The sequence below is a fragment of the Actinokineospora sp. genome (genome assembly GCF_052390155.1).
Lineage (GTDB): Bacteria > Actinomycetota > Actinomycetes > Mycobacteriales > Pseudonocardiaceae > Actinokineospora.
Map to the genome: position 1 here is coordinate 1 of NZ_JBQTHF010000049.1, position 56,608 is coordinate 56,608.

Genomic DNA, 56,608 nt, shown 5'->3' on the forward strand with positions numbered 1-56,608 from the left:
TCACCGGTTTGGGCATTACCGCCGTCGAGCTGATGCCGGTGCACCACCACGCCTACGATCGCCATCTGGTCGAACGGGGCCTGAGCAACTACTGGGGCTACAACACGCTCGCCTACCTGGCGCCGGACCTCCGCTACTCGTCGGCGCGCACCCCGCTCGACTCGGTGCGTGAGTTCAAGATGATGGTCCGGGCCCTGCATGCCGCCGGCCTCGAGGTCATCCTCGACGTGGTCTACAACCACACCGCCGAGGGCAACCAACTCGGGCCGACGCTGTCCATGCGCGGCATCGACAACGAGGCGTACTACCGGCTCGTCGAGGACGACCGGCGCTACTACATGGACTACACCGGCACCGGGAACTCGATGAACGTGCGCAACCCGCACACGTTGCAGCTCATCATGGACTCGCTGCGATACTGGGTCACCGAGATGCGGGTGGACGGGTTCCGGTTCGACCTCGCGGCCACCCTGGCCCGCGAATTCTACGACGTGGACCGGCTTTCCGCGTTCTTCGACATTGTCCAGCAGGACCCGGTGATCAGCCAGGTCAAGCTGATCGCCGAGCCGTGGGACGTCGGCCCGGGCGGCTACCAGGTCGGCAACTTCCCTCCACTGTGGACGGAGTGGAACGGCAAGTACCGCGACACGGTACGCGACTTCTGGCGCGGTGAGCCCGCCACGCTCGGCGAGTTCGCCTCCCGGATCACCGGCTCGTCCGACCTCTACCAGAACGACGGGCGCAGGCCGTTCGCGTCGATCAACTTCGTCACCGCGCACGACGGCTTCACCCTCAACGACCTGGTGTCCTACAACGAGAAGCACAACGAGGCCAACGGCGAGGACAACCGTGACGGAGCGGACGACAACCGCTCGTGGAACTGCGGCGTCGAGGGCCGGACCGACGACGCGGACGTGCTCGCGCTGCGCGCCCGGCAGCGGCGCAACATGATCGCCACCATCCTGCTGTCCCAGGGCGTGCCGATGCTGCTGCACGGCGACGAGTTCGGCCGCACCCAGCAGGGCAACCACACCGCCTACTGCCAGGACACCGAACTGTCCTGGGTGGACTGGTCGCTGGCCGAGGCCAACGCCGAGCTGACCGAGTTCACCGCGGGCGTGGTGGCGCTGCGCCGCGACCACCCGGTGTTCCGGCGCAGGCGGTTCTTCGCGGGCAGGCCCATCCGGCGCGGCGACGAGCTGCGCGACATCGCCTGGTTCACCCCGGCGGGCCAAGAGATGTCCGACGAGGACTGGGAATCCGGCTTCGGCCGGTGCATCGTCACGTTCCTCAACGGCGAGGGCATCCCCGACCTCGACCAGCGCGGCGACCGGGTCACCGACGACTCGTTCCTGCTGTGCTTCAACGCCCACCACGAGGACATCGAGGTCACCGTGCCGGACGGCGACTACGGTGCCGAGTGGACAGTGGTGCTCGACACGGCGACCGGCGAGGTCTCGCAGGCGGCGGGCGCCACGTACTCCGGGAAGGAAATCCTGGCGCTGACCTCGCGCTCGCTGATCGTGCTGCGCCGGACCGGGACCGAGTGATGAGCGCGCCGACGTCCACCTACCGGCTGCAACTGCGGCCGGACTTCGGCTTCGCGCAAGCCGCCGACCAGGCCGACTACCTGGCCGCGCTGGGGGTCGGCGCGCTGTACTCGTCGCCGATCCTGACCCCGACGCCCGGCTCGGCGCACGGCTACGACGTGGTCGACCCGACCAGGGCGAACCCGGAGCTGGGTGGCGAGGACGGCCGGAAGGCTTTGGTGGCACGGCTTCGCGCGGTCGGGCTGGGCCTGGTGGTGGACATCGTGCCCAACCACATGGCGGTCGAGCGGCCCTCGGCGAACCCGTGGTGGTGGGACGTGCTCACGCACGGGCCGGACTCGGCCTTCGCGCGGTACTTCGACATCGAGTCCTTCCCGGTGACGATCCCCGTCCTCGGGTCCGATGAGGACAGTGCGGAACTGGTCGTGCGCGACGGAAAGCTGTGCTACTTCGAGCACGAGTTCCCGCTCGCGCCCGGCACCGGCGACGGCGACCCGCGCGCGGTGCACGAGCGCCAGCACTACCGGCTGATCGACTGGCGCCGAGCGGGCGCCGAGCTGAACTACCGGCGGTTCTTCGACGTCAGCACGCTCGCGGGGGTGCGGGTCGAGGACCCCGAGGTGTTCACGGCCACGCACGCCGAGGTGCTGCGCTGGGTGGCCGACGGCGATGTGCTGGGCCTGCGGGTCGACCACCCGGACGGGCTCGCCGATCCGGGCGGCTACGCGCGCACGCTCGCGGCGCGGGCGGGCTGCTGGATCGTGGTGGAGAAGATCCTGGAGGCGGGCGAGACATTGCCCGCGTCCTGGCCGGTCGCGGGCACCACCGGCTACGACGCGCTGCGCGAGGTGTGCGGGGTGTTCATCGACCCGGCGGGCGCGGCGCCGTTCACCGCGTTGGCCCACTCCCTTGGTGTGCCAACGGATTTCGCGGCCGTGCGGGACGAGTGCAGGCAGCTCGTCACCGGCACCTCGCTGGCCGCCGAGGTGCGCAGGATCGCCGCTCTGATGTCCGATGTGGACACTGAGCAGGCGCAGCGCGCGGTGGCCGAGCTGATGGTGGCCTTCCCGGTGTACCGGTCGTATCTGCCGGAAGGCGAGGCGCACTGGGCGGCGGCGGTGGCCCGGGTTCGCTTGGCGTGGCCCGAACTGGCGGACGCGGTCGACGCGCTCGACCGACAGGTGCTGGCCGACCCGGACGGCGAACTGGCCACCCGCGTCCAGCAGACCTCCGGCATGGTGGTCGCGAAGGGCACCGAGGACACCGCGTTCTACCGCTGCACGCGGTTCGTAGCGCTCAACGAGGTCGGCGGCACCCCCGACCGCTTCGGCGTCGGCGTCGAGGAGTTCCACGCCGCGCAGGCCGCGCGGGCGGCGGACTTTCCGGCGTCGATGACCGCACTGTCCACACACGACACCAAGCGGTCCGAGGATGTGCGCGCCCGGCTGGCCGTGCTGGCCGAGATTCCCGACGAGTTCACCGCCGCGGTACGCCGATGGACCGAGCGCCGCGGCCTGCCCGAACCGACCCTGAACCTGCTGGCCTGGCAGACGATCCTGGGCGCGTGGCCGATCGACGCGGACCGGCTGGCCGACTACCTGGACAAGGCGGCCAAGGAAGCCAAGCTGCGCACCACCTGGGTGGACCGCGACGCGGCGTTCGAGGCGGCGGTGCGCGCGTGGCCCGGCGAGGTGCTGGCCGACGCGGACCTCGCCGCCGAGGTGGCCGCGTTCGCCGCGCGGATCACCCCGCCGGGCTGGTCGAACGCGCTGGGCCAGAAGCTGCTCCAGCTCGCGGGCCCGGGTGTGCCGGATGTGTACCAGGGCACCGAATTGTGGGATCTGTCCCTTGTGGACCCGGACAACCGCAGGCCGGTCGACTTCGCGGCGCGCCGGGCGCTGCTCGCCCGACTCGACCAGGGCTGGCGGCCCCCGGTGGACGAGACCGGGGCGGCGAAGCTGCACGTGGTCCGCACCGTCCTGCGGCTGCGCCGCGACCGGCCCGACCTGTTCACCTGCTACCGTCCCGTGATCGCCACCGGCACCTCGGCCGCGCACGTGGTGGCCTTCGAGCGCACGGACCTGATCGCGGTGGCCACCAGGCTCCCCATTGGACTGTCTACTTGGGACAACACATGGCTGGACCTGCCCGCGGGCCGCTGGACCGACCAGCTCACCGGCCGCACGACCGACGGCTACCTCGCCGACCTGCTCGCGGAGTACCCTGTCGCTCTCCTGCTGCGAGGTGGGCAATGAACCTGGAACAGTTCGCCGTCTGGGCGCCGCACCGGTCCCGGGTGCGCCTGGCCACCGGCTCCCGCCACCACGAGATGACCCGCGACGAGCACGGCTGGTGGCACGTCCGGGTGCCCGGCGCGGGCGCGGGCTCCGACTACGCCTTCCTGCTCGACCAGGACGAGACCCCACTGCCGGACCCGCGGTCGGCCTGGCAGCCCGAAGGCGTGCACGGCCCGTCGCGGCGCTACGAGCACCGCGCGTTCGAATGGACCGACTCGGCGTGGACCGGCCGGGCGCTGGCGGGCAGCGTGCTCTACGAACTGCACATCGGCACGTTCACCGAGGACGGCACGTTCAACGCCGCGATCGACCACCTCGACCACCTGGTCGAACTCGGTGTCGACCTGGTGGAAGTGTTGCCGGTCAACGCGTTCGACGGCACCGCGGGCTGGGGCTACGACGGTGTGCTGTGGGGCGCGGTGCACCAGCCCTACGGCGGTCCGACGGCGTTCAAGCAGTTCGTCGACGCCTGCCACGCGCGCGGCCTCGGCGTCGTGCTCGACGTCGTCTACAACCACCTCGGCCCGTCCGGGGCCTACCTGGACCGGTTCGGGCCGTACTTCGCCGGGAAGAACCAGTGGGGCCCGACGCTCAATCTCGACGGGCCGGACTCCGACGAGGTGCGCCGCTACGTGCTCGACAACGCGCTCGGCTGGTTCCGCGAGTTCCATGTGGACGGTCTGCGGCTCGACGCGGTGCACGCGCTGGTCGACACCCGGGCCACCCACCTGTTGGAGGAACTGGCCGTCGAGGTCGACGTACTGGCGACGGCGCTGGGCAGACCGCTGTCGCTGATCGCCGAGTCCGACCTCAACGACCCCCGACACGTCACCCCGCGCGCGGGCGGCGGCTACGGCCTCGACGCCCAGTGGTGCGACGACGTCCACCACGCCGTCCACGTCGCGCTGACCGGCGAGACTTCGGGCTATTACACCGATTTCGCCGCGCCGGGCGCGCTGGAGACGACGCTGCGCTCGGCGTTCTTCCACGCGGGCACGTGGTCGTCGTTCCGCGCGCGGACGCACGGCAGGCCGGTGGACACCCGAATCGTGCCGGGCCACCGGTTCCTGGCCTACCTGCAGAACCACGACCAGATCGGCAACCGCGCCGCGGGCGACCGGCTCACCGCCACCGTGCCGGTCGCGCGGATGCTGTGCGGGGCGGCGATCGTGCTGTGCTCGCCGTACACCCCGATGCTGTTCATGGGCGAGGAGTGGGCGGCGACCACGCCCTGGCAGTTCTTCGCGTCCTTCCCGGACCCCGACCTCGCCGACGCCGTCCGCACCGGCCGACGCCGCGAGTTCGCCGAACACGGCTGGGGCGAGGCCAATGTGCCCGACCCGATGGACCCGGCCACGGTGCTGCGCTCGGTGCTGCAATGGGGCGAGTTGGCCGATCCCGCCCACCGAGCGGTGTTCGACACCTACCGCGACCTGATCGCCCTGCGCCGCGCCCACCCGGAACTGAGCGACCCCCGCCTGGACCGATTCCTGGTCGAACCGGCCGCGGGCGCGCTGATCCTGCACCGCGGCACGCTCCGGGTGGCGGTGAACCTGAGCGAAAACGAGACGGCCGTTCCTGTCACCGCACGCACCCGACTACTCGCCACCGACGGCGTCCGCTTCGATGACGACACACTTCACTTGCCGCCCAATGCTTTCGCCGTCGTCGGCAGCACGTCGATGAACGCCGTCAAAGTCGCGTTCACCACCGCCTGACTACTCCACCGAACGACGGTACCGAACCTCGCGACGTGGGCCCGGCATGCCGAACCGGCGAATCAGGAAGGTGATCGCGGCACCGATCAGCAGCCACACGATCGCGGCGGTGCCGTAGTTCAGCAGCACGGCGATCTTGGCCGAGTCCGGGGTGAACAACCCGTCGAAACCGAGCGAGATAGCGCCCGAGAATCCCTCCACAAAGGACGCGAACCCGTTGGCCGGGTTGGCGTCGGCCAGCGTCAGGATGATCTGCGCGACCAGTACCACCGCGAACAGCGCGCAGACGAAGGTGATCGCCGAGCACACCATGCGAATGGTGCGCACCCGGCTGGCGTGGCTGTCTTCGACGCGCTCGTGGACGACCTCCTCCCCGGCAGGCGCCACGTACGCGGGGTCGCGGTACGCGGGGTCCTGCCCGGGGATCGCTCTGGTCCGCTGCGGGTCGGGCTCTGGATACGTCATGAATTCATGGTCGCACCACCCGACACCACCCGCTTGACAAGCGGGTCAGGCGGCGGGGTAGCGCTCCTGCAGCCGGTCCAGCGTCGCGCGGATGCCCTTGAGGTTCTTCGCCGGGAACCGCACCAGCTCCAGCAGCACGCCGATGCGCGCGGTGGACCAGTCGAAGGTCTCGGTGACCTCGGTGCGCCCGTCGCCGAGGTCGTGGAGCTGCCAGCGCCAGCGGTGGCCGTAGAAGTGCCGCCACGCGATGAGCCGGTCCTCCTCGAACTCCACCACGGTGTTGCGGATCTTGTACGGCAGGCCCAACTTCATGTCCATGCCGAATCGCGCGCCCAGCTCCAGCCTGCGCGGGCCGGTGCCGCGCGCGGCTCGCACGGTGCCCGAGCCGTCGATCAGCGGGTGTTTGGCCGGGTCGGCCAGCAGCGCGAAGATCTCCGCGGGCGGCGCCGCGACGACCCGGGTGTCCGAGACCTGACGGGATGACATGGCACCACGCTAGTTCAGGTCCGCGGCGGACACCGCCAAGTCGAGATGCGCGGTGTCGTTGAACCGCCGCAGGTGCCAGGCGGGCCCGTCGACGACCACCTGGGAGATCGATCCGTTGTCCGCGCCGAGGAACGCGAACGGCATCGCCGCGCTGGCCAGCGCGAACACCTGCGCGATGACCCCGCCGTGGGTGAACACCGCGACCCGCTGCCCGGGGTGCGCCGCCGCGACCCGCTCCACCCCGGCACGCACGCGGGCGGCGAACCGCTCGGCGGACTCGGCCCCGGGAATGACGTCCCAGCGCTGCTCCCGGCGCATCCGCAGCGCGACCGGGTCGCCCTCGGCGAGCTTGCGGCGGAGCACGCCGCCCTCCCACTCGCCGAGGTGCACCTCGCGCAGGTCGGCCTCCATCCGGGGCGCCAACTCCAGCGCCCTGGCCAGCGGCGCCGCGGTCTGGGCCGTCCGGCGCAGCGTGGTCACATAGACCGCGTCGAGGTGCAGACCGCCGAGCCGGGCCGCGATCCGCTCGGCCTGGTGGCGGCCCTCGGGCGCCAGATCGGGGTCGCCCTGGCCGTCGACCAGCGCGAACGGCACGTCCGGGCGGGCGGGCGCGGACTCGCCGTGCCGGATGAGCAGCAGTTCGGTGGAGCCCGGCGGCGGAGTGAACCGGACCTGGCGGTATTCGGGGGTCGACACGGACCACAGCAGACCGTCCCGCCTGCCGGTTCGTCAACCGGGGTCGGATTAACGGTCGGTATCCCGCACACTGATGCCCGACACCAGGAGGGCACATGTCGATCGGATCCCGGTCCAGCACTGTTGACGACGTCCTGCGCCGCAGTGCGCTGCGCACCCCCGGGCGGGTCGCGTTGCGGTTCGCGGACCGGACATGGACCTATCGCGAACTGGACGACGCCGTCAGCCGCGCCGCAGCAATGTTGCTCGACCTGGGGCTGGCAGCGGGCGACCGGGTCGCCGCCTACGGCAAGAACTCCGACGCGTTCCTGCTGTCGTTCCTGGGCTGCGCGCGGGCCGGGCTGGTGCACGTGCCGGTCAACTACAACCTCACCGGCGAGGAACTCTCCTACCTGCTCACGCAGTCCGGCAGCAAGGTCGTGCTGGCCGACCCGGCGCTGGTCGGGGAGGTGTCCGGGGTCGACGTGGTGCCGCTGCGCGACGCGGACGGGTCACTGCTGGCGCGGTCGAGCGCGGGGCCGGTGCCCGTGATCGAGGTGGCCGTTGCCGACGACGACCTGGTCCAGCTCCTCTACACCTCGGGCACCACGTCGCGGCCGAAGGGCGCGATGATGACCCATCGCGCGCTGGTGCACGAGTACGTGTCCTGCATCGTTGCGCTGGAGTACACCGCCGCCGACGACCCGCTGCATTGCATGCCGCTGTACCACTCGGCGGGGATGCACGTGTTCCTGATGCCGTACCTGGCGGTCGGTGCGACGAACCTGCTCATGGAGGCGCCGGACATCCCCGAGGTGCTGCGGCGCGTCGAGGCCGACCGGGCGGGCGCGCTGTTCCTGGCGCCGACGGTGTGGGTGCCGCTGTCCAACCACCCGGACTTCCCCCAGCGCGACCTGTCCTCGCTGCGCAAGGCGTTCTACGGGGCGTCGATCATGCCGCAGCCGGTGCTGGCTCGGCTACGCGAAGCGTTGCCGGGACTGGGTTTCTACAACTGCTTCGGCCAGTCCGAGATCGGTCCACTCGCGACAGTGCTGGGCCCGGACGAGCACGACAAGCGCCCGGAGTCGTGCGGCCGTACGGCACTGTTCGTGGAGCTGCGGGTGGTGGACGCCGAGGGGAACGACGTCCCGCCGGGCGAACTGGGCGAGGTCGTCTACCGGTCGCCGCAGCTCTGCACGGGCTACTGGGACAAGCCCGAGGAGACCGCCGAAGCCTTCCGCGACGGCTGGTTCCACTCCGGCGATCTGGTCCGCGCCGACGCCGAGGGCTACATCACCGTGGTCGACCGGATCAAGGATGTGATCAACACCGGTGGCGTCCTGGTGGCGTCCCGCGAGGTCGAGGACGCGCTCTACACCCACCCCGCGGTCGCCGAGGCCGCCGTCATCGCGCTGCCCGACCCGCGGTGGATCGAGGCGATCACCGCGGTCGTGGTCACCAAGGCCGAGGTCACCCCCGAGGAGTTGATCGCCCACGTCCGCGGGCAGTTGGCGGGCTTCAAGGTGCCCAAGGCCGTGCACATCGTGGATGACTTGCCGCGCAACGGTTCCGGCAAACTCCTCAAGCGCGTCCTGCGGGATCGGTTGAGCTAGGCCCGGTCAGGAGTTGGCGCATGCTCTCCCGCAGCCCGGCATCGGGCTCGTCGTCGACCGCGTGCCGCAGGGCGGCCTGGACGTCGGGGAGCCACGCGGCGGGACCCCAGCCGGTGAGCGTCTTGACGGCCATGATCCGGTTGCGCACCACCGGACACCGCAGCGACGCCAACACCAGCGGCACGCCCTGGCCGGGGAACTCGCGCAGCCCGGTGACCACGGTGTCCAGCGCCGCGTGCGCCGACCAGCGCGGGCCGAGCCCGGTGACGTCGGCGGGCCCGGTCGACAACTCGGCCAGCGGCGGGGTGTCCTCGGCGAGGCGCAGGATCGCGGGCAGCCGCTCGTCGGTGGCCTGGGCCATCAGGCCGAACCAGCCCGCCTCGGTGCCGCGTACTCGGCGCAACCAGGCGTCGAAGGTATCGATGCCGAGCACGCCCGCGGCGTAGGCGGCAGCGTGGAAGTCCTTGTCGTCAGCGGACTCCAGGCCCGCGGCGACCAGGTTCCTCCACAGTGGACGGGCCAGCAGATCGAGACAACGGCGCACGAGCGCGTCGTGCAGGGCGAGGTCCCAGCCGCGCTGGTAGCGGTGTGCCCAGCCGTCATCGGCGAGAAACCGCTCTACGCGCGCGACGCAGCCGAAGTGGTGCACCGTGTCGGCCCGCCGCTCCAGGTGCCCGACGAGCAGCCGCACGGCGAGCGGGGCGTCGGGGTAGTCGTCGATGTCCTCGGCGGGGCCGCCCTCGATGAGCGCGCTGACGATGTCGCAGGCGGCGGCCAGCAGTTCGCCGTCGATGTCGTCGGCGGCCAACGCGTCGACCAGCCCGCCGACCGTCGCCGCCTGGTGCGCCAGGTACTCGTCCATCACGGAGTTGCGGAAACCGCCGCGCAGCAACCAGTCCCGCACCTGTGGGCTCGCGGTGCGGTCGAACCGCTCGACCACGCCGATGCGGCCCCAGCCCCGCACGCCGCGGGCCAGGCTCAGCAGCACGGGCTCCGCCGCGGGATGGGTGTTCCGAATCGCGACGGCCGCGAAGAGGGTGAACTCCTCGTGTCTACCCACCCGCAGCAGCAACTCGGCGTCGGCGGGCGCGTCACCGAGACCCAGCAGCGCGATCCCGAACTTCACCGGCTCGCGGTGGCGGGCCTCGGTGACCAGGCGGGTGCCCAGCGCGTGCAAGCCGTCGGCGGGCAACCCCGCGGCACGGACACCGCGCAGCACGTCGTCCAGACGCGCCAACACTTCCCCGGCACACAACGCGTCGTAGAGCGCGGCGTACCCGGCGTCGCGGACCGCGGCCTCGACCAGGTCGGGCAGGTCACTCGCGCCGTCGTCGCCGCGCGCCATGTGGTGCCCCAGCGCGCCGTCGCGTGCGCCGGACGCCCAACGCACCCGGTCGTCGGCCGGGTCTTCGTCGGGCAGCGTGTCGCCGCCGGGCAGCAGCCCGCACCCACCGGGATCGAGGTGGGCGACGATGTGGTCGTAGATCGCTGGAGTCACCAACCCATTGTCGCGCGCGCATCCGCAACGAACACCCCGGCCGCGTTTCCGTTGTCGTTGTTCCGATTGCGCGGATAAGGACCAGCCTCAGCGCAGTGTCTTGATCAGGGTCTCGAACTCCAGGTCGTCGCGGAGGGGGAGGCCGAAGCGTTCGTCGCCGTAGTGGAACGGCGAGCGCTGCCCGGTGCGGCGGTAGCCGCGGCGGACGTACCAGGCGATGAGGTCGGCGCGCGCGGTGAGCACCTTCATGTGCAGCTCGGCCAGGCCCCAGTCGTCGCGGATGACGCGTTCGGCTTCGGCGAGGGTGGCGCGACCGATGCCCGCGCCCTGGCCGCCGGGGGTGACGGCGAACAGGCCGAAGTACCCGGTGCCGTCCTCGTCGGCGAGCTGGCAGCAGGCCACCAGCTCCCCGTCCCGCTCGACCGCCAGCAACACGGTCTTGGGCGCGCCGATGATCGCCGCGACACCGTCCGGGTCCGTCCGCTGGCCCGCCAGCAGATCGGCCTCGGTCGTCCACCCGACCCGGCTTGCCTCGCCGCGATAAGCGGACTCGATGAGCGCGACCAACGCGGACACATCGGCGTTGGTCGCCTCGCGAAACGTCAGCATGCCGACGACTCTAGGGCTCAGCCCAGGGTCTGCCACCAGGGCTCCACCGCGGGGGGATCGTCCACGTCGATCCGTTGCCCCGGCCGCGGGATGGCCAGCGGCACGTCGCGGGCCTTGGCCTCGGCCCAGACGCGGTCGGCAGGCTCGGTCCAGCCGTGCAGGGACAGGGTGAACGTGGCCCAGTGCACCGGCACGAGCAGCCCGCCGCGGACGTCGAGGTGGGCGGCGACGCCCTCCTCCGGGGTCATGTGGATGTCGGGCCACCCGTCGCCGTAGGCACCTACCTGGATCAGGGTGGCGTCGAACGGGCCGTGCTCGGCGCCGATCTCGGCGTAGCCGTCGAAGTAGCCGGAATCGCCGGTGTAGAACACTTTGCGCGTCGGCCCGGCGATGACCCACGACGTCCACAGTGTCCCGTCGCGGGTGAACAGCCTGCCGGAGAAGTGCTGCGCGGCCGTGGCCACCAGCCGCACGCCCGCGACCTCGGCGCTCTCCGACCAGTCCAGCTCGATGATCCGGTCGGCGGGCACCTTCCACCGCTCCAGGTGCGCGCCCACGCCGAGCGGCACCACGAACGGCGCCGACTGGGTGCGCACGAGCGTCCGCACGGTCGCCATGTCGAGGTGGTCGTAGTGGTCGTGCGAGATGACGATCGCGTCGACCCGGGGCAGCGCGTCGAGCGGTTGGGGCGGGGCGTGCAGCCTGCGCGGGCCGACCAGTCGGGACGGTGACGCCCGCTCGCTCCACACCGGATCGAACAGCACCCGCGCGCCGTCGATCTCGACCAGCGTGGTGGCGTGGCCGTACCAGGTCAGGTGCAGCCCGTCCGCGGTCGGCGGCGCGGGCACGGCCAGCGGGATCGGGCCTGCGGGCGTGCGGCGCTGCTCACCGAACAGCAGTTGGCGGGCGACGTCGCGGCCGGTGCCGGGCGGCAGGGTCCTGGTGCTCGCGCGGTTGCGGAACGCGCCGTCGCGGAACTGCGGCGAGCGCTGGACGCGGTCGGCGCGGTCGCCGCGCGCCGTGCCGCCCAGCGCGGCGGGCACGTCGCGGACCGCCCACGCCGCCGCGGCGGCCAAGCCCAGGGCGGCGAGGACTCGAATGGGTCTCATGGCTCGATGGTGCCTGCGCGTTTCTGTGGATGTCCTCAGCTAGGGCGCTTTCGTACCCCTTCGATGACCGCCCACCCGCCCGCGACCACCACGACCAGCCCGATGGCGAGCCACAGCCGCGAGCCGGACATGAAGCTGCCGCCGATCACCCCGAACCCCTGCAGGGTCCAGACGCCGCCGATGAGCAGGCCCACCACACCGAGCACGACCAACCACGTCCGCACAGCCACCTCCGTCACGGAAAGCACAAGCATGGGGCCGCGCTGTGGTCACCGCCAACCCGACAGGCGCAGCCGCATGGCCCGCCGGGCGACCAGGCCGGGCCGGGGTGAGCGCACGGACACCTTGCGCAGGTGCGCGGGGTCTACCCGCAGACTCTCCGGCGCCCGGTACTCGTCGTCCGGCGCGTCCGGGTGTTCGGGGGGCGGCAGGTCCAGGATGGCGCGCAGCGCCCAGCGCGCGTGACCCTGGTACGACCACACGACCGTCGCGGCGGCGAAGACGTCCCAGTCGCGGTGCTGCCGGGAGCGGGCCGCGGTGACGTCGTGCGCGTCCTTGATCACCACGTAGTCGACGTGGCTCTCCCAGGCATAGGTGGCCACGATTGCCTCGGGCCGTTCGGCGCCGCCGCACAGGTACACAGTGAAGCCGTCCGCGACCACCGCGCGGAGAAGACCGTCGATCTCACTCAGGTCGGCTGAGCGAGATATCTCGCAGGGCTGGCTCATCGTGTTCACCCGAATGGCCGGTATCATCCACCGCTGAATGTCCACGGGTGATGACAGATTGTGCTCGTGCCCTCTGTGTACCTCACCCGATTGCCGGATGGGGTCACAATCCCGCCACCGACACGAACGGGCCGTTACCAGATTTGTGTCATTCATTTGGGTGTCACCTACTCGTGACCAAACCGCGATCTGGCAACTATGCGTGGATACCCAGGTGAATCGGCCCCCAAGTAGGTGACTAGTCTCGCGACTCATCAACGTCAGCGGCTCGTGGGGAGTCGGGGCTGCGGACAGCTTCGTGCGTCTTCAGATGAGGAGAGTCCCTTGGTCAACACCCGGTCCCGCGACGGCCTTCGGTCCGCCGGGCGCCTGATCGTCACCGCCGCCCTCGCCGCCACCGCGATGGCGGCCTTCGCGGGCACCGCGAGCGCGCACACGCCCAACCTGAAAGCGGAGTGCAAGGCGGGCAAGACCACGCTGTCGGTCGGCCTGGCGAGCTACAACGCCACCAAGGACAACACCGTGAAGGTCACCGACGGGGACAAGGTCCTCGTCGACACCAAGTTCGGCACCGACTTCGCCAAGAAGTGGGAGCTGCCCGCCGACGTCGACTACAAGTTCACCGTCACCGTGACGGCGTGGGACGACCCGAAGGCCGAGAAGGGCTGGTCCTTCGAGGAAGTCCTGCCGGTCAAGGCGTGCGTGACGCCGCCGACCACCACGACCACCACGACCGTGGCGCCGACCACGACCGTGGCACCCACCACGACGCCCCCGGCGACCACAACCACGACCCAGCCGCCGGTCACCACCACCACGGCCGCCGTCGCGGACGACGACGAGCTGGCCGACACCGGCGCCAGCGTCACGCTGCCGCTGGCGCTGGGCGGACTGCTGCTGCTCGGCGGCACCGCCGCGCTGGTCATCGTGCGCCGCCGCAACCGCGCGTAGTCCGACACCGTCCGACACGAGGCCGCCGGGGTCGATCCGATCCCGGCGGCCACGCTGTCTAACGAATCGGCGCCTGCACCGGCCGGCCTATCGCCTCGAACACCAGCAGCGTGTTCACCGAGACGATCTCTGGCCTGCTCAGCAGCCGGGCGATCAGCAGTTGCTGCAGGTGGCCGGTGTCCGGCACGGCGACCTGCACCAGGTAGTCGTCCGGCCCCGAGACGTGCAGCAGCGACACCGTCTCGGGCTGGTCCAGCACGTAGCCCTTGAACGCCTCCACGATCTGCTGGCGGTGCGGGCGCACCCGCACGGACAGCAGCGCGCTGACCGGCCTGCCCAGCGCGGGCAGGCTCACCGCGGCGTGGAAGCCGGTGAGCACGCCGCGCCTGCGCAGTGATCGCACCCGCTCCAGCGCGGTGGACGGCGCGACGCCGACGATCTCGGCCAGGTCCTTGTTCGGCAGTCGCGCGTCCTGCTGCAACTCACGCAGGATCGCCACATCGATCGAATCCAGTTCGGCTGAAAGTGCCATCGTCGGTGTCCACTTCGGTTCGGCCCAGTTCGGCCGAATCTAGCGGTGGGCGTCTTTGATGGCGTACTCCAGGTCGGCCCGCAGGTCGTCCGGGTGCTCCAGGCCCACCGACAGTCGCAGCACCGCCGCGTGCGGCTTGGCCTCGGCCGCGACCGGGCGGTGGGTCAGCGACGCCGGGTGCTGGATCAGCGTGTCGACCCCGCCGAGGGACACCGCGTGGGTGATCAGCCGGACCGCCTCGACGGTGCGCGCCGCGGCCGCGTAGCCGCCCGCGACCGCGACCGCGATCATGGCGCCCGGGCCGGACATCTGCCGCCCGACCAACTCCCCCGCCGGGAAGTGCACGCGCTCGACGTGCGGCAGCCCGGCCAGCCACGCGGCGATCTCGACCGCGCTCGCCTGCTGGGCGAGCACCCGGACCGGCAGCGTCTGCAGGCCGCGGTGCAGCAGGTACGCGGCGAGCGGGTGCAGCAGGCCGCCGGTCACCGCGCGCACCCGGCGCAGCTTCGCGGCCCACTCGGCCGAGCAGGCCACCACGCCGCCCAGCACGTCGCCGTGCCCGCCGAGGTACTTCGTCGCCGAGTGCAGCACCAGGGTCGCGCCGTGCTCGACGGGCCGCTGCAGGACCGGCGTGGCGAAGGTGTTGTCGACGATCACCGGCACGTCGCCCGCCGCCAGGCAGGCCGCCCGCAGGTCGACCAGGTCCAGGGTCGGGTTCGCGGGCGTCTCCACCAGCACCAGCCCGGTGTCGGGCCGCAGCGCGGCGGCGATGCCGTCCGGCTCGGCCCAGGTGACCTCGGTGCCGAGCAGGCCGGTGGCGAGCAGGTGGTCCGAGCCGCCGTAGACCGGCCGCACCGCCACGACGTGCGGCTTGCCCTCGCCGACGGTCGCGATGAGACACGCGGTCAGCGCGGCCATGCCGGAGCCGAACGCCACGGCCTGCTCGGCCCGTTCGAGTTGGGCGAGCGCGTCCTCGAAACGGGCCACGGTCGGATTCCACAGCCGCTGGTAGACCAGGCCGCCGTCCGCGGGCGGGAGGCCGCCGAGCGCCAGCGCCTCGTACGCCGCGCCGCCGGATTCCACACTGGGCACCGGATTCGTCGTCGACAGGTCGATGGGCGGCACGTGCGCGCCCGCGAGGTTGTCGCGGCCCGCGTGCACGGCCAGCGTGGCGAAGCGGCTCATCGCATGCTCCTTTACGTCCGGGTGCGCACAGAATGACCGCCGATTCGCCCCCGCGGACGGCACGCGAAACCGCCGCCGCGAAACCCGGCCCGCGACCGTCACCGATTCGGCGGACGCGGCGCGAACGGGTGCCGCGCCGAACAGGATTCGCCGCCGCCCGGGCGGTCGGTGATGATCGACGCACCAAGTCGTGGAGGCCCCGTGTCGGAAACCTGCGTGTTCTGTCGGATCGCGGCGGGCGAACTGCCCGCGACGGTGGTGCACGATGACGCCCGGTCGATCGCCTTCCTCGACCACCGGCCGCTCTTCCACGGCCACACCCTGCTGGTGCCCAAGATCCACGTGGCCGTGCTGAGCGAGCTGCCAGCGGACCGCGTCGCCGACTTCTTCACCCTCGCCCAGCGACTGGAGCGGGCGGTGGAGGACGGCCTGGCGGCGGACGGGTCGATGATCCTGATCAACAACGTGATCAGCCAGTCGGTGCCGCACCTGCACCTGCACGTGATCCCCCGCCGCCGCAAGGACGGCCTCCGCTTCTGGCTCGGCCCCCGCCACCCCTACGACGCCGAACACCGCGCCGAGGACTACGCCACCCGCATCCGCGCGTCGTTGGCCGATCAGGGCTGATCGCGCCGGTCATGGCCCCGGCGGCCGTTCGGACGAGTGCGCGAATGGGGGCGACGGCCGCGCATTGGTCGATGTGGTCCCCTGACTGGCCCAGGGATGTCACCCTCGGCGGTCGCGGCGTTCGTATGTTCGAGGGAATCCGCTTGGCCGGTCTATAACTCCGCGGCCGCAGGAGGTACCCACCTAGGTGTGGAAACTGCCGCGCCCTGGCGGGCGCCCGCTCTGGTGGCGGGCGCCGCCGTGGGGTTGCCGTTGGTGGTGGGGGGTGTGTTGGGCTGGCCGACTTGGGCGACCGTGGTGGTGTTCGTGCTCTCGGTCGCGGCCGGGGCGCTGGCCGTCAAGCAGATCCTGTTCGTCCGCGAGCAGCGGCAGTTGCGGTCCGAAGCGGTGCGGGAGAACAGAAAGCCCGCACCGCCGAGGCCGCCGCACGATGAGCACGAGGTGCCGGCGATCCCGGTCGACAGCGCGGAGCCGTACTACCGGTTCATCTTGTCCTGCACCGTTTGTTGGACCTCCGACGCCGCGGCGGCGCGGCACGGGAACCCGCGCGGGTTGGCGGTGCACGCGATCCTGGAGCGGGCCCGGCAGATCACGGTGACCGGATCGCCGACGGATTCCCCTGTGGTGCAGGCCAGGCTGGCCGCCGAGCTGGGGACGATGCTGCCCGACCGGTCGGGCAGCATCGTGGCGTGGGCGGAGGGTGTGGCGCTGAGCGTGCCCGAGGAGGACGCCCGGCGGCTGGCGCGGTTGGCCGAGCTGCGCAAGGAAAAGCAGGTGCTGCACCACGAACGCGACCTGGAGCAGACAGCGCGGACGTATCTCGCCGACGATGTGCTCACCGATCCCGGCAGCGCCGTCGTCTGGTGGCTGGCGCGGCATCCTGAGCAGGTGCGGGAAGCGGCGGCGCTGCTGCCCACGTTCGCGCGACTCTCGGCGGCGGTGACCGACACCGAGATCGCGCCCCAGTACGCCGAGCGGCTCGACGCGCCCGCGCCGGAGCGGCCCACGCTCAGTGCGGTGAACGGGGAACGGGTACGGCTCACCGGTCAGGACGGCGAGCGCAGGCAGCTCACCCGGCCAGAGGAGTCCGATTCGGACAGTCCGGCCTGACGGACCGAGTCCGGTCGAGGATCAGTCGAGCAGAACGCCCGGATTGAGCACACCGTGCGGGTCGAGCGCGGCTTTCGCGGCGCGCAGGGCGAGGGCGAACGGGTCCGGGCGTTGGCGGTCGTAGCCGGGGCGGTGGTCGCGGCCCACGGCGTGGTGGTGGGTGATGGTGGCGCGGTGGCGGTGCAGCACCTCGATGGCCGCCGCCTTGATCTCGTCCCACATGGACAGTTCGGCGCCGGGCTTTCCCGGTGCCACAACGGTGAAATACGGCGCCGCGCCATCGGGATACACGTGGGTGAAGCGGCAGTTGAGCAGTCCAGGGACCCCGCACACCTCCCGCACGGCCGCGCCCACCTCCGTCCGCACGGCCTCGACCAGGTCCGGGACACGGTCCCAGGTCGTCGCGGTCTCGAACGTCTCGACGACGCCGCTCATCCTGGCCAGGCCGTCGCGGACGTACGGCATGCGCAGGAAGGCCGCGCGCCACGATTCGACGGCGGCGCCGGAGTTCTCGCGGACTCGGCCGCCGTGCGCGAGCGCCAAGTCCACAGTGGACTTCAGCTGCGCGTCGACCGGGTGGCCCGCGGATTCGAAGCCCAGCACCAGAACGCTGACCGTGCCGTCTCCGGCACCGCTGAACAGCGCCTCGCCCGGGTCGAGCAGGCGGCAGTTCACCGGGTGCAGCCCGGACTGCGCGATGGCACGGACCGCGTCGAGGGCGGCGGCGAAGTCGGTGAAGGTGACGGCGGCGGATGCCTTGTGCGCCGGGCGGTCCTGGACCCGCAGCCACGCCTCGGTGATCACCCCGAGGGTGCCTTCCGAGCCGAGGAACATCCGGTCCGGTGACGGCCCGGCGCCCGAACCCGGCAGCCGCCACGATTCGCTGACGCCCACCGGGGTGACCACGCGCAGCGACTCGACGAAGTCGTCGATGTGCGTGTGCAGGGTGGCGTAGTGGCCACCCGCGCGGGTGGCGAGCCAGCCGCCGACGGTGGAGAACTCGAAGCTCTGCGGGAAATGCCGCAGCGTGTACCCGTGCGGCCGGAGCTGTTCCTCCAGCACCGGCCCGAGCGCGCCCGCCTGGACCCGCGCGGCCCGGCTCACCGGGTCGACCTCCAGGACGCGGTCGAGCGCGGTCAGGTCGAGCGACACCGACGGCCGGTCACCGCGGTACTCGACGCCGCCGACGACGGAACTGCCGCCGCCGTAAGGAATCACGGCAACTCCGGCGTCGCCCGCCCAGTCGAGCACGGCCGCGACGTCGGCCTCGGACAGTGGCCGGGCGACCAGATCGGGCGCCGCCCGCAGGTCGCCCGCCAGCGCGCGCACGACGTCGCGATACGCCTTGCCGTACGTGTGCGCGGCACGGTCGTGCGGCGTGTCGGAGAACCGGTCGGCCAGCGCCGCGGGCGGGCGCACCCGGACCGGCGGCAGCACCAGGTCGGCGGGCGCTGGCACGGGCCGCGGGCGGTCGGCCAAACCGGGCAGCAGCGCGCCGAAACCGGCGCACTCGTCGTCGGGCAGCGCCTGCTCGACGTGCCCCCACCCCCACCACGACCGGGTCAGCGGATCGTCGGCCACGGCAACCTCCTAGCGACTCGCCGGTAAGTTACCGCGAGCGCGCGCGGGCCCCGGAGCCGGTCGTGACACCGGCGCCGAGGCCCGCCGTCCTCACCGTGCGAGGGCGCGGACCGCGATGTCCCGGCCGCGGTGCGGTGAGGCGGACGGCCGTCCCCGCGGTCGACCCTGCGCGACCTGAGGCACCGTCGAAGATCATGGTCCCGGTCCCCGAGTCCCGAGGCAACGGCATCGGGTTCCTTAACCGTTAACGGCGCGGCCGGATCAGCACACCGCGACGTCGACAGTCCACCCCCACCGGAAGCCGTAGCAGCCGGGTCCGAAGTTCAGCGCCACGCCGTGCACCGACCGGCTTCGGTCGAGTTCTGCGGGCTGGGCGGTCTCCACGCCGTGCTCGTCGCGGGTGTACTGCTCGCAGTGGTCGGGTACCGCGGCGGGGTCGAAGCACACCTCCAGCACGAACTCGCGCACCGGCAGCCGGAACTTGCGCTCGTAGTTGGCGTCGACCGGACAGGGCGCGGCGTTGACCAGTTCGTACTCGGTGATGACCGTCTCGCCCTTGGCCAGGGGCCGGTCGAACAGCAGTTCGGCCACCATCAGCCCGGCACCGGGCCGGTTGACGACCCGACCGAGCCCGCAGTGCCGCAGCGGCCGCACGGTCGGCGGCGGCCGGTCGTGCTCGTCGGTGTGCAGGATGACGACCCAGCGGTCGGGCCCGTCGGCCTCGGCGCGCAGGACCTGCCGGGACACGTACGCCTGCTCGCCGCCGTCCGGGCCGACCAGCACCCGGTCGTGCTGGCTGATCCGGGTCAGCCGCTCGTCCCAGGTGATGTCGACCTCCCGCACCGCCTCCTCGACCGGCCCCGGGTGCGACCAGAACGCGCCGATCGCCGGGCTGTCGCCCACGGAGCCGAGCCAACGCCCGCGCGGCCGGGGCGGGCCGAGTAACGCGGCCAGCGCGCCGTCCGGCAGGTCGAGCACGGCCTCCAGGTGCCGCAGCGCGACGAGCGAGTCGCGCCGCTCGGGGCGGCTGCGGCCGGACTGCCAATAGCTCAGGGTGGCCAGACTGACCGAGACGCCGCGGCTGCGCAAACGTTGGCGCAGCCGCTCCAGGCCGAGGCCGCGCGCGCGGATCGCGGCCCGCAGGGCATCCGGGAACGGACCGCGGTCGAGCAGATCGGGCAACGCGGCGGCGTCCCGTGACTCGATGGACATGGCCTCTCCCAGTGCGGTCGCTCCCCGCCGAGACGACAGGTCAGGCACATCGCCCATGGTGGACCGGGATCGGCCGCGGCACAGGAATTAACAGTTAACAGTTTCAGTCGGTGACGACCAGCGTGGCCGAGCCGTTCTCCACCGAGCGCACCTCGACCCGCACACCCTCCACCATCGCGGCCTCACCCGGATTCAGCGTCACGTCCACACCCCCACCGGAGACCCGGACCCGGCCGCGGGTCACCTTGGCCTTGAGTCGCACGTCGAGCACCTCCAGGGTCGGCGAACCGGACACCGTCATCTCGCACCGGTTCTCCGTGCACCGCCAGGAGTCCTGCGCCTGCGGGTCACACCCGGCGCTGCCCGCCACCGCCAGCAGCACCGATGCGACCGTACTCCCGCGGAGCACCGATCTTCGCACCATGCGCTGCTCATCGCGGCCGTGCTGTCCGCCGTAACAACGCGCCCGCGGCGGGATCGGTCAAGGTGACCTGGTCTGCCCCAAGGGGTCAGACCATGTACTGGTCGTGCTTGGCGAAGAACTCGGCCCACTCGGCGGGCTCCAGCGTCCGGCCGGAGTCGATGATCTCGGCCAGTTCCAGGAAGTACTCCTCGCGCGGCGGTGCGGGCGCGAACAGGATCAGCATGGCCGCGGGCTCGTCGGAGTCGTTGGCGAACGCGTGCACGCCACCTTCGGGCACGTACAGGAAATCACCCGCGGCGGCGTCGATCCAGGTGCCGCCGTCGAAGAGCCGGACGGTGCCGTCGAGGATGTAGAAGGACTCCGAGAACGTCTTGTGGAAGTGCGGTTCCGGGCCGCCTGCCCCCGGGGCCATCTCCCAGCGGAAGAGGCCGAACTGGCCGCGGGTCAGCGCCGCGGGCGCCACGAAGTGCGCGGCGGATTTCGGCCGGTCGAGCACGGGAACCTCGTTCACCGGCCGGAAGACGGCACTGTGTTCACCAGTCGAGCCCAGGTACGACATCCGCGCTCCTCTCCACCCTGGCAGTAGACCGTCGCACGGGCCGATAGTCCACCCCCCGGGCGGATGCCGTCACGGCCGGGGCTGTTGGTCGCCCACGACGGCACGCGGTCGGGCCGGGCGGGGGATGCGGGTGAGGGCGCGGACGCGGCGGGTGCGGCCGTGTTCGGCAAGCAGGACCAGCAGTTCGCCGTCGACCACGGCGGCCAGTTTCCGTTGCGCCCAGTCGGAAGCGGCGAGCACGGCGGCCGGGTCGACCGGCTTGCCCGCGAACGCGTCGCGCAGGACGCACCACTCGGCGAGCCGGGAACGGACGAAGTCGACCTGCGCGACGGCGGGCTTGACCGCGGCAGCCCAGCGGGCGAAGTCGGCGTCGGACCGGGCGCGCGCGTCGATGCGCGCGACCACGGCGGCGACAGCCATCGCCTGGTCCGGGTCGCGCAACACGAGCGCGAGGAACGCCCGCTCGTCGACGGGCGCCGCTTCGCGGTACCACTCGTACCGCAGGTGTTCGTCGGCCGCGAGCGCGGCCTGGTCATGATCCGCGCGGCCGGTCAGCGCCGCCACGGATGCGATGTGGTCGAGCAGGTTCACCGTGTTTCCTCCGGCAGGCAAGACTAGTGGGCGCGCGTCGGAGCGGATCACGGAGATGGGGTTGGCCGGACCGGACGCCGTGCCGATCACTTCCCTCGGATTCATGGAGTTTCCAGTCCATCGTGATCGCCGCCCCGCCCGAGCGGGTCTGGGCGATCTACGCCGACGTCGAGCGGTGGCCGGACTGGACCGCTCGGCAAGGTCATCGGCAGGCTCGGCGCCGGGCTCACCGACCGCTACCTGGCCATGGAGGCCGAGGGGATCAAGGCCCGTGCCGAGGCGCCCTGACCCGCGTATAGGCTGACCGCATGGGTGGGGGGCCCGAAATCGAGTCGACCGATCCGGGCGCCCGTGCGAGGCTGAACCCACCGTCGCTTCTTCATCGTGGAGGTCCGCATGTCCGAGCAGCCGGAGAAAATCGAGACCGAGGACAGCGAGACCGAGGACGGCGCCGAGGAGCAGGACCTCAAGAGCAAGTTCCGCCAGGCGCTGGCCCGCAAGCAGGCCCGCAGCCAGTCCGGCGAAGGCCACGCGACCGGCGGCTCCAAGGTCCACGACGCCCACGGCAAACTCGGCGGTAAACGCCAGTTCCGCCGCAAGAGCGGCTGATCCTCCCTACAAGACCTGCTTCTCCAGGGCGGCCAGTTCGGTCTCCAGGTGGGCGAGCAGCCGCTGCAGGTGCGGGACGCTGCGCCTGCAGCCGGTGAGGCCGAACTCCAGGCTGCCGTCGTAGCTGGTCACGGTGATGTTGAGGGCCTGGCCCTCGGCCGGGATGGACACCGGGTAGATACCCTGCATCCGGGCGCCGTTCCAGTAGAGCGGGGCCTTCGGGCCGGGCACGTTGGAGATGAGCAGGTTGAACGGCGGCGGGGTGAGCCGCACCGCGCCCGGCACCAGCGCCACCGCCAGCGGGGCGAACGGGATCGCGCTGAGCGCGATGATCTGCAGTTGGCTCATGCCGTCGTAGAACTGCTTGCCCCGGCGCATCGACTCGACGATGGCGGCCAGCCGGTCGGCCGGGTCGTCCAGGTCGGTGGCCAGGGTGCACAGGATCAGGCCGATGGCGTTGCCGCCCGAACTGGAGTCCTCGGCGCGCAGCGAGATCGGGACCGCCGCCACCAGCGGCTTGTCCGGCAGGGTGCCCAGTTCGAGCATGTACTGGCGCAGCGCGCCCGCGCACATCGCCAGCATCACGTCGTTGACCGTGGCACCCGCGGCGGCGCCGACCGCGCGGATGCGCTCCAGCGGCCAGCCCTGCGCGGCGAACCGGCGGGCGCCGGTGATCGGCACGTTGAACATCGACTTGGGCGCCTCGAACGGCAGCGTGGCCGACTGCTCGCGGAACGCCTGATTGACGTACTTCGCCGCCGCCGGGCCGAGACCGACGAGGTCGCGCACGACGTTGGCCGCCGCCGCGAGGCCCTGGAACGGCGGCGCCTCGCCGCGCGGGCGGGAGTCGGCGGCGTTCGTGCGCATCCGCGGCGACCACGGCGGCCGCATGCCCCGCTCGTCCGCGTCCGGCGACAGCGACCGCTGCAGCAGGCGCAGCGCCGACACGCCGTCGACGAGCGCGTGGTGGACCTTGGTGTAGACCGCGAACCGGTTGCCCTGCAAGCCCTCGATGAGGTGGAACTCCCACAGCGGGCGGTGCCGGTCGAGCAGCGAGCCGTGCAGTCGGGACACCAGTTCCAGCAGCTCGCGCACCCGACCCGGGGTGGGCAGGCCGGAGAGCCGCACGTGGTACTCCAGGTCGAGCAGGTCGTCGTTGGCCCACGCCAACTGGCCCAGGCTGCCCACCGGCCCGCGCGGCCGCCTGCGAAACAGCGGCTGGACGTCGACCTCGGTCAGCAGTTCGCGGTGCATGTCGCTGACATAGCCGGGGCCCGCGCCCGGGGGCAGTTCGAAGAGCTGGAGGCCGCCCACGTGCAGCGGATGCTCCCGCGATTCCCCGAGCAGGAACATCGAATCCGTCACGGGCATCATCGGCATGGCGTTCCTCCTCGAACCCGGGTCGTCCCGGTGGTCCAACGCTGCCACCCGGACCGGGTTACCGCAATCAGCCGTGCCGGGGCCGGCCGTCCGGGATGGACAGTGCGCTCAGCGCGAGTCGGAGTCGATCAGGTATTGGCCGCCGCGCAGGATGACCCGGACCACCTTCTTCGCCGAGACCTCGCCCGCCGCCGACTTCACCGTCACGTCGACGGGCACGTTCACCGAGCCGTCCGGGTTCGCGGTGACCCCGTTGGCGTTGCGCGAGCTGACGTAGTCGTACTGCGCCCAGTGCCGCTCGAACGCGGCCAGGTCGCCGAACACCGCCTGGCCGTTGGGGCCGAGCATGGCCCAGCGCCGCGCGGGCGGGGTGTCGCTGCCGAAGTAGGAGATCACCTGCCTGCCCGCGGCCGAGTAGTCGGTGACCTTCGCGGTGTCCGGCACCGGGGTGGACGGCGGCGCGGACGGCTGCCCGCTCACCGTGACGGTCGTCGTCGCCGCGCCCGGGGTGCCGGGGTCGGTGCCCGGCCTGCCCACCACGATGGTCACCACGCCCGCGAGCAGCACGACGCCCAGCAGGGCCGCGATCAGCGGCCCGCGCCGGGGTTTGGGCTGGTCCGGGCGCACCCGCGGCGCGGCGACCGGGTGCGCGGGCACCGTGCGTCGCACGTCGAACGCCCGCACGGTGCGCTGCGCGTCGAACGCGGGCACGGTGCGCTCCGCGAACGTGGGCAGCGGCGCGGTCGGCAGGGTCAGCGCGCCCGCCGCCTCCGCCATCGTCGGGCGGTCGGCCGGGTCGACCCGCAGCAGCGACATCAGGGTCGACGCGAACGGGCCCGCGTACCGCGGCGGCGGCACGTTGCCCGAGGCCACCGCGTGCAGCAGGGCCAGCGGGTTGGTGTTGGTCCCGAACGGCGGCGCGCCTTCGAGCGCGTGGTAGAGCGTGGCGCCGAGGGAGAACACGTCCGACGCGGCACTCGGCTCGCGGCCGCGGGCGACCTCCGGCGCGAGGTAGGCGGGAGTGCCCGCGACCATGCCGGTCTCGGTGGCGGTGCCGTCGTCGTGGGCGCGGGAGATGCCGAAGTCGGTGATCTTCACCATGCCGTCGTCGTCGAGCAGGATGTTGCCTGGCTTGACGTCGCGGTGCACGATGCCCGCGGTGTGCGCCGCCGCCAACGCCGCGGCGACCTGCACCCCGACGGCCGCGACCTGCTCGGCGGGCAGGGTGCCCCGCTCGGCGAGCACCGCGGACAGGCTGCGCGAGGCCAGGAACTCCATCACCAGGAACGGATCGCCCTCGTGCTCGGCGACGTCGAGCATGGCGATGGCGTTGCGGTGGTGCAGGCGCGCGGCGATCCGCGCCTCCCGCATCGCGCGGCCGCGGGCCAGGTCGGTCTGCGCCGCGGAGAGCCCGGGCCTGCTGCGCAGTTGCTTGATCGCGATGACGCGCTCCAGCCGCTCGTCCTTGGCCCGCCACACCACCCCCATGGCGCCGCTGCCGACGGACTCCAACAACCGATACCGCCCGGCGACGAGCTGACCCTGTTCGATGACGCGGCACTCCTCGCGATCGGCCCCCGACCCTCAACCCCCGAGACTAACGAACCCCGCCGCCCAGCGGCGATGAGTCCGCCGACGGCGTCACCGGCGAACCGGATTGGTGACGTCAGCACGGTGCGGCACACTGCTTCCGGGATCGACCGGACCCTGGAGGCAGTAGGTGACTGAGGCGACGACGCTGCGCGTGGCGGCCGTGATCGAGGAGACGGCGCACGCCCGCTCGCTGGTCTTCGACGGCGACCTCGACTACCGACCCGGCCAGTTCCTCACCCTGCGCGTGCCCAGCGACCGGTGCGGCTCGGTGGCCCGGTGCTATTCGCTGTCCAGTTCCCCGTTCACCGGCGACCGGCCCACGGTGACGGTCAAGCGCACGGCCGGTGGCTACGCGTCGAACTGGTTGTGCGACAACATCTCCGCGGGCGACACCGTCGACGTGCTGCCGCCCGCCGGGCTGTTCACTCCCGCGTCGCTGGACGCCGATCTGCTGCTGTTCGCGGGCGGGTCGGGCATCACGCCGGTCATGTCGATCCTGAAGTCCGCGCTGCACCAGGGAAATGGCCGGGTGGAGCTGGTCTACGCGAACCTGGACGAGCCGTCGGTGATCTTCGGTGCCGAGCTGAAAGCGCTGGCGGACAGCCACTCCGGGCGGCTGACGGTGACGCACTGGCTGGAGGCCGAGCGGGGCCTGCCGACAATCGACGACCTCGTCGGGCTGGCTCGGCCGCACGCGGCCCGCGACGCGTTCACCTGCGGACCGGTGCCGTTCATGAAGGCCGTCGTGGAAGCGTTGCAGCTCTTGGAGTTCCCGCGCGAGCGGCGGCGCGTCGAGCGGTTCGTGTCGCTGGCCGCGAACCCGTTCGACCGCCAGATCGCGTGAGCACGCGCCCGGTGCCCGCGCCTGCGGGCGTCGAGTTGATCAGCTCGTGATTTCGCCCGACAACTGGACCGGTGCGGCCTACCCCGGCATGCTGTGCGCGTGCCTACCGAGAACAAAGTTCCCGCCTTCGACCTGATCGGCAAGCGGTACGACGAGTCCTTCGTCGAGCGCGACGTGCAGATCGCCGAAGCCGCGTGGCTGATCGATCAGCTTCCGCCCGGCTCCCGAGTGCTCGACCTGGGCTGCGGCAGCGGCCTGCCCACGGCGAAACAGCTCGTGGACGCCGGGATGGACGTGGTCGGCGTCGACGAGTCCCAGACGATGCTCGACCTGGCCGCCGCGCAGGCGCCCGGCGCGACCTACCTGCACGCGGACCTGCGCGAGCTGGGCGAGCTGGGCGAATTCGACGCGGTGGTCGCGTTTTTCGCGCTGCTGATGCTGTCCAAGGCCGACATCGAGCGAAATCTCCGCGACATCAGGGCGCTGCTGCGCGGTCCCGGGCTGCTGCTGGTCAGCATGGTGCAGGGCGACTTCGACACCTTCCCGGTGAACTTCCTCGGCTCGCCGACGACCGTGTCCGCCTACCCGCCCAGCCAGCTCCGCACGGTTGTGGCCGACGCGGGTTTCGAGGTGCTGGCGCTGCGCGAGTTCGAGGCCGAGGCCGAGCCCGGTCGGATCGAGGTCCAGCTCTACCTGCGCGGAGCCAAGTCCTAGCGGCAGAGCCAAGTCCTAGAGCCAGTCCCCGGCCGAGAGGCCACCGCGCAGCCGGTTGAGCGCGCGGTGCTGGGCCACCCGGACGGCCGTCGCGGTCAGCCCGATCGCGACGGCCGTCTCCTGGGCGGAGAGGCCGACGACCAGGCGCAGCACCAGGATCTCGCGCTGGCGCGGGGCGAGGGTGTCGAGCAGCTTGACCAGCCGGGTGCGCATCTCCGCGCGCAGCGTCAACTGCTCGGGGCCGAGGCCGACGTCGACGGTGTCGGGCACATCGGCCACCGGATCGGAGCGGTCGCGCCCGGAGCGGCGGTAGTAGTCGGCGACCTTGTGCGAGGCGATGCCGTAGACGAACGGCAGGAACGACTCGCAGTCGTCGGAGTAGCGCGGCAGCGCGCCCAGCACGGCGAGCAGGATCTCCTGCGCGACGTCGTCGGCGGAGGAGAACGCCGAGCCGGCGCGGCCGATGCGGGCCCGGCAGTAGCGCACGATCGCCGGGTTGATCCAGGTGAACAGGGTCCCGGTGGCTTCCTTGTCGCCCTTGAGCGAGGCGGCGACCAGCTCGTGGAACGCCGAACTCTTCAGCCGGGCGAACACCGCGTCCGTGCTTGTGGTCCGCACTGCGGGCACGGGAGTGGCTCCGTGCGCGTCAGCGGCGGTGGTGGGAACTGTCGAACTCACATGAGCCCCCAGATTATGCGGCGCACCGATAGGGGAGGTACACCGTCGAAGCCCGGAACGGCGCGGGTGTCCCGGCTCACCGTCGCATCCATCCGCGTGACCGTCGGATTCGATGGTGGACCTGACGGAGAGTGATGTTAGCCGGGGGACGTGCCGTGCACCAGGGGTAAGGCTGCTGCATATGAGCGATGTTTTCGTATTCAACCTCACAGCGGAAAGGGTCGAACGGCCCTATGCGCCGTACGGTGTCCGCCGACCCCGGTCGACCACCCCTCGGCGGACACGGGTTCGGGACCCCGGTGGGCCAGGCCGCCGTGATCAGGAAAACCCCAGACAGGCAGTACCGTACTGGGCGAAATCGGATCTCGGAACCACCGCCCCACTGTCCTCTATGGACACCAGGATCGAGCGCATCCGCAAGTGGACAATTCGACCCGTCCGAGGGACTACGACAATCAGGTGATCGTGTCCACGAATGGCCTAGCGGGCGCTCTACGTACAGCATGTGCCGACCGGAACCGAGGTCACTGGTCAAGCACGGAGAGTGAGCTCGACCGGGGCGCGCGTTGACACTGCGGGCAACCGTTCCTAGCGTTGCCCGGGCCGGCCAGCCACCCGACAGGGGATGCACCAGCCATGGACACCACCAGGCGGCCGACCGTCGTGGTCCTGCACGGACCCGACCGACCGCCGCAGATGACCGCCGTCGAACGGCGCGCCACCGTCCGCTATGCCACGCCCTCCACCCTCGCCGACGCGCTGACCGGCGCGGACGTCCTGTTCGTCTGGGATCTGCGCACCACGGCGCTCACCAGGGCCTGGTCGGCCGCCAACGTCCTGCGGTGGGTGCACGCGGCCGGCGCGGGGGTGAACCACGTGCTGTTCCCCGCGCTGCGCGACAGCGACGTGGTGGTGACCAACGCGCGCGGGATCTTCGACGAGCCGATGGCCGAGTACGTGCTCGGTCTCGCGCTCGCCTTCGCCAAGGACCTGCCGACGACGCTGCGGCTGCAGCAGCGGCGCAAGTGGCAACACCGGGAGACCGAGCGGCTGGCCGGGTCGAGCGCGCTGATCGTGGGCACCGGTCCGATCGGGCGGGCGATCGGGCGGAAGCTGACGGCCGTGGGGGTGTCGGTGTCCGGGGTGGGCAATGTCGCCCGCGCCGCCGACCCCGACCTCGGCGACGTGGTGCCGATGGCCGAACTGCGCGCCGCCCTCCCGCACCACGACTACGTGGTGCTGGCCGCGCCGCTGACCCCGGCGACGACCGCGCTGATCGACGCGGCGGCGCTGCGCGCGCTGCGGCCCACCGCGCGGCTGATCAACATCGGCCGCGCCGGGCTCGTCGTCCAGCCGGACCTGATCGACGCGCTCGACGGGGGCAGGCTCGCGGGCGCCGCGATCAACGTCTTCGCCGACGATCCGCTGTCGCCGACCTCGCCGCTGTGGGGCATGCCGAACGTGCTGATCTCCCCGCACATGTCCGGCGACGTGAAGGGCTGGCGGGAGGAACTGGTGCGCCTGTTCCAGGAGAACCTCGACCGCTACACCTCCGGCCGCAGGCTGACCAACGTGGTCGACAAGCGCCAGGGCTCCGCGTAGCAGCCCGCCGACCCGCTTGCTACTCTTGAGTAGGTAAGCGCGGTCGGACGAGACGGGAGCACCATGACGGAAGCCACCAGGCAGCCACGACGCGATGCCATGGGCGCGGCGCTCGCGGCGCTGAACAGGCTGGCGAGTACGGCCGTGCTCGACCGGTTCGGGCTGCGCGGGCCCGTCCAGCGCGGGGTGTACGAGGCCACCCGGACCGGCTTCACGGCGGTCGGCGCGGCGAGCCGGACCTTCGCCGCCGCGCACCGGCTCGGCAAGCCGCACCGGCCGGTCGCGACGCCCGAGCACGGCTTGTTCGACCTGACGCCCACCGACGAGCAGGCGATGATCCGCGACACCGTCACGGAGTTCGCCGCCGAGCGAGTGCGGCCGGTCGCCGCCGACGCGGACGCGAAATGCGAAGCGCCCCAAGGGTTGCTGACACAGGTCACCGAGTTGGGCGTGACCCTGGTCGGGGTGCCGGAGGAGTTGGGCGGCCTGGGCACGGAACGCTCGGCCGTCACCGCCGTGCTGGTCGCCGAGGCGCTGGCGCACGGCGACATGGGCCTCGCGGTCGCGTGCCTGGCGCCGTCGGCGGTGAGCACGGCGCTCGTGCTGTGGGGCGACGCCGACCAGCAGGCCACCTACCTGCCGTCGTTCGTCGGCGACACCGTGCCCGCCGCGGCGCTGGCGGTCCAGGAGCCGCGGCCGCTGTTCGACCCGTTCTCCTTGCGCGCCAAGGCATATCGCACGGCGGGCGGGTTCGTGCTGACCGGTGTCAAGGCGCTGGTGCCGCGGGCGGCGCAGGCGGAGCTGTTCGTGGTGGCCGCCGACCTCGACGGCCGCGGACCCGCACTGTTCGTGGTGGAGTCCGGCACGGCCGGGGTGAGCGTCGAGGCCGAGCCCGCGATGGGCCTGCGCGCCGCCGGGATGGGCAGGCTGCACCTGGACAAGGTGGCGCTGCCCAACTCGGCGCTGCTCGGCGCCGGACTGTCCGATGTGTACGCCGACTGCGTGCGGCTGTCCCGGATCGGTTGGTGCGCCTTGGCTGTGGGCACCGCGCAGGCCGTGCTCGACTACGTGATCCCGTACGTCAACGACCGCGTCGCGTTCGGCGAGCCGATCAGCCACCGGCAGAGCGTGGCGTTCAAGGTGGCCGACATCGGCATCGAGCTGGCAGGCATGCGGCTGCTCACCTACCGCGCGGCGAGCCGGGCGGAGCGAGGTATGCCGTTCGCGCGGGCGGCCGGGCTCGCTCGGCGGCTGTGCGCGGAGAAGGGCATGGCGATCGGCAACGACGGCGTGCAGTTGTTGGGCGGACACGGGTTCGTCAAGGAGCACCCCGTGGAGCGGTGGTATCGCGATCTGCGGGCGGTCGGTCTGGTGGAAGGCATCATGCTCGTGTGAGGACTGACGAATCGAGGAGTCGAACACCGTGATCAGTCTTGAGGTTCCGCAGAAGTTCCAGCAGCTCGTCGACCAGGCCCAACTGGCGGCGGCGGAGTTCTTCCGGCCGCACTCGCGCAAGTACGACCAGGCCGAGCACACCTACCCCAAAGAGCTCGACATGCTGGCCGCCGTGCTCGACGGCCTCGCGGCCTCGGGCGGCGGCGCGGGCGCGGGCGGTGTCCGCCGCGAAGAGGGCGCCGACAAGGACACCGGCAACCGCAACGGATCGAACCTACGCCTGCTCCTCGGCACCATCGAGATGTGTTGGGGCGACGTGGGTCTGCTGCTGTCGATGCCGCGTCAGGGCTTGGGCAACGCGGCCATCGCCTCCGTCGCCAACAACGAGCAGATCAAGCGCTACCAGGGAAAATGGGCCGCGATGGCCATCACCGAGCCCGACACCGGGTCCGACTCCGGCGCCATCCGCACCACGGCCGTGCCGGACGGCGACCACTACGTGCTCAACGGCGAGAAGATCTTCGTAACCTCCGGCGAACGCGCCGACTGCGTCGTGGTCTGGGCCACTGTGGACCGCGCGCTGGGCAAGGCCGCCATCAAGTCCTTTGTGGTCGATCGGAACACCCCCGGCTTCGAACTGGTGCGGCTGGAGCACAAACTCGGCATCCGCGCGTCGGACACCGCGCACTTCCGGCTCGACAACGTCCGGGTGCACAAGGACAATCTGCTGGGCAGCCCGGACATCAACACCGACCAGGGCTTCGCCGGTGTCATGCAGACCTTCGACAACACCCGCCCCCTGGTGGCCGCGATGGCCGTCGGCGTCGCCCGCGCCGCCCTGGAGGAAACCCGCCGCCTGCTCGAAGACGCGGGCGTCGCCATCGACTACGACCGCCCGGCGAACACCCAGCACGCGGCCGTCGCCATTTTCCTGCAACTGGAGGCGGACTGGGAGGCGGCGTACCTGCTGTCGCTGCAGGCGGCCTGGCTGGCGGACAACCGCAAGCCCAATTCGCTGCAGGCCAGCATGGCCAAGGCGAAGGCGGGCCGGGCCGGTTCCGACATCACCCTGCGCTGCGTCGAACTGACCGGCGCACTGGGCTACAGCGAGAACTCGCTGCTGGAGAAGTGGGCGCGCGACGCCAAGATCCTGGACATTTTCGAGGGCACCCAACAGATCCAACAACTCATCGTCGCCCGCAGACTACTCGGCAAGTCCTCCGCCGAACTCAAGTAGACCTCAGCACCACACCAGCCGCATGGTCCCGGTGATACCAAGCAGGTCGCGCGCGGTCTGCGCGGACGAACTGCTCATCCGCATCCGCCCGTCATCGCCGACCACATGGGCACGCCCGGGAAACTCCATGCCCCACGCGACCACCTGGGCATCGTCCCGCTCGCCGAACTCCTCGATGATGGCGAACAGCTTCGGCGCGTGGTCGCTGACCATCGACTGGATCACCTCGGCGAACCGCTTCTCGTCGACCGGCCACACGAACCGGCCCGCACCACCGTCCGCCGCCGATCCGACACATCCTTCAGACAACGTCATCACCTCTCTCTTTCGACAATAAATTAGACTCTAAGTTCTAGCGTGAGCAACTACACTCGCCCGATCGTGCGTACTTGATCCGCTACATTCGGTAGCCAACAGTGGAGGTGGAAGTGCCGTCGAGTCCCACGGTGTGGCTGCGCTGGCTGTCCCACGAGCTCCTGCGCCTGCGCAAGGAAGCGGGCCTGGAACGCCGGGACGTGGCCGCGAAGCTGCACTGCACCCCGCAGAAGGTCGGCCATCTGGAGACCGCCACGGTGCCGCCGAAACTGCTCGACCTGGAGAAGGTACTGCTCCCGCTCTACCAGGTACCCGAGGACCGCTGGCCGTTCTACCTCCAGGCCGCCCGAGACGCCAGAAAGAAGGGCTGGTGGGACAGCTACGCCGAAACCCTGCCCACCTGGTTCTCTCTCTACATAGGACTAGAACAGGGCGCCTCCGACCTCCACGTCTGGGAGCCGCACTTGATCCACGGGCTGCTCCAGACGGAGAACTACGCGTCAGCCATCATCCGCGGCGGCACCGCCGAGTTGCCTGAGGAGAACATCACACGCCGCGTCGAGACCAGGCTGGCAAGGCAATCAGCGTTGACCGAGGTCGACCCGCTTCGACTGTGGGTGGTGCTGAGCGAGGGAGCGCTGCGCAGCAACGTCGGAGGCCCACCCGTGATGCGGGAACAACTGGAGCGTCTACTCATCGCGGCCAGTCAGCCTCGGGTGACAATCCAGGTGCTGCCCAACGACATCGGCGCCCATCCCGGCATGCATGGCGCCTTCGCGATCATGGACTTTCCCTCGCCGACTGACCCTGGCGTCACCTATCTAGAACACCGCAGCGGCGCGCTGTACCTGGAGCAACCTCACGAGCTGCGGGATCATAGGATCGCCATGGAACACCTGCGCGGCTTGGCGCTCAACCCGGCCGATTCGCGCACTTTGATCGCCCGCACTGGCAAGGAGCTTCAATGACCCACCCGGCCACTGCCCGCGTCGTCCCCCGGGACTTGGCCTGGCGCAAGAGCAGCTTCAGCAATGACCAGGGGGCGTGCGTGGAACTGGCCTGGCGCAAGAGCAGCGTCAGTGCCGATCAGGGCGTATGTGTCGAGTTGGCGTGCACCAGGGGGATGGCGGTCCGCGACAGCAAGAACCCTGGCGGCGGGCTCCTGATCATCGCCACCGCAGGCTGGACCCACCTTCTCGGCGCCCTGCGCTCCCGCCACCACCCCTGATCAGCACACCTTCCGTCATTTCCAGGACACAGCGAGTCACCCGTTGGTACTGTCGACAAACAGGCCACCTTGGGGAGGACGAGCCAGCGTGTACGTCGACAACGCGGGCGGCGACGCCATCGGCAAGAGCCTGTCCGACTTCCTGTCCGCCGCCAAGAGCGGCGGCTTCGCCGTCAACGACTACGGCGGCCAAGCCCTACTGAACGCCTGCCGCGACATGCGCGACTGGATCGACGACAACCGGATCGACATAGAGCGGTTGACGCGTGAACCACAACTCGGATCGAGCAACGCCGCGAACGTGCTGAAGCCGTACGTGGCCGCAGTCGGATCCGACGCCGAGGGCTTCGCCACCCGGCTGATGGAGTTCCGCGAAGCACTCATCCACGCCGAAGAGGCGATCCACACGGCGATGGCCGACAAACTCACATTCGCCCGAAGCGCCGTCCTCGCGGTCTTGCTGACCACTACTACTGCCTGCTCCACCGAAACCGCCGGTACCGCACTGCCCGGTCAGTCGACGAACACCTCCACACCGACGGCCTCCCCATCCACGTCGGCGAAGCGCCCCACCAGCACGAAGCCAGCACCCAACGACAGTCCCCTCACAGATACCGATCCGTGCACCCTGCTACCCGATGCGGGCAAGACCGAACTCGGCCTCTCCGGGAGCGGCGAACCAGACGACATCGGCTCGGGCCGAGGATGCAAGTGGCGCCTTCGCGGCCCCAAGGACACTTACATCTTCGGCGTCGACATCTACGACACGCTCGGTATCAAGGATCTACCGAACGACATCAACAACCGGCAACTCCCGAACATCGGTGACCGCCCGGCTGTCGAGACCGGGCTGACGGGGGCGGAAACATGCTCGGTGACTATGGGCGTCACCGAGACATCGCGGGTGTCCACCACCGCCGTGGCGGGTGTGGACAGGGCGAAGGCGTGTCAGTTGGCGTTGCGGCTTGCCGAGTTGATCGAGCCCGGCCTCCCCTGACCTCCATGTCGGCGCTGAGTGTGGTCGATCGACCACGGATCGTCCCTTGGTCTTGCCAGCGTTGGGCCGGATACGGCGTACCGACCGGAGGGGAATCCATGCCGGATGACCGTGCGCGGCAAGAGTTTGCCGTCGACCTAGCCGAAGCCGAGAAGGCCGTCGCCGACTCCCTACCCGCGGCGGCCGAGTACATCAGGGCGCCGATCGGCACTCTGACCGCACACGAGGGTTTCGGCGCCGCCCTTGGCCACAGCCCGGCGGCCAACTCCGCCCAGACTGTCTATGCGGGCTTCACCGACTATCTGGCCGGGCGGCTGAGCAGGACAGCCGAGGTCACCGAGGCGACCGCGGACGCGCTCGCCGACATCCTGGCGCTCTACCGCAGAGCCGACGGGCAGGGATGAACCCATGCCCGCCACCGGACGCACCGACGACGAACTCGCCGACGCCAGCCGCGAAACCCAGGACGCCATCTACATGATGGTCGAGGAAACCGGCATGGACCACAGCCACGGCGGCCGGGCCGCCGACGCCCGACTGGACCATCTCAACGCCATCGCCAGCCTCTCCCCACAGAAGATCAGCGACGAGCACACCCGCATGTACGACGCTGCCCTCGCGATCAGCAGCAGCGAGAAGGCCCGCGCCGAACTCGCCGAAACCAACAAACACCTCAACGCCTGGACCGGCGACGCCGCCGACGAATTCACCAAACAACTCTCCAGAATCGACACCGTGCTGGACACCCTCGGCACCACCGTCTGGAAGACCGTCGACTCGGCGGCCGCGTTCTTCGCCCTATCCTACCACTGCCGCGAAAGCCTTTACAACCTCTGCAAAGAGACCACCGCCGCTGCGCTACGGGAGATCGAGGACCAGAACAAACGGGAAACCAAGGTCGCCATCGCCCTCGGCTCGGAAATCATCGACAAGCTCCTCAGCATCGACCCGTCCAAAGCCGTTCGAGATGGACTCGGCCTCCTCGTCAAAGCCACCGGCATCACGACCGACTACCTCATCGACGACGGCAACGGCGACACCATCATCGACAGCTACCTCCACGCGGGCAATGCCCTCCAACACTCCTACGAAGACGGACTCGAAATAATCAAGACAAAAATCTGGGAAATTGAAGACAGCCTGGTGGCATCCTTGCGAAAGGCGGATGTCTTCAAGCCGATGGCGAGCTGCGTGTACATCGACAGCCCGGACTTCAGCTACGATAAATTCATCACCAAAGCATACCCGTCGGAGACATTCACTCCCATGGTCGAAGACCAGCGAAAACCCTACATCGACGAGCAGCGGGCCGAGGACAGCGAGATCCGCCGACGACTCGGCGGCGCCTCGTGACTCGGCCCCACCTGGGAGTCCTACTTACGGTTCTCACGATAACGGCGGCCTGCACACCCGCCCCGCCCACCGAACCCGCCCCCCGGCCGACCACCCGGCCGACCCGCCCACCCATCACCCGACCACTGAACGCCAGCGCCTTTCTCCCCGAAGATGTCATCTGCTCGATCCTGCCCCGCGTCACCGCAGAACAATTCGGACTCGACAACGGGTCAGATTTCAGCTTTGTGCCGGAGAGTCCAGAGTGCTCATATCAGCCCGCGGGCTCGAAACCCTCGGCACTAATCACCCCATTGACAATCCACTTCCGGTCGACTCGGGACGTGCTCGCCGAAGCCTACGAAAAACCCACTCCAGAACAGGGCCCACCGCCGAACTTCGTGCAAGCCCTCACCATCGCGGGCCAACCAGCCGCCAAAATCAACCCAGACAAGGGCGAACGCCGCCTCGACAAGTCCTGCGAGGTCCATGTCGGCCTGAGCGACACCTCGGGAATCGTCATCGAGGCACTCTCCGACGGGAACCAGGCATGCAATATCGCGATCGCGGTCGCGGACGGCATCATCCGATCCCTCGCCAACTGACCACAGCCACGAAAGTCTGTCTCGCTCCATTTCAGAGTCAGGAGTGGAATATCTGCATCGCCTGGTCGACCTGCTGACTCGTCGGCGGCCGCTGGGGCAGCGGTGTCGGCGGACCCACCCGAATTCCGTCGAGCAGGACGGCAAGGTAGCGGCGCCACAGGTCCGGGTCGATGACACGGGTCAGCTTGGCCGCGGCGGCGACCATGACGATCATCGGGCCGATGTCCGGCGCGGCGAAGTCCTGGCGGACCGCACCGTCGGCTTTCGCCCGCGCGACAAGGGCTTCGGTCGCCGGGACGAGGTGGTCGACAATGCGGCGTGACTGGCCTCGGTCAGTGCGGATGCACACCTCGTACAGGCCGCGGTCCACCGCCTGACGCTCCACGATGGCGGTGATCAGGCGGGAGAGACCGAGCCAGGCATCCGGTTCCGCCACGGCGGCGGGGAACAGTGCGATCAGCTCGTCCACGACGTCGTCGAACACGGCCGAGACCAGGGCTTCCTTGTTGGGGAACCGCCGGTAGACCGTGCCGACGCCCACCTCGGCGTGCCGGGCGATCTCGTCCAGGGTGACGTCGAGGCCGTGTTCGGCGAAGACCTCGCGCGCGGCGGCGACGACGCGGACGCGGTTGCGTTCGGCGTCGGCGCGCAGTGGGCGCGTGTCGGAGGTCACGGCCGCAGCCTACCAATAATACGGAGGTCTGATCTCCACTTCCGTGCTAACTTCACCAGGCAACCGACTTCCCTGGGGGAGAAGATGACGCTGTCCGACGCGAAACCCGCACCGCCAACCGATTCCGCGGACCCGGCGGCGCGCAGGCGCTGGCTCGTGCTCGCCGTGATCGCGCTGGCACAGGTCATGGTTGTGCTCGACGCGACAGTGGTGAACATCGCGCTGCCGTCGGCGCAGATCGACCTCGGTTTCAGCAACGACCAGCGGCAGTGGCTGATCACCGGGTACGCGCTGAGCTTCGGCAGCCTGCTGCTCATCGGCGGCCGCATCGCCGACCTGTTCGGCCGCCGGGTCGTCTTCCTGTTCGGCGTCGTGGGCTTCGCGATCGCCTCCGCGGTGGGCGGCGCGGCGGGCAGCTTCGGCGTGCTGGTCACGGCCCGCGTCGGCCAGGGTGTGTTCGCCGCCCTGCTCGCCCCGGCGGCGCTCTCGCTGCTGACGACCACTTTCACCGACCCCAAGGAACGCGGCAAGGCGTTCGGCATCTTCGGCGCACTCGCGGGTTCCGGCGGCGCCATCGGCCTGCTGCTCGGCGGCGCGCTGACCGAGTACCTCGACTGGCGCTGGTGCATGTTCGTCAACCTGGTCTTCGCGGGCGTCGCGTTCTTCGGTGGCATCACCCTGCTCAGCCCGAGCACCACGACCGAACGGCCGAAGCTGGACCTCGTCGGCGTGGTCACCGCGACCGCGGGCATGTTCGCCCTGGTCTACGGCCTGGCCAACGCCGAGACCGAATCCTGGGACGCACCGGGGACCTGGGGCTTCCTGATCGCGGGCGGCGTCCTGCTGGTGGCGTTCGTGTGGTGGCAGACCCGCAGCGCGCATCCGCTGCTGCCGCTGCGCATTCTGGCGGACCGCACCCGCGGCGGCTCGTTCCTCGCGCTGTTCCTGTTGAGCGCCGGGATGTTCGTCATCTTCCTGTTCCTGACCTTCTACCTGCAGCTCAACCTGCGGTTCGGCCCGGTGCAGACCGGCCTCGCGTTCCTGCCGATGATCGGCATGCTGATGCTCGGGGCGACCGTGTCCACCACCGCGCTGCTGCCCAAGGTCGGGCCGCGCCCGCTGGTCGTCGTGGGCATGCTGCTCGCGGCGGCGGGCACCGGCCTGCTGGCGCTGCTCGACGAGGTCAGCACCTACGCCCCGGACGTGCTGCCCGGCCTGCTGATCGCGGGCCTCGGCATCGGCCTGACCATCGCGACGGGAATGACCGGCATCGTCGGCGTCGAACCGGAGGACTCCGGCGTGGCGTCGGCGGCGATCAACGCCATGCAGCAGCTCGGCGGTTCGGTCGGCACCGCGCTGTTCAGCTCGGTCGCGGCAGGCGCGGTGACCGCGGCGCTCATGGCGGGCACCAGCCCGGCGGGCGCGGCGGTCGCGGGCTACAGCGCGGCGTTCGCCTGGACCGCGACCCTGTTCGCCGCCAGTGCGGTCGTCTGCGGTCTCGTGCTGCGCTCAGGCGTGCCCGCAGAGCTGGACACCTCCGGGTCGACTGTCCACGGGTAACTGTCTACAGAGGATTGTGGGCGTCCAGGAACGCGTCGAGGTGCGTCCAGGTCGTGGTTCGGGCGCCGCGGCCGGTGAGGACGCCGAGGTGGCCGCCGGGGCAGGTCTCGAAGGTGACCTCGGCGGCGTTCTCCAGCACGTCGAGCAGGTGCCGCACCGCGCGCTGGGGGGCGATGCTGTCGCCAACGCCCGCGACGACCAGCACCGGGATCTTGACGCCTGCCAGCGAGATCCGCCGTCCGCCCAGGTCGACCTCGCCCTCGGCGAGGTCGTTGGCGCGGAAGAACCGGTGGTAGATCTGGCCGAACGTGCGGCCGGGGTAGGCGATCATGTTGTCGGTGAAGCGGTCCACGGCTTCCAGTTGGGCGAGGAACTCGGCATCGTCCAAATGGGACAGGATGGCGTACGGCTTGGTGATCACCTTGTCGATCGCCGAGAGCTGGAACGCCCGCTTGACCAGCGCGCGCGGCGCGCCGCCGAGCAGTCGGTACGCCGGGGTGAGGATCCACCCGTTGGTCAGGTCGGCCAACGGCTTGATCGGGGCCACCAGCGGGATCGCGGTCATGTCGATCGGCGCGGCGACCGTGGCGATCGACGCGATCGGCAGGTCGTGCTGGTCGGCGGCGGTAAGCAGCGACATGATGCCGCCCAGGCACCACGCCACCAGGTGCACCGGGCGACCGCCCGCGTCGGCGCTGACCGCGCGGATGGTGCGCGGCAGCACCTCGTCGATCCAGTGCTCCAGGCCGAGCCTGCGGTCGGAGAAGCTGACCGTGCCGTAGTCGACCAGATAGAGCGAGCGGCCCTGGTCGACCAGATGCTCGGCGAGGCTGCAACCCCGGCGCAGGTCGAAACACAACGCGGGCGCGGCGAGCGGCGGCACCAGCAACACCGGGTCGCCGCTGGCGGGCGTGTCGCCCTCGGCGAACCGGTACACCGAGCGCATCCGGCCCTTGTCGATCAGCGTGCGCGCCATCGGCCGGAGGTCGGCGACGCCGCCGCGTAGCACCTTGGCCAGAACGTTCGAGGTGGCCGAGGAGACCCACTCCGGTGCCGATGTCATCGCCGCCCCTTCGCCGCAGTGAACCGCACCAGTGTGCCGCACTCGGTGCACACTCGCTCGCACGACGATTCCCGCCAGGACAAACCCCCACCCACCTCGGGGGGACAGCCCTGCTCCAGTCTATCGGTGGGTGGGGGTGGGGGAAGGGGGCGCGAAAATCTGTGGATGGATCGAGGGGATGTGGACTGGCTCAGCGCAGGCCGAGTTCGCGGGCGATGAGCATCCGCTGGACCTCGCTGGTGCCCTCGCCGATCTCCAGGATCTTGGCGTCCCGGTAGAACCGGCCGACCGGGAACTCGTTCATGAAGCCGTACCCGCCGAAGATCTGGGTGGCGTCGCGGGCGTTGTCCATGGCCGCGTTGGAGGCCACCAGCTTGGCGATGGCCGCCTCCTTCTTGAACGGCTCCGCGCGCAGCATCTTCGCGGCGGCGGCGTAGTAGGCGAGCCGGGCGGTGTGCACGCGGCACTCCATGTCGGCGATCTTGAACTGGATCGCCTGGTACTCCCCGATCTTGCGCCCGAACGCCTCGCGCTCCCCGACGTACTTCAGCGACTCGTCGACGCAGCCCTGGGCCAGTCCGACCGACAGTGCCGCGATCGCGACCCGCCCCTCGTCCAAAGTGGACAGGAACTGGGCGTAGCCCCGGCCCAGTTCGCCCAGCAGGTTCTCCTTGGGCACGCGCACGTCGGCAAAGGACAGCTCGCGGGTGTCGGAGGCGCTCCAACCGACCTTCGAGTACTTCTTCGACACCGTGAAGCCCGGCGTGCCCGCGGGCACGATGATCGCGGAGATCTCCTTGCGACCGTCCTCTTTGGTCCCGGTGACGGCGGTGACGGTCACCAGACCGGTGATGTCGGTGCCGGAGTTGGTGATGAAAGCCTTGGTGCCGTTGATGACCCACTCGTCGCCGTCGAGGCGGGCGGTGGTGCGGGTGGCGCCCGCGTCGGAGCCGCCGCCGGGCTCGGTGAGGCCGAACGCGCCGAGTTGCTCGGCGGTGGTGAGCTTGGGCAGCCAGCGCTGCTTCTGCTCCGCGCTGCCGAACCGGTAGAGCGGCATCGCGCCCAGCGAGACGCCCGCCTCCAGGGTGATCGCGACCGACGAGTCGACCCGAGCCAACTCCTCCAACGTCACGCAGAGCGCGAAGTAGTCCCCGCCCATGCCGCCGTACTCCTCGGAGATCGGCAGGCCGAACAGGCCCATCTGGCCCATCTTGGCCACGATCTCGTACGGGAACTCCTCGCGCTCGTAGAACTCGCCGATGACCGGGGCGACCTCCTCCCGGGCGAACTCCTGGACGGTCTTGCGCAGCGCCTCGTGCTCCTCGTCCAGTCTCAGATCGATCATCGCGGGTCCTCCGATGGGGTCACCACAGCAAGGGTCTGGTTCAGCGCGACCTGTTGGCCCGCGTGCACCGGGAGTTCGAAGACCACACCGTCAACCTTGGCCGTGATGGTGTGCTCCATCTTCATCGCCTCGACGACAAGCAGCGGCTGCCCGGCCGACACCTGTTCGCCCGCCGCTACCTTCAGCAAGAGCACCGTGCCGGGCATCGGGCTGGTGATCGGCCCGCCCGCGGCGGCAGCGGCGGTGCCGCCTTCCAGCAGCGAGTGCTCGGCGACCGCCCACGAGTGCCCGCCCGCGGCCAGCCACAACGTGTCCGAAGTGGAGTCGTGCGCCCGCGCGTAGCGCAGGTTGCGCCCGCCGTGGGTCACCCACAGGTCATCGTCCACACGGGACACCGACGCGCGCACCGGCACGCCGTCGTCCACTGCCACCAGCGCGGCGGCCGGGGTGCCGGAAACCCGCACGGTCACGTCCCGGCCGCCGCAGGTGAGCCGCAGCGGGACCACGGCCCCGCGGCCCAGCCGCCAGCCGTTGGGCACGTCCCACGGGTCGACCACGGGCCCGGTCGGCTGCATGCCCAGCAGCTCGTCCAGCGCCGCCGCCGCGAACACCTCGTCGGGCACCGGCGCCACCCTGGTCAGCTCCGTGAGCTTGCGCTCCACCAGTTGCGTGTCGAGCCTGCCCGCGCGGACATCCTCGTCGGCGAGCAGCGCGCGCAGGAACGCCACATTGGTGCCGAGGCCGAGCACCGCGGTGTCCGCGAGCGCGTCGGACAGCCTGCCGAGCGCCTCGGCGCGGTCTGCGCCCCAAGTGATCACCTTGGCCAGCATCGGGTCGTAGTCGGACCCGACCACACTGCCCGCCCGCAGCCCGGAGTCCACTCGCGACCAGTCCGCTGTGGACTGTCGGACGTCAAGCACCCGGCCGCCGGTCGGGAGAAATCCGGTCGCAGGGTCCTCGGCGTAAACTCGTGCCTCCACCGCGTGTCCGCGCAGGACGACGTCGGATTGCTTGAGCGCCAAGGGTTCGCCCGCGGCCACCCGCACCTGCTGCTCCACCAGGTCCAGCCCGGTGACCTGCTCGGTGACCGGGTGCTCGACCTGTAGCCGGGTGTTCATCTCCATGAAGAAGAACTCGTCGGGCCGGTCGGCGGAGACGATGAACTCGACCGTGCCCGCGCCGGCGTAGTCGACGGCCTTGGCCGCGTCGACCGCGGCCTTGCCCATCCGCTCCCGGGTGGCCGCGTCGAGCAGCGGGGACGGCGCTTCCTCGATGATCTTCTGGTGCCGCCGCTGCAGGCTGCACTCGCGCTCGCCCAAGTGGATCACCGTGCCGTGCGAGTCGGCGAGCACCTGGATCTCGATGTGCCGGGGCCGCAGCACGAACCGCTCGATCAGCAGCGTCTCGTCGCCGAACGAGCCGCGCGCCTCGCGCCGCGCCGACTCGATGGCCGCGCGGAGCCCGGCAGGTTCTTCGACCAGCCGCATGCCCTTGCCACCGCCGCCCGCTGACGGCTTGAGCAGCACCGGGTAGCCGATCTCGTCGGCGGCGGAAACCAATGCGTCGTCGGACATGCCGGGCTCAGTGCGCCCGGGCACCACCGGCACGCCCGCGCCCATCACGGTCAGCTTGGCCCGGATCTTGTCGCCCATCGCGTCGATCGCGGCCGCGGGCGGGCCGATGAACACCAGCCCGGCGCCTGCGCACGCACGGGCGAACTCGACGTTCTCGGACAGGAAGCCGTAGCCGGGGTGCACCGCCTCGGCGCCGGTTTCCCTTGCCGCGGCGAGGATGCGCTCGATGGACAGGTAGCTCTCGCGGGCGGCGGCCGGTCCGATGTGGACGGCGAGGTCGGCCTCGCGCACGTGCCGGGCATCGGCGTCGGCGTCGCTGTAGACCGCGATCGACCGGATGCGCAGCCTGCGCAGGGTGGTGATGACGCGGACCGCGATCTCGCCGCGATTGGCGATCAGAACGCTGCTGAACATGCTCACATCCTGAAGACGCCGTAGCGGACAGGTTCCAGGGGCGCGTTGGCCGCGGCCGACAGCGCGAGACCGAGCACCTGGCGAGTGTCCGCCGGGTCGATCACGCCGTCGTCCCACAGCCGCGCGGTGGAGTAGTACGGGTTGCCCTGGTCTTCGTACTGGCGGCGGATCGGCTCCTTGAACGCCTCTTCGTCCACAGTGGACCACGCACCGCCGGAGCCCTCGATCTGGTCGCGGCGCACAGTGGACAGCACCGACGCGGCCTGTTCGCCGCCCATCACCGAGATCCGCGCGTTGGGCCACATCCAGAGGAACCGCGGCGAATACGCCCGGCCGCACATCGAGTAGTTGCCCGCGCCGAACGAGCCGCCGACGATCACGGTGAACTTCGGCACCCGCGCGCACGCCGTCGCGGTGACCATCTTCGCGCCGTGCTTGGCGATGCCGCCCGCCTCGTAGTCGCGCCCGACCATGAAGCCGGTGATGTTCTGCAGGTACAGCAGGGGAATGCTGCGCTGGTCGCACAGTTCGATGAAGTGCGCGCCCTTCATCGCCGACTCGGAGAACAGCACGCCGTTGTTGGCGACGATGCCGACCGGGTGGCCGTGGATGCGGGCGAACCCGGTGACCAGCGTCGACCCGTACTCCTTCTTGAACTCGCGGAACCGGCTGCCGTCCACGACGCGGGCGAGCACCTCGCGCACGTCGTACGGGGTCCGCGGGTCGGTCGGCACGACGCCGTAGAGCGTGGCCGGGTCGAGCGCGGGCTCCTCGACCGGGGCGAGCACCCACGGGCGCGCGGCGCGCGGGCCGAGCGTGCTGACGATGGAGCGCACGATCCGCAGCGCGTGCGGGTCGTCGTCGGCCAGGTGGTCGGTGACGCCGGAGACCCGCGAGTGCACGTCGCCGCCGCCGAGTTCCTCCGCGGTGACGACCTCGCCGGTCGCGGCCTTCACCAGCGGCGGGCCGCCGAGGAAGATGGTGCCCTGCTCGCGGACGATGACCGCCTCGTCGCTCATCGCGGGCACATAGGCGCCGCCCGCGGTGCACGAGCCGAGCACGGCGGCGATCTGCGGGATGCCGCGGGCGGACATGGTGGCCTGGTTGAAGAAGATCCGGCCGAAGTGGTCGCGGTCGGGGAACACGTCGTCCTGTTTGGGCAGGAACGCGCCGCCGGAGTCGACCAGGTAGACGCACGGAAGGCTGTTCTGCAGTGCCACTTCCTGGGCACGCAGGTGCTTCTTGACCGTCATCGGGTAGTAGGTGCCGCCCTTGACCGTGGCGTCGTTGGCGACGATCACGCACTCGCGCCCGGACACTCGGCCGATGCCGGTGATCACCCCGGCGGCCGGGGCGTCGTCGTCGTACAGGCCGGTGGCGGCCAGCGGCGAGAGCTCCAGGAACGGCGAACCCGGGTCGACCAGCGAGTCCACCCGGTCGCGCGGCAGCAGCTTGCCCCGCGCGACGTGCCGCGCGCGGGCCTTCTCGGGACCGCCGAGGGCGGCCTGGCCGAGCCGCTCGCGCAGGTCGTCGACGAGCACCGCGTGCTCTTTGACGTTGCGCTGGAAAGCCGGGTCGGCCGGGTCGGCGGCGCTGCGCAGGACAGGCGCGTCCATGTCGCTCCTGAGCGTTAGTGAACGTTAACTACGCCGCCGATGTTAGCGCCCGCTAACCTCGGCGTCCAGTGATGACAGAAGGCCACCTCCCCGGCACGGGAGGTGGCCTTCGTCGCGAAACTACGGTGCGCTCAGCCGGTGACGCCGCGCAGCGCGGTGTAGTAGCCGCCGTTCTGGCCTGCGCCGTTCGGATGGTAGGAGTTCTCGATCGGGAAGGACACGCTGTTGATCCAGCGGGTCCCGGAGGCGCAGATCTCGTGGCCGCTGAACGCCGCGCGGCCGTCGACGAAGGTGAAGCCGAACGCGGCCGCGCGCCCGGAGATGACGCCCGCGAGCACGTCGGAGGACTGGTTGATGGCAGCCCGCTTGGTCTCGCTCAGACCCAGGAAGCACGAGCCGCCGACCTTGTAGATGCGCGGGTAGCCCATGACGATCACCTGTGCGGACGGCGCCCGGTTGCGGATCTGGGTGTAGACGTTGTCGAGCCTGCCGGGCAGGGTCGTCAGCGCGAAGTTCTGCGCCGTCTGGTTGCGGGCGACACAGGTGGCGTCCGAACTGAGGTTGCAGTCGGTCATCACGCTGGCGAAGCCCGCGTCGTTGCCGCCGATGGAGACGGTGACCAGCGCGGTGTCCGCGGTGATGGCGCCGACCTGGTTGTTGAGCACGTCCTGGGTCACCGCGCCGGAGCACGCGACGAACGAGAACACCGACGGCGCCTTGGCGTTGGCCCAGAGTTGGGCGTAGGCGTTGGTACTGCGCTTGCAGGCACCGCTGTTGCCGTAACTGCCGCCCGCGCCGAGGCCGGACGAGTAGGAGTCGCCGAGGGCGACGTACTTTCCGGTCGCCGCCCAGGACGGGACCGCGAAGCCGAGCAGGGATAAGGCCGTGAGCAGGGCAACGGCCAGGGAACGGGGAGCACGCATTTCTAGCCTCCGACGTTGGAGGAATCCCGACAGGTCATGACTACCAGCGACTTACCGAATACGGAACTGCCCAGTAACTTGTTAACGGTTGCCAGTTGGCCGAATTCGATCTTGCGAATGCGGGGTTAGCGGTCGCTAACCGGCCTGCCATACGATGGGCCGGTGCCTTCCGCAGCCGAGCAGGCGACCGGCAAACCGACCCGCCGCGAGCAGATCCTCAGCGCCGCGGCCGAGCTGTTCGCCCGACACGGGTTCCACGGTGTCGGCATCGACGACATCGGCTCGGCCGTCGGCATCTCCGGTCCCGCGCTCTACCGACACTTCCGCTCCAAGGACGCCATGCTCGGCGAGATGCTGACCTCGATCTCCGAGGTGCTGCTCGACGGCGGGCAGACCAGGGTGGCCACCGCGTCCGGCGCGCACGCCACGCTCGCCGAGTTGGTCCGCTTCCAGGTCGACTTCGCCCTGGACAACCCGGCGCTGATCACCGTGCAGGAGCGCAACCTCGGCAACCTCACCGACCCCGACCGGCGCAAGGTGCGCGCCCTGCAGCGGCGGTACGTGGAGGTCTGGGTGGAGACGATCCGCGCCGCCGTGCCCGCCACCCCGGAGCCGACCGCCCGCGCGGCGGCGCACGCGGTGTTCGGGCTCATCAACTCCACCCCGCACAGCAGGCACCTCGACCGCGACCAGATGGCCGACCTGCTCACCGACATGGCGCTCGCCGCGCTCGTGCACCCGCCCAGCGCGGGGTGAAACCGGGACTTCTGCTGCTGTCCGATGCCCCGGTCGGGTGAGTAACCTCGTCGGCACGACCAAGAATCGTAAGGTGGTACGCCGTGACTGAGCTGACGAGCTGGGTACCGGAGGGCGTCGACCTGGAGCGGCCGAGCGCCGCGCGGCTCTACGACTACCTGCTCGGCGGCGCGCACAACTTCGCCCACGACCGCGAGCTGGCGCACCGCTTCCTCAAGGCCCAGCCGAACGCCCGCGAGATCGCCCGGCACAACCGCGCCTTCCTGCGCCGCGGCGTGCTGTTCATGATCGACCACGGGGTCCGCCAGTTTCTCGACCTCGGCTCCGGCATCCCCACCGTCGGCAACGTGCACGAGATCGCGCAGCAGGCCGACCCCGGCGCCCGCGTGGTGTACGTCGACTACGAGGAAGTCGCCCACGCGCACAGCGCGTTGCTGCTGGCCGACAACCCATTGGCCGACATCGTGCAGGCCGACCTCACCCGGCCGGGTGACGTTCTCGGCGCGCCCGCGACCCAGGCGCTCGACTTCACCCAGCCGATCGGGCTGATCATGGCGGGCGTGTTCCACTTCGTGGCACCGGATCGGGACCCCGCCGGGGTCATCGCGGCCTACCGGGACGCGGTCGCACCGGGGAGCTGGCTGGTGTTCTCCCAGTTCACCCGGGACCTGATGCCCGCGGAGATGGACCGGGTGGTCGAGGTGATGAAGTCCAGCCGCGACCAGATGTACCCGCGCGGCCGGGCCGAGATCACCGCGCTGGTCGACGGGTTCGACATCGTGGAGCCGGGCGTCGTGCCCACTGCCGCCTGGCGCCCGGAGCCGGGCCTGGACGACTGGGCGGACCCGCGGCGGTCCGGGATCCTCGCCTGCGTCGGCCGCAAGCGCTGAGTGCGGCCCCGTGATGCCCGCGTCCGCCGTGCCGCCGCTCGACCAGGACGACCTGGTCCACGCGCTGCTGCGCGCCGTCGCGGGTACCGCGTACGTGCCGAGGTCCGCTGCCGACGTGGAGAAGTTCCTGGCCGGCCTGGTGCACACGCTCACCGAGGCCCTGGCCGCCGAGCCGTTCGACCCCGCGCCAGGCGCCGAGGTCGGCGGCCGGATGGTCATCGGCGGCCTGGTGGGCGCGGACAGCCTGGCGCGCTCCCTGGACGTGCTGGCCGCGGGCCTGCTCGGTGCGGGCGCCGCCGCCGACCGGGTGGTCGCCCTGCTGGCCGCGGTCGCGTCGGGGTACGCGGGCGCGCTGCGCAAGCTGACGCTGGACCAGCAGGAGGACATGAAGCGCGCGCTGCTCTCCGCCAAGCGACGGGCCGAACGCGACCACCGGGCCACCGAGAGCCGGTTGCGCGAGGTGTTCAACAGCTCGGCCATCGGCATCGCGATCACCGAGTTGGACGGCCAGTTCGTCGACACCAACCCGGCGCTGGCCGTCATCCTCGGGTGCGGGCCGGCAGACCTCGCCGGGCGCTCGCTGACGGAGTTCGTCTCCACCGACGACCCCGTCCTGCCGCCCGTGCTGACCGGCACCGAACTGGACCGGCTGCCCGCCCGCAAGCTGCTGGTCCGGCACAACGGCGAGACAGCGTGGGTCTACCTGGTCACGTCCCTGATCCGCGACGACGCGGGCACGCCCGCCCACCGGGTCGCCATGCTCCAGGACCTCAGCGAGCTGCAACTCCTGCAGGACCAGCTCAGCCACCAACTCCTGCACGACGCGCTGACCGGCGCGGCGAACCGGGGGCACTTCGAATCGCGGTTAGAGGCCGTCATCGGCCAGGCCGAGCCAGGCAGCACGATCACCCTGTGCTGCCTCGACCTGGACGCGTTCTCACTGGTCAACACCACACACGGGCACGCGGCGGGCGATCGGCTGCTGCAAACGGTGGCCGAGCGGCTCAAGACGGCTGTCGCGGCGGAGAAGGCCATGGTGGCCCGGATCGGCGGCGACGAGTTCGCGGTCCTCGTCCAGGACGGCCCGGAAACCCCGAGCGTGCCGGAGCTGGTCGAGCTGATCAACGCCGAACTCGCCGAGCCCGCCTACGACGGCCCACTCGGGATCGCGGTCGGCGCGACCATCGGCGTGGTCCGGTGCGGGCCGGGCGCGATGTCGAGCACGGAGCTGTTCCGCGCGGCCGACGCGGCGCTGCGGCTGGCCCGCGCGACCGGCAGACGGCAGTGGACCGAGTACGACGGACAAGCCGACAAGCGGATCCGGCAGGTCGGCGTCGCGGCGCTGGCGCTGCCCGCGGCCTGGGAGAACGGCGACCTCGACCTGGCCTACGTGCCCGTCGTGCGGCTCGCGGACGACAAGCCGGTCCGGGTCCGGGCCGTGGTGCACCAGGCCCGCACCCGCCCGCTTCCCGGGCGGCAGGGCGCGACCGACCTGGCCGAGCTGACCGGCCTGTCGGTGGCGCTGGGGCCGTGGCTGCTGACGCGGTCCACCGAGCGCGTGCCGGTGTGGCAGGCACTGTTCACCCCGGTCGCCGACCCGGGGGCGCCGGTCCACCGGGTGCTGCTCTCGCCGCTGCAGTCGGCCGACGCGGACCTGTCGGGGGCGGTCAACCGCGCCGTCGAGGCGGCCGGGATTGCGCCGGGGCTGCTGGAGATCGGGCTCGACACGGCCACGGTCCTGGGCGCTCGCGGCGACGCGCACGACAACATGCGCACCCTCGGCGACATCGGGGTGGCCACGGCTCTGCACGGGTTCAGCGGCGGTCCGCGCGAGATCGCCCTGGTCGAACGGTTCCGGGTGGACACGGTGCTGCTCGCCGACCCGTTCGAGGGCTGGCGGCCGGACTGGCTGCCGAACGACAGCGTCCCGGTGCGCGGCACCCGCGAGCTGATCGCGGCGGTGCACTCGATCGGGGCGGCGGTCGGCGTCGTGGGCGTGCGTGACCACGCCGAGGCCCGCTGGTGGGCCGGGTTGGGCGTGGCGACCGCGGAGGGTCCGGCGTTCGGCGAACCGGGTGACGTGGACGACGTGCTGGCCCGCTTCCGCGCGGGCAAGCAGGCCGCCAAGTGAGCGAATCGCCCGGACGTGATCTCCCCGCGCGGTGCCCGGCTGTTGCAGGATGGGAGCCGTGGACCCCGACCGCGAGCAAGATCCGCACCGCAGGCAGCGCCTCATCGTCGCCGCAGGCGAGGCGCTGGCCGCCATGCGCGCAGGTCAGGACGATGGCGCGCTCGACCGGGTCGCCGCGGCCGTCCGCGCGACGCCGAACAGCCACACCGACGCGCGCGAGCTGATGCTGATGCTGTTCCAGGAGTGCAGCGCGATGGTGGCGGCCCTGGGCTCGGGCGGCACCACCCCGGTCAAGATGCAGGTCTACGACGACGACGGCCGCGAGGTGCCGATCGACGAGGCCGACCCGCCGGTCCGCACCGCCGTGCGCACGCTGCTCGCGGAGGTCCACGGCGACAGCGACGGCGCCAAGGCGCAGATCGAGATCGCCCTCACCAACGCGGCCCCGGAGGAGATGGCCACGCTGATGGTGCAGGCGCTGCGCTGGACGCTGCGGCTGTCCGAGGAATGCGTGAACCGGGACCTGCCGGTTCCTGACTGGCTGCGCGCCATGCCCTGACTCGCGGTGCCCGGTCGACTTGTGCACAGTCGACCGAATTGTCCACAGTCGACAAAGACCCCGTTGACGGCCTCGAACAACCCGACCACGATCTCTCCATGCGCCCCACCGCCCTGGCCCTCACCCTGGCCCTGCTCCTTGCCACCCTCGCCGCCCCGGCGACCGCGTCGAGCCGCCGCCACACCCACTACGTCGCCCTCGGCGACTCGTATGCCTCCGGGCCGGGCATCCCGGCGCAGACCGGCCTGCCGCTCGGGTGCGCCCGGTCGGACCACAACTATCCGGCGCTGGTCGCCCAGTGGCTGCGGACGGTGTCGTTCACCGACGTGAGCTGCGGTGGTGCCACCACGGTGCACATGACCGGGCCCCAGCAGGTCGCGGGCGGCACCAACCCGCCCCAGCTCGACGCCCTGCGCAAGGAGACCGACCTGGTCACCCTGACGATCGGCGGCAACGATTTCGGCTTCGGCGAGATCCTCGGCACCTGCGGCCGACTCGCCGCCGCCGACCCCACAGGCGACCCCTGCCGACGGCACTACACCCAGGGCGGCCAGGACGTGCTGGCGAGCCGGATGGACGCGGTGGCGGTGAAGGTCGCGACGGTGTTGGCCGAGATCAAGAAGCGCTCGCCCCGCGCGACCGTGCTCATGGTCGGCACCTCCCGCATCCTCCCGAACGACGCGGGCTGTTTCCCGAGCGTCCCGTTCGCGGCGGGCGACACCCCGCACTTCGCCGACGTGCAGCGCGAACTGAACCGGACCTTCGCCCGCACCGCGCACGCGGCGGGCGTCCGCTTCGTCGACCCGTACCCGCTGTCCCTGGGCCGCGACGCGTGCCAGCCCCCGGAGGACCGCTGGATCGAGCCGCTGCAGCCCGCCTCCCCCGCCGCGCCGATCCACCCCAACGCCAAGGGCATGCGCGCGATCGCGGGCCTCACCTGGCTCACCGCACTGCTCTCCCGCTGACCACCGTCCACTATGGACTGCCGGATCGGCAGGTCTGCCGATCCGGCCCCGGACGGCTCTTGACAGCGCGCCTGGTTACCCGTGAGTATCCGATCACCACTACTGGCGAGTAGACAGCGAGGTCTCCATGGCGCCGAGAATGCGTGCGTGGGCCGTTACGGCCACGATCACCGGATTGCTCAGCACCGCCCTGGCGGCCCCCGCCGCTGCCGCCGCGCCGCGTTATCAGCGCTACGTCGCCCTCGGCGATTCCTACGCCGCGGTCGGCACCCTCACCAAGGTCCGCTCCGCGCCGATCGGCTGCGCCCGCGCGACCGACAACTACCCCTCCGGTGTGGCCGCCCGGCTGGCCCCGGCGACCTTCGTCGACATCAGTTGCGGCGGCGCCGAGACCCCCGACCTGACGACACCGCAAGAGGTGCCGCTGGGCGTGAACCCGGCGCAGTTCAGCGCGCTGACCCCCGACACCGACCTGGTCACGGTCAGCATCGGCGGCAACGACGTCGGCTTCGGCGAGATCGTGCGGAAGTGCGCCGAACTCAGCTTCGGCGACCCGTTCGGCGCACCCTGCCGCGCGCACTACACCGCGGGCGGCACCGACGTCCTCGCCGCGCGGATCGCCGAGTTGGCGCCGAAGATCACCGCCGTGGTGGACGGGATCACCGCCCGGTCGCCGAACGCCACCGTCGTCGTGGTCGGCTACCTGCGCATCCTGCCGCCCAGGTGGGGCTGCTGGCCGCTGGTGCCGTTCGCCATCGGCGACGTCGCGTACTTCGACGGCGTGCAGCGCTCCCTCAACGCCACCATCGGGGGGCGCGCCGAGGCGGCGGGCGCGCGGTTCGTCAACCCCGGCCTGACCACCGGCCACGACGTCTGCCAGTTGCCGGGGAAGAAGTGGGTCGAGGGGCTGGTGCCGACCTCGCTGTCCATGCCGGTGCACCCCAACGCCCGCGGCCAGGCGCACGTCGCGGGCCTGGTGGCCGCCGCACTGTCGCAATAGGACGCCCCCGAGGGCGCTACCGTGTGCGGCGGAGGCGGACCGAGGGAGCCAGATGATCACAGTGCGGGGCGTGGTCGACCGAGTCGGCCCCACCCTGCTGCGCACCGCGGTCGCCATGGAGCAACACCAGGTCACCGACGTGGTGATTGCCGAGGCGGGCAGGCGGACCCCGGTGGCCGCGGGCGATCTGGTGCTCGGCGTCGCCGTGCACGCCACGGCCGACGCGGTCGAACTGGTGCGCCACGCGGGCACGCAGGGCGCGGCGGCCGTCCTGCTCAAACCGCCGCACGCGGCGCGCAGCGCGGTGAAGTCGGCGGCGCTGCGCGTGGGCACCGCGATCGTGGAGGTGCGCGGGGGCGCCGCGTGGGCCCAATTGGTGTGGCTGCTGCGCTCGGTGCTCGACGCGGCGGCCGACGAGACCGAGGCGTCCGGCCTGCTGAACTCCGGCGCGGGCCCGTTCGGCGACCTGTTCCGGCTGGCCGACGCCGCGGCGTCGGTGGTCGACGCGCCGGTGACGATCGAGGACGCGAACTCGCGCGTGCTGGCCTACTCCGCGCGCCAGGACGGCACCGACCCGGCCCGGGTGTCGACGATCATGGGGCGCCGCGTGCCCGACGACGTGCTGGCCCGGTTCCGCTCGCGCGGTGTGTTCCGCGAGCTGAGCCGCGGCCGCACGACGATCTTCGTGCCCGCGCAGAAGGACGGCACCCTGCCGCGGCTCATCGTGCCCATCAGGATGGGCGGCGAACTGCTCGGCTCGATGTGGGCCGTGGTGCCCGGCCCGGTGCCCGACGACCGGGCCGCCGCGTTCGCCGACGCCGCGCCCGTGGTGGCGCTGCACCTGCTGCGCAGGCGGGCGCGGGAGGACAGCGAGCGCAGGCGTTCGGCGGAACTGGTGCGCTCGGTGCTGGAGGGCACCGGCAGCGCCCGGCTGGTCGCCGCCGAGCTCGACCTGGGCGCGGGCGAGCACCGCGTGGTCGCCATCGACGTCCCGACCGACGACCCGCTGGGCGGCGAGGGCGTGCGGCTGGCGCTCATGGAACGGCTGACCGAGGGCGTCGGCGAGCGGCCCGCGGTGACGGAACTGCACGGCGTGCTCTACGCCGTCGTCCCTGACCAGGCGGGCTGGCCCGCGCTGCGCGAGGCACTGGCCGCGATGGCCGGTCCGCTGGTCGCGGCCGGGTCGCCGGTGGAAATCGGGGACATCGTGCGCTCCCGCACGGAGGCCGACGAGGGCCTGAGCCTGCTGCGCGCCGGGCTGGTCGCGGGACCGGTCGTGGTGCACGGCGAGGTGTGGGCCGTGCTCGTGCTGCACCGCGCGGCCGTGGCCGCGGGCGGGGCGGACGTCACGGCGGTCGGCCCGCTGCCGCAGTTGCGCGCGCACGAGGCCGAGCCTGGCGCCTGGTACCTCGACACGCTCTACGAATGGCTGCGCCACCACGGCGATCCCCGTACCGCCGCCGCGGCGCTGCGCATCCACCCCAACACCCTGCGGTACCGGATGTCCCGCGTCACCGCGCTGCTCGACGCCGACCTGTCCGACCCGGACGTCCGGCTCGCGCTGCTCATCCAGCTTGCGACCCAGCGCTGGCGCTAGTGTGCTCTGAGCACAACACAGGCCCTGAATTATCGTGCCCCACGCACGATGACAGCCACTCTCCGGTGCGCGACCGTGGCACAGGACACCCGATTGGCGCAGCCATGACCGAAAGGACCGCACCGGTGAAGATCGCCGTTCCCCGTGAGATCAAGAACCACGAGTACCGGGTGGCGCTCACGCCCGCCGGTGCGCACGAGCTCACCGCTCGCGGGCACGACGTCTTCGTGGAGGCCGGTGCAGGCCTCGGCTCCGCGATCACCGACGAGGAATACCTCGGCGCGGGCGCGAAGATCCTGGCCACCGCCGACGAGGTGTGGGCCGAGGGCGAGCTGGTGCTCAAGGTCAAGGAGCCGATCGCGGTCGAGTACCCGCGGCTGCGCGCGGGCCAGACCCTGTTCACCTACCTGCACCTGGCCGCCGACGAGGCGCTGACCGCCGCGCTGCTGAAGTCGGGCGTCACCGCGATCGCGTACGAGACGGTGCAGACCGCGAACGGCGCGCTGCCGCTGCTGGCCCCGATGTCGGAGGTCGCGGGCAGGCTGGCGCCGCAGGTGGGCGCGTTCGCGCTGATGAAGCCCTCCGGCGGCCGAGGCGTCCTGCCCGGCGGCGTCCCGGGCGTGCAGCCCGCCAAGGTCGTCGTCATCGGCGGCGGCGTCGCGGGCATCAACGCGGCCACCATCGCGCTGGGCATGGGTGCCGAGGTGCAGGTGCTCGACACCAACGTCGACCGGCTCCGCCAGATCGACGGCCAGTTCGGCGGCCGCATCCGCACCGTGGCGTCCAACCGCTACGCCGTGGAGCAGGCCGCGCGCGAGGCCGACCTGGTGATCGGCGCGGTCCTGGTGCCGGGCGCGAAGGCGCCGAAGCTGATCAGCAACACCCTGGTCGCCGACATGCTGCCGGGTTCGGTGCTCGTCGACATCGCGATCGACCAGGGCGGTTGCTTCGAGGATTCCCGCCCCACCACGCACGCCGACCCGACTTACCCGGTGCACAACTCGATCTTCTACTGCGTCGCCAACATGCCGGGCGCCGTGCCGCGCACGTCGACCTACGCGCTGACGAACGTGACGCTGCCGTACGCGGTCGCGTTGGCGGACAAGGGATGGCAGGCGGCACTGCGCGCCGACTCGGCGTTGGCGCTGGGCCTGAACACCCACGGTGGCCTGCTCACCAACGCACCGGTCGCCGAAGCCCACAACCTGCCGAACACACCCCTCACCACAGCCCTCGCATAACAGCGCCCACCAACCGCCACCATTCAGTCCCACCGCGACGGCGCAAAGCGCCGAGCCCACGCTGGATCGCGACGTGACGCACCGTGGGGGTCCGGGGCTCGGCCCCCGGGTGAGTCGCCTAGCGCCAAGGTCCGCGCCCTTCGCGGACATGGAGACGCGGAAGCTAGGGCGGCCCGCTCAACCAGCCTGGGGGTCACTGGGAGCGGGCCGCCAGGTATAGCTTAGGCATAAACGGTCTGGTTCGCCGCATCGGGGGGACGGCGAGTTGAATTACTTCTCCACGGACAACGGTCACTATCGGGTGAGAAACCCGGCAATGGGGTGAACTGGCCCGCTAGGGCTACTGCTGGGCGTGTGGGGCGCCGATGTCTCAGCGGTGACAGAGCCTCGGTGGTGTGTCGGCTGCCACGACCCGTTCGGCAGAGATCGCGCGTTGACCGTGTTGGTCGAGGACGACCTGGTGTTGCTGGTTCCTCCGCCCGGTGCGTCGGCCGTGTTGTCCGCGCAGCAGACCCGTTCGCTGGGTGCGGTGCTGGATCAGGCGGCGGGGCGCGCGGACGAGGTCCGGGCCGGGTGAGCCGGATGCGTCCCGAAGCGGACGAAGCGATGCGGGAAGCGGTGTTGCGCAGGCTGGCGCTGTTGGACGAGGCGGCTGGCACCGCGGACGCGATGACGCTGCTTCCGTTGGCGCGCAGCGAGATCAACCGGCTCGCCGAGGGGTGGCGGCTGCTCCTCACCGTGCATCAACAGGACGAGAACGGGCGCTGCGCGGCGTGTCCGCCCGGGCTGCGGGGGCGGCGGTGGCCGTGTCAGGTGTGGCGGATGGCCCATGAGCATCTGATCGGCGAAGGTGTGCCGCATCGGGAGCGCAAGCGGCCGTTGCGCAATCCGTTCGGCAAGCCGGTTCGGGTGCCGCCGGAGTCGACGGCCGAGGTGACCACTGAGATCCCGGTGGTCGCCGACGTACCCGTTCATCGGGCGCCGGTGCGGGCCCGCGAGCACTGATCCACGTCACGCCCGGGTGAACACTCGGGGCGACACCTGCGCGTTCTTCCCCATGCGCCCACGCCGGGCTATCGCCATGCGGCAAGATAGCCGCCACGACTGGCGAGCAGGAGGGCCTGTGCAGGACGGTAGCGGTCGCATCGTGGTGCAGAACCTGACCAAGAACTTCGGTCAGGTCGCCGCGGTGCAGAACCTCAGTTTCCAGGTGGAGCCGGGCTCGGTCACCGGCTTCCTCGGGCCGAACGGCGCGGGTAAGACGACCACGTTGCGCATGCTGTTGGGGTTGGTGCGCCCCACGGCGGGCGCGTCGACCATCAACGGGCAGCCGTTCGAGCGGCTGGGCAACCCCGGCAGAGTGGTGGGCGCGGTGCTGGAGGCGCAAGGGTTCCACCCCAAGCGGTCGGCGCTGAACCACCTGCGGGTGTACGCCGCCGCCATGGGTATCCCGGACAGCCGGGCGATCGAGGTGTTGGGGCTCGTGGGGCTCGGCGGGGCCGCGCAACGAACCGCGGGTGGGTTCTCCCTCGGCATGAAGCAGCGGCTGGCGCTGGCCACCGCGCTGCTGGGCGACCCGCAGGTGCTCGTGCTCGACGAACCCGCGAACGGGCTCGACCCGGAGGGCATCGCCTGGCTGCGGACGTTCCTCAAGGCGTTCGCCGCCTCCGGCCGGACGGTGCTGATCTCCAGCCACCTGCTGGCCGAGGTCGAGCAGACGATCGACCAGGTCGTGATCATCAGCCGGGGGCAGACCGTCTACTACGGGATGCTGGACGAGCTGCGGAAATCGCAGCAGTCACGGGTGATCGTGCAGCCCGCCGACGCGGGCGCGCTGGTCACGGCGTTGCAGGCGGCGGGGATCACCGGCATCCAGCCGACCCCGGACGGCAAGGTCGCGGTCACCGACGCCTCGGTCCAGCAGATCGGCGACGTCGCGGCGAACGCCGGGTTGGCGCTGTACGGGGTCCAGGAGGAGCGGGTCGACCTGGAGCAGCTCTTCTTCCGGCTGACCAGCGGCCAGTACGCCGCCCCGGGGCTGGCTCCGCAGTACGGCGCGCAGCCGCCGACCGGCTATGCGCCGCAGGGCTACCAGCCCACGGCCGGCTACCAGCAGCCTTCCGGCGGCCATCAGCAACCCGGTTACCAGCAACCTTCCGGCGGCTATCAGCAGCCCGGTTACCAGCAGCCCTCCGGCGGCTATCAGCAACCCGGATACCAGCAACCTTCCGGCGGCTATCAGCAACCCGGAT

Annotated in this window: 56 protein-coding genes (1 of these 56 cut by a window edge); 31 read left to right on the forward strand and 25 right to left on the reverse strand. The window is 71.0% G+C overall.

The genetic code is table 11. The features are described 5' to 3' along the window. From glgX to treZ, 3 genes are all read left to right on the forward strand, one after another. On the forward strand, positions 1–1,550 hold a 1,550-nt coding region (gene glgX / locus ACT4N7_RS16975), incomplete at its 5' end, for a glycogen debranching protein GlgX (RefSeq protein WP_444829716.1). Further along, positions 1,550–3,805 (forward strand): malto-oligosyltrehalose synthase, encoded by a 2,256-nt coding sequence (treY, locus tag ACT4N7_RS16980; RefSeq protein ID WP_444829717.1) that lies wholly within the window; start codon positions 1,550–1,552, stop codon positions 3,803–3,805. The genes glgX and treY, both read left to right, overlap by 1 nt. Next, complete coding sequence (treZ, locus tag ACT4N7_RS16985) at positions 3,802–5,565, forward strand: malto-oligosyltrehalose trehalohydrolase (protein WP_444829718.1); 1,764 nt, start codon at positions 3,802–3,804, stop codon at positions 5,563–5,565. Before treY ends, treZ begins: the two co-directional genes overlap by 4 nt. Here treZ and ACT4N7_RS16990 read toward each other — a convergent pair whose 3' ends face one another. Genes ACT4N7_RS16990 through ACT4N7_RS17000 form a run of 3 tightly spaced genes read right to left on the reverse strand, consistent with a single transcriptional unit; the run spans position 5,566 to position 7,212 of the window. After that, positions 5,566–6,030, reverse strand: coding sequence for a hypothetical protein (locus ACT4N7_RS16990; protein WP_444829719.1), 465 nt, complete (start codon positions 6,028–6,030; stop codon positions 5,566–5,568). A gap of 45 nt (positions 6,031–6,075) precedes the next feature. Then, positions 6,076–6,516, reverse strand: a complete 441-nt coding sequence (locus ACT4N7_RS16995; protein WP_444829720.1) for an SRPBCC family protein — start codon at positions 6,514–6,516, stop codon at positions 6,076–6,078. A gap of 9 nt (positions 6,517–6,525) precedes the next feature. Next, positions 6,526–7,212: a histidine phosphatase family protein gene (locus tag ACT4N7_RS17000; protein WP_444829721.1), complete on the reverse strand. Its 687-nt coding sequence runs from the start codon at positions 7,210–7,212 to the stop codon at positions 6,526–6,528. A gap of 95 nt (positions 7,213–7,307) precedes the next feature. Between ACT4N7_RS17000 and ACT4N7_RS17005 the strand changes: the two genes are divergently transcribed. Next, positions 7,308–8,804 carry an acyl-CoA synthetase gene (locus tag ACT4N7_RS17005; RefSeq protein ID WP_444829722.1) on the forward strand — a complete coding sequence of 499 codons (1,497 nt, stop codon included), beginning with the start codon at positions 7,308–7,310 and terminating at the stop codon, positions 8,802–8,804. Here the strand turns inward: ACT4N7_RS17005 and ACT4N7_RS17010 are convergent. The 5 genes from ACT4N7_RS17010 to ACT4N7_RS17030 all read right to left on the reverse strand — a co-directional run bounded on the left by ACT4N7_RS17010 (position 8,773) and on the right by ACT4N7_RS17030 (position 12,748). Then, the gene (locus ACT4N7_RS17010; RefSeq protein ID WP_444829723.1) at positions 8,773–10,302 is read right to left on the reverse strand and encodes a hypothetical protein; all 1,530 of its coding nucleotides are present in this window, start codon (positions 10,300–10,302) and stop codon (positions 8,773–8,775) included. The two genes, ACT4N7_RS17005 and ACT4N7_RS17010, sit on opposite strands and share 32 nt — an antisense overlap. 87 nt (positions 10,303–10,389) lie before the next feature. Next, positions 10,390–10,911 carry a GNAT family N-acetyltransferase gene (locus tag ACT4N7_RS17015; protein ID WP_444829724.1) on the reverse strand — a complete coding sequence of 174 codons (522 nt, stop codon included), beginning with the start codon at positions 10,909–10,911 and terminating at the stop codon, positions 10,390–10,392. Positions 10,912–10,928: 17 nt separating this feature from the next. After that, complete coding sequence (locus ACT4N7_RS17020; protein WP_444829725.1) at positions 10,929–12,020, reverse strand: MBL fold metallo-hydrolase; 1,092 nt, start codon at positions 12,018–12,020, stop codon at positions 10,929–10,931. A 35-nt stretch (positions 12,021–12,055) separates the two neighbouring features. Then, positions 12,056–12,244, reverse strand: coding sequence for a hypothetical protein (locus tag ACT4N7_RS17025; protein ID WP_444829726.1), 189 nt, complete (start codon positions 12,242–12,244; stop codon positions 12,056–12,058). Positions 12,245–12,289: 45 nt separating this feature from the next. Further along, entirely contained in the window at positions 12,290–12,748 is a 459-nt protein-coding gene (locus ACT4N7_RS17030) for a hypothetical protein (RefSeq protein WP_444829727.1), read from the reverse strand. Positions 12,749–13,072: 324 nt separating this feature from the next. Between ACT4N7_RS17030 and ACT4N7_RS17035 the strand changes: the two genes are divergently transcribed. After that, positions 13,073–13,699, forward strand: a complete 627-nt coding sequence (locus ACT4N7_RS17035) for an LPXTG cell wall anchor domain-containing protein (protein WP_444829728.1) — start codon at positions 13,073–13,075, stop codon at positions 13,697–13,699. 58 nt (positions 13,700–13,757) lie between these two features. Here the strand turns inward: ACT4N7_RS17035 and ACT4N7_RS17040 are convergent, their stop codons facing one another. After that, positions 13,758–14,231, reverse strand: a complete 474-nt coding sequence (locus tag ACT4N7_RS17040; RefSeq protein ID WP_444829729.1) for an Lrp/AsnC family transcriptional regulator — start codon at positions 14,229–14,231, stop codon at positions 13,758–13,760. 39 nt (positions 14,232–14,270) lie between these two features. Continuing rightward, entirely contained in the window at positions 14,271–15,416 is a 1,146-nt protein-coding gene (locus tag ACT4N7_RS17045; protein ID WP_444829730.1) for a trans-sulfuration enzyme family protein, read from the reverse strand. Positions 15,417–15,617: 201 nt separating this feature from the next. Between ACT4N7_RS17045 and ACT4N7_RS17050 the strand changes: the two genes are divergently transcribed. Next, positions 15,618–16,043 carry an HIT family protein gene (locus tag ACT4N7_RS17050; protein WP_444829731.1) on the forward strand — a complete coding sequence of 142 codons (426 nt, stop codon included), beginning with the start codon at positions 15,618–15,620 and terminating at the stop codon, positions 16,041–16,043. Positions 16,044–16,232: 189 nt separating this feature from the next. After that, the gene (locus ACT4N7_RS17055) at positions 16,233–17,153 is read left to right on the forward strand and encodes a hypothetical protein (RefSeq protein WP_444829732.1); all 921 of its coding nucleotides are present in this window, start codon (positions 16,233–16,235) and stop codon (positions 17,151–17,153) included. A gap of 21 nt (positions 17,154–17,174) precedes the next feature. On the opposite strand, the gene ACT4N7_RS17060 is transcribed toward ACT4N7_RS17055, so the two are convergent. The 5 genes from ACT4N7_RS17060 to ACT4N7_RS17080 form a co-directional block, all read right to left on the reverse strand. Next, entirely contained in the window at positions 17,175–18,734 is a 1,560-nt protein-coding gene (locus ACT4N7_RS17060) for an FAD-binding oxidoreductase (RefSeq protein WP_444829733.1), read from the reverse strand. A gap of 261 nt (positions 18,735–18,995) precedes the next feature. Beyond that, positions 18,996–19,946 (reverse strand): helix-turn-helix domain-containing protein, encoded by a 951-nt coding sequence (locus ACT4N7_RS17065; protein ID WP_444829734.1) that lies wholly within the window; start codon positions 19,944–19,946, stop codon positions 18,996–18,998. Positions 19,947–20,049: 103 nt separating this feature from the next. Next, positions 20,050–20,328 carry a hypothetical protein gene (locus ACT4N7_RS17070; protein ID WP_444829735.1) on the reverse strand — a complete coding sequence of 93 codons (279 nt, stop codon included), beginning with the start codon at positions 20,326–20,328 and terminating at the stop codon, positions 20,050–20,052. Positions 20,329–20,455: 127 nt separating this feature from the next. Then, positions 20,456–20,929 carry a cupin domain-containing protein gene (locus ACT4N7_RS17075; protein WP_444829736.1) on the reverse strand — a complete coding sequence of 158 codons (474 nt, stop codon included), beginning with the start codon at positions 20,927–20,929 and terminating at the stop codon, positions 20,456–20,458. Between the two features lie 69 nt (positions 20,930–20,998). Further along, positions 20,999–21,625 (reverse strand): hypothetical protein, encoded by a 627-nt coding sequence (locus ACT4N7_RS17080; RefSeq protein ID WP_444829737.1) that lies wholly within the window; start codon positions 21,623–21,625, stop codon positions 20,999–21,001. A gap of 291 nt (positions 21,626–21,916) precedes the next feature. Here ACT4N7_RS17080 and ACT4N7_RS17085 point away from each other — a divergent pair, with 291 nt between their 5' ends. Then, entirely contained in the window at positions 21,917–22,129 is a 213-nt protein-coding gene (locus ACT4N7_RS17085; protein ID WP_444829738.1) for a DUF5302 domain-containing protein, read from the forward strand. A gap of 6 nt (positions 22,130–22,135) precedes the next feature. On the opposite strand, the gene ACT4N7_RS17090 is transcribed toward ACT4N7_RS17085, so the two are convergent. Both ACT4N7_RS17090 and ACT4N7_RS17095 read right to left on the reverse strand, forming a co-directional pair. Then, a complete protein-coding gene (locus tag ACT4N7_RS17090; protein ID WP_444829739.1) occupies positions 22,136–23,509 on the reverse strand; it encodes a WS/DGAT/MGAT family O-acyltransferase in 1,374 nt (457 codons plus the stop codon). Positions 23,510–23,617: 108 nt separating this feature from the next. After that, complete coding sequence (locus tag ACT4N7_RS17095; protein ID WP_444829740.1) at positions 23,618–25,024, reverse strand: protein kinase domain-containing protein; 1,407 nt, start codon at positions 25,022–25,024, stop codon at positions 23,618–23,620. Positions 25,025–25,229: 205 nt separating this feature from the next. Between ACT4N7_RS17095 and ACT4N7_RS17100 the strand changes: the two genes are divergently transcribed. Both ACT4N7_RS17100 and ACT4N7_RS17105 read left to right on the forward strand, forming a co-directional pair. After that, entirely contained in the window at positions 25,230–25,946 is a 717-nt protein-coding gene (locus tag ACT4N7_RS17100) for an FAD-binding oxidoreductase (protein WP_444829741.1), read from the forward strand. A gap of 99 nt (positions 25,947–26,045) precedes the next feature. Then, entirely contained in the window at positions 26,046–26,660 is a 615-nt protein-coding gene (locus ACT4N7_RS17105) for a class I SAM-dependent DNA methyltransferase (protein WP_444829742.1), read from the forward strand. Between the two features lie 15 nt (positions 26,661–26,675). Here ACT4N7_RS17105 and shbA read toward each other — a convergent pair whose 3' ends face one another. Then, the gene (gene shbA, locus ACT4N7_RS17110; RefSeq protein WP_444829788.1) at positions 26,676–27,278 is read right to left on the reverse strand and encodes an RNA polymerase sigma factor ShbA; all 603 of its coding nucleotides are present in this window, start codon (positions 27,276–27,278) and stop codon (positions 26,676–26,678) included. 696 nt (positions 27,279–27,974) lie between these two features. Here shbA and ACT4N7_RS17115 point away from each other — a divergent pair. The 3 genes from ACT4N7_RS17115 (at position 27,975) to ACT4N7_RS17125 (ending at position 31,572) form a co-directional block, all read left to right on the forward strand. Next, the gene (locus tag ACT4N7_RS17115) at positions 27,975–28,940 is read left to right on the forward strand and encodes a D-2-hydroxyacid dehydrogenase (RefSeq protein WP_444829743.1); all 966 of its coding nucleotides are present in this window, start codon (positions 27,975–27,977) and stop codon (positions 28,938–28,940) included. Between the two features lie 99 nt (positions 28,941–29,039). Then, positions 29,040–30,335, forward strand: coding sequence for an acyl-CoA dehydrogenase family protein (locus ACT4N7_RS17120; RefSeq protein ID WP_444829789.1), 1,296 nt, complete (start codon positions 29,040–29,042; stop codon positions 30,333–30,335). 28 nt (positions 30,336–30,363) lie between these two features. Beyond that, positions 30,364–31,572 carry an acyl-CoA dehydrogenase family protein gene (locus tag ACT4N7_RS17125; protein WP_444829744.1) on the forward strand — a complete coding sequence of 403 codons (1,209 nt, stop codon included), beginning with the start codon at positions 30,364–30,366 and terminating at the stop codon, positions 31,570–31,572. 3 nt (positions 31,573–31,575) lie between these two features. Here the strand turns inward: ACT4N7_RS17125 and ACT4N7_RS17130 are convergent, their stop codons facing one another. Continuing rightward, entirely contained in the window at positions 31,576–31,887 is a 312-nt protein-coding gene (locus ACT4N7_RS17130) for a hypothetical protein (RefSeq protein ID WP_444829745.1), read from the reverse strand. Positions 31,888–31,988: 101 nt separating this feature from the next. Between ACT4N7_RS17130 and ACT4N7_RS17135 the strand changes: the two genes are divergently transcribed. From ACT4N7_RS17135 to ACT4N7_RS17160, 6 genes are all read left to right on the forward strand, one after another. Beyond that, entirely contained in the window at positions 31,989–32,855 is an 867-nt protein-coding gene (locus tag ACT4N7_RS17135; protein WP_444829746.1) for a helix-turn-helix domain-containing protein, read from the forward strand. Then, positions 32,852–33,115 carry a DUF397 domain-containing protein gene (locus ACT4N7_RS17140; RefSeq protein ID WP_444829747.1) on the forward strand — a complete coding sequence of 88 codons (264 nt, stop codon included), beginning with the start codon at positions 32,852–32,854 and terminating at the stop codon, positions 33,113–33,115. The genes ACT4N7_RS17135 and ACT4N7_RS17140 overlap by 4 nt, the downstream gene beginning before the upstream one ends. Positions 33,116–33,203: 88 nt before the next feature. Further along, entirely contained in the window at positions 33,204–34,112 is a 909-nt protein-coding gene (locus ACT4N7_RS17145) for a DUF3558 domain-containing protein (protein ID WP_444829748.1), read from the forward strand. Between the two features lie 98 nt (positions 34,113–34,210). Next, entirely contained in the window at positions 34,211–34,516 is a 306-nt protein-coding gene (locus ACT4N7_RS17150; RefSeq protein WP_444829749.1) for a hypothetical protein, read from the forward strand. 4 nt (positions 34,517–34,520) lie between these two features. Continuing rightward, on the forward strand, positions 34,521–35,465 hold the full coding sequence (locus tag ACT4N7_RS17155) for a hypothetical protein (RefSeq protein WP_444829750.1): 945 nt from the start codon (positions 34,521–34,523) through the stop codon (positions 35,463–35,465). Continuing rightward, complete coding sequence (locus ACT4N7_RS17160) at positions 35,462–36,049, forward strand: DUF3558 family protein (RefSeq protein WP_444829751.1); 588 nt, start codon at positions 35,462–35,464, stop codon at positions 36,047–36,049. Before ACT4N7_RS17155 ends, ACT4N7_RS17160 begins: the two co-directional genes overlap by 4 nt. A 37-nt stretch (positions 36,050–36,086) precedes the next feature. Here ACT4N7_RS17160 and ACT4N7_RS17165 read toward each other — a convergent pair whose 3' ends face one another. Beyond that, on the reverse strand, positions 36,087–36,722 hold the full coding sequence (locus ACT4N7_RS17165) for a TetR/AcrR family transcriptional regulator (RefSeq protein ID WP_444829752.1): 636 nt from the start codon (positions 36,720–36,722) through the stop codon (positions 36,087–36,089). An 84-nt stretch (positions 36,723–36,806) separates the two neighbouring features. On the opposite strand from ACT4N7_RS17165, the gene ACT4N7_RS17170 reads away from it, so the two are divergent. Next, positions 36,807–38,282, forward strand: coding sequence for an MFS transporter (locus ACT4N7_RS17170; RefSeq protein WP_444829753.1), 1,476 nt, complete (start codon positions 36,807–36,809; stop codon positions 38,280–38,282). Positions 38,283–38,286: 4 nt separating this feature from the next. Here ACT4N7_RS17170 and ACT4N7_RS17175 read toward each other — a convergent pair whose 3' ends face one another. The 5 genes from ACT4N7_RS17175 to ACT4N7_RS17195 all read right to left on the reverse strand — a co-directional run bounded on the left by ACT4N7_RS17175 (position 38,287) and on the right by ACT4N7_RS17195 (position 45,217). Continuing rightward, positions 38,287–39,345: an alpha/beta fold hydrolase gene (locus ACT4N7_RS17175; RefSeq protein WP_444829754.1), complete on the reverse strand. Its 1,059-nt coding sequence runs from the start codon at positions 39,343–39,345 to the stop codon at positions 38,287–38,289. Positions 39,346–39,535: 190 nt separating this feature from the next. After that, on the reverse strand, positions 39,536–40,690 hold the full coding sequence (locus tag ACT4N7_RS17180; RefSeq protein WP_444829755.1) for an acyl-CoA dehydrogenase family protein: 1,155 nt from the start codon (positions 40,688–40,690) through the stop codon (positions 39,536–39,538). Beyond that, a complete protein-coding gene (locus tag ACT4N7_RS17185) occupies positions 40,687–42,678 on the reverse strand; it encodes an acetyl/propionyl/methylcrotonyl-CoA carboxylase subunit alpha (RefSeq protein ID WP_444829756.1) in 1,992 nt (663 codons plus the stop codon). The genes ACT4N7_RS17180 and ACT4N7_RS17185 overlap by 4 nt, the downstream gene beginning before the upstream one ends. 2 nt (positions 42,679–42,680) lie before the next feature. Then, positions 42,681–44,294, reverse strand: coding sequence for a carboxyl transferase domain-containing protein (locus ACT4N7_RS17190; protein WP_444829757.1), 1,614 nt, complete (start codon positions 44,292–44,294; stop codon positions 42,681–42,683). Between the two features lie 131 nt (positions 44,295–44,425). Beyond that, positions 44,426–45,217, reverse strand: coding sequence for an SGNH/GDSL hydrolase family protein (locus ACT4N7_RS17195; RefSeq protein WP_444829758.1), 792 nt, complete (start codon positions 45,215–45,217; stop codon positions 44,426–44,428). 162 nt (positions 45,218–45,379) lie between these two features. On the opposite strand from ACT4N7_RS17195, the gene ACT4N7_RS17200 reads away from it, so the two are divergent. The 11 genes from ACT4N7_RS17200 to ACT4N7_RS17250 form a co-directional block, all read left to right on the forward strand. Continuing rightward, positions 45,380–45,973 carry an SACE_7040 family transcriptional regulator gene (locus tag ACT4N7_RS17200; protein ID WP_444829759.1) on the forward strand — a complete coding sequence of 198 codons (594 nt, stop codon included), beginning with the start codon at positions 45,380–45,382 and terminating at the stop codon, positions 45,971–45,973. Between the two features lie 83 nt (positions 45,974–46,056). Next, positions 46,057–46,863, forward strand: a complete 807-nt coding sequence (locus ACT4N7_RS17205; RefSeq protein WP_444829760.1) for an SAM-dependent methyltransferase — start codon at positions 46,057–46,059, stop codon at positions 46,861–46,863. A 13-nt stretch (positions 46,864–46,876) separates the two neighbouring features. Then, complete coding sequence (locus ACT4N7_RS17210; protein ID WP_444829761.1) at positions 46,877–48,994, forward strand: diguanylate cyclase domain-containing protein; 2,118 nt, start codon at positions 46,877–46,879, stop codon at positions 48,992–48,994. A gap of 49 nt (positions 48,995–49,043) precedes the next feature. Further along, a complete protein-coding gene (locus tag ACT4N7_RS17215) occupies positions 49,044–49,553 on the forward strand; it encodes a hypothetical protein (RefSeq protein ID WP_444829762.1) in 510 nt (169 codons plus the stop codon). Between the two features lie 98 nt (positions 49,554–49,651). Then, complete coding sequence (locus tag ACT4N7_RS17220; protein ID WP_444829763.1) at positions 49,652–50,518, forward strand: SGNH/GDSL hydrolase family protein; 867 nt, start codon at positions 49,652–49,654, stop codon at positions 50,516–50,518. Positions 50,519–50,693: 175 nt separating this feature from the next. Continuing rightward, the gene (locus ACT4N7_RS17225) at positions 50,694–51,518 is read left to right on the forward strand and encodes an SGNH/GDSL hydrolase family protein (protein WP_444829764.1); all 825 of its coding nucleotides are present in this window, start codon (positions 50,694–50,696) and stop codon (positions 51,516–51,518) included. 52 nt (positions 51,519–51,570) lie between these two features. After that, positions 51,571–53,115 carry a helix-turn-helix domain-containing protein gene (locus tag ACT4N7_RS17230; RefSeq protein ID WP_444829765.1) on the forward strand — a complete coding sequence of 515 codons (1,545 nt, stop codon included), beginning with the start codon at positions 51,571–51,573 and terminating at the stop codon, positions 53,113–53,115. A 125-nt stretch (positions 53,116–53,240) separates the two neighbouring features. Next, positions 53,241–54,356 carry an alanine dehydrogenase gene (gene ald / locus ACT4N7_RS17235; protein ID WP_444829766.1) on the forward strand — a complete coding sequence of 372 codons (1,116 nt, stop codon included), beginning with the start codon at positions 53,241–53,243 and terminating at the stop codon, positions 54,354–54,356. A 376-nt stretch (positions 54,357–54,732) separates the two neighbouring features. Next, complete coding sequence (locus ACT4N7_RS17240; protein WP_444829767.1) at positions 54,733–54,933, forward strand: hypothetical protein; 201 nt, start codon at positions 54,733–54,735, stop codon at positions 54,931–54,933. A gap of 5 nt (positions 54,934–54,938) precedes the next feature. Next, the gene (locus ACT4N7_RS17245; RefSeq protein WP_444829768.1) at positions 54,939–55,361 is read left to right on the forward strand and encodes a hypothetical protein; all 423 of its coding nucleotides are present in this window, start codon (positions 54,939–54,941) and stop codon (positions 55,359–55,361) included. Between the two features lie 118 nt (positions 55,362–55,479). Further along, positions 55,480–56,608, forward strand: the 5' portion of a protein-coding gene (locus ACT4N7_RS17250; protein ID WP_444829769.1) for an ATP-binding cassette domain-containing protein. It continues 290 nt past the right edge of the window; the window shows 1,129 of its 1,419 coding nt (coding positions 1–1,129); it begins with the start codon at positions 55,480–55,482; its stop codon lies off the right edge, out of view.

Excerpts from the sequence above, each read along its gene's own strand:
- treY (WP_444829717.1), top strand. The coding sequence starts at position 1,550 with ATGAGCGCGCCGACGTCCACCTACCGGCTGCAACTGCGGCCGGACTTC.
- treZ (WP_444829718.1), top strand. The coding sequence starts at position 3,802 with ATGAACCTGGAACAGTTCGCCGTCTGGGCGCCGCACCGGTCCCGGGTG.
- ACT4N7_RS16990 (WP_444829719.1), bottom strand. The coding sequence starts at position 6,030 with ATGACGTATCCAGAGCCCGACCCGCAGCGGACCAGAGCGATCCCCGGG.
- ACT4N7_RS16995 (WP_444829720.1), bottom strand. The coding sequence starts at position 6,516 with ATGTCATCCCGTCAGGTCTCGGACACCCGGGTCGTCGCGGCGCCGCCC.
- ACT4N7_RS17005 (WP_444829722.1), top strand. The coding sequence starts at position 7,308 with ATGTCGATCGGATCCCGGTCCAGCACTGTTGACGACGTCCTGCGCCGC.
- ACT4N7_RS17015 (WP_444829724.1), bottom strand. The coding sequence starts at position 10,911 with ATGCTGACGTTTCGCGAGGCGACCAACGCCGATGTGTCCGCGTTGGTC.
- ACT4N7_RS17020 (WP_444829725.1), bottom strand. The coding sequence starts at position 12,020 with ATGAGACCCATTCGAGTCCTCGCCGCCCTGGGCTTGGCCGCCGCGGCG.
- ACT4N7_RS17030 (WP_444829727.1), bottom strand. The coding sequence starts at position 12,748 with ATGAGCCAGCCCTGCGAGATATCTCGCTCAGCCGACCTGAGTGAGATC.
- ACT4N7_RS17040 (WP_444829729.1), bottom strand. The coding sequence starts at position 14,231 with ATGGCACTTTCAGCCGAACTGGATTCGATCGATGTGGCGATCCTGCGT.
- ACT4N7_RS17045 (WP_444829730.1), bottom strand. The coding sequence starts at position 15,416 with ATGAGCCGCTTCGCCACGCTGGCCGTGCACGCGGGCCGCGACAACCTC.
- ACT4N7_RS17065 (WP_444829734.1), bottom strand. The coding sequence starts at position 19,946 with ATGTCCATCGAGTCACGGGACGCCGCCGCGTTGCCCGATCTGCTCGAC.
- ACT4N7_RS17075 (WP_444829736.1), bottom strand. The coding sequence starts at position 20,929 with ATGTCGTACCTGGGCTCGACTGGTGAACACAGTGCCGTCTTCCGGCCG.
- ACT4N7_RS17080 (WP_444829737.1), bottom strand. The coding sequence starts at position 21,625 with ATGAATCCGAGGGAAGTGATCGGCACGGCGTCCGGTCCGGCCAACCCC.
- ACT4N7_RS17085 (WP_444829738.1), top strand. The coding sequence starts at position 21,917 with ATGTCCGAGCAGCCGGAGAAAATCGAGACCGAGGACAGCGAGACCGAG.
- ACT4N7_RS17090 (WP_444829739.1), bottom strand. The coding sequence starts at position 23,509 with ATGCCGATGATGCCCGTGACGGATTCGATGTTCCTGCTCGGGGAATCG.
- ACT4N7_RS17115 (WP_444829743.1), top strand. The coding sequence starts at position 27,975 with ATGGACACCACCAGGCGGCCGACCGTCGTGGTCCTGCACGGACCCGAC.
- ACT4N7_RS17120 (WP_444829789.1), top strand. The coding sequence starts at position 29,040 with ATGGGCGCGGCGCTCGCGGCGCTGAACAGGCTGGCGAGTACGGCCGTG.
- ACT4N7_RS17130 (WP_444829745.1), bottom strand. The coding sequence starts at position 31,887 with ATGACGTTGTCTGAAGGATGTGTCGGATCGGCGGCGGACGGTGGTGCG.
- ACT4N7_RS17140 (WP_444829747.1), top strand. The coding sequence starts at position 32,852 with ATGACCCACCCGGCCACTGCCCGCGTCGTCCCCCGGGACTTGGCCTGG.
- ACT4N7_RS17150 (WP_444829749.1), top strand. The coding sequence starts at position 34,211 with ATGCCGGATGACCGTGCGCGGCAAGAGTTTGCCGTCGACCTAGCCGAA.
- ACT4N7_RS17155 (WP_444829750.1), top strand. The coding sequence starts at position 34,521 with ATGCCCGCCACCGGACGCACCGACGACGAACTCGCCGACGCCAGCCGC.
- ACT4N7_RS17170 (WP_444829753.1), top strand. The coding sequence starts at position 36,807 with ATGACGCTGTCCGACGCGAAACCCGCACCGCCAACCGATTCCGCGGAC.
- ACT4N7_RS17175 (WP_444829754.1), bottom strand. The coding sequence starts at position 39,345 with ATGACATCGGCACCGGAGTGGGTCTCCTCGGCCACCTCGAACGTTCTG.
- ACT4N7_RS17180 (WP_444829755.1), bottom strand. The coding sequence starts at position 40,690 with ATGATCGATCTGAGACTGGACGAGGAGCACGAGGCGCTGCGCAAGACC.
- ACT4N7_RS17185 (WP_444829756.1), bottom strand. The coding sequence starts at position 42,678 with ATGTTCAGCAGCGTTCTGATCGCCAATCGCGGCGAGATCGCGGTCCGC.
- ACT4N7_RS17190 (WP_444829757.1), bottom strand. The coding sequence starts at position 44,294 with ATGGACGCGCCTGTCCTGCGCAGCGCCGCCGACCCGGCCGACCCGGCT.
- ACT4N7_RS17195 (WP_444829758.1), bottom strand. The coding sequence starts at position 45,217 with ATGCGTGCTCCCCGTTCCCTGGCCGTTGCCCTGCTCACGGCCTTATCC.
- ACT4N7_RS17210 (WP_444829761.1), top strand. The coding sequence starts at position 46,877 with ATGCCCGCGTCCGCCGTGCCGCCGCTCGACCAGGACGACCTGGTCCAC.
- ACT4N7_RS17215 (WP_444829762.1), top strand. The coding sequence starts at position 49,044 with ATGGGAGCCGTGGACCCCGACCGCGAGCAAGATCCGCACCGCAGGCAG.
- ACT4N7_RS17220 (WP_444829763.1), top strand. The coding sequence starts at position 49,652 with ATGCGCCCCACCGCCCTGGCCCTCACCCTGGCCCTGCTCCTTGCCACC.
- ACT4N7_RS17230 (WP_444829765.1), top strand. The coding sequence starts at position 51,571 with ATGATCACAGTGCGGGGCGTGGTCGACCGAGTCGGCCCCACCCTGCTG.
- ACT4N7_RS17245 (WP_444829768.1), top strand. The coding sequence starts at position 54,939 with ATGCGTCCCGAAGCGGACGAAGCGATGCGGGAAGCGGTGTTGCGCAGG.